General features: G+C 68.9%; 53 protein-coding genes and 1 pseudogene (1 of these 54 running past the window's edge). 21 read left to right on the top strand and 33 right to left on the bottom strand.

All coding sequences use genetic code 11. The annotated features are described in order from the left end of the window. Positions 1-20: 20 nt before the first annotated feature. The 7 genes from alr to rpsF all read right to left on the bottom strand — a co-directional run bounded on the left by alr (position 21) and on the right by rpsF (position 7505). Positions 21-1103, bottom strand: a complete 1083-nt coding sequence (gene alr, locus DDF62_RS13620) for an alanine racemase (RefSeq protein WP_116489605.1) — start codon at positions 1101-1103, stop codon at positions 21-23. Between the two features lie 77 nt (positions 1104-1180). Continuing rightward, the gene (locus DDF62_RS13625) at positions 1181-1867 is read right to left on the bottom strand and encodes a MarC family protein (RefSeq protein ID WP_116489606.1); all 687 of its coding nucleotides are present in this window, start codon (positions 1865-1867) and stop codon (positions 1181-1183) included. 73 nt (positions 1868-1940) lie between these two features. Next, complete coding sequence (locus DDF62_RS13630) at positions 1941-3461, bottom strand: replicative DNA helicase (protein ID WP_116489607.1); 1521 nt, start codon at positions 3459-3461, stop codon at positions 1941-1943. Between the two features lie 146 nt (positions 3462-3607). Beyond that, positions 3608-6016, bottom strand: coding sequence for a TonB-dependent receptor plug domain-containing protein (locus DDF62_RS13635; protein ID WP_116489608.1), 2409 nt, complete (start codon positions 6014-6016; stop codon positions 3608-3610). 193 nt (positions 6017-6209) lie between these two features. Then, positions 6210-6791 carry a 50S ribosomal protein L9 gene (gene rplI / locus DDF62_RS13640; protein ID WP_116489609.1) on the bottom strand — a complete coding sequence of 194 codons (582 nt, stop codon included), beginning with the start codon at positions 6789-6791 and terminating at the stop codon, positions 6210-6212. A 13-nt stretch (positions 6792-6804) separates the two neighbouring features. Further along, entirely contained in the window at positions 6805-7083 is a 279-nt protein-coding gene (gene rpsR / locus DDF62_RS13645) for a 30S ribosomal protein S18 (RefSeq protein WP_101720310.1), read from the bottom strand. Between the two features lie 14 nt (positions 7084-7097). After that, positions 7098-7505 carry a 30S ribosomal protein S6 gene (gene rpsF, locus DDF62_RS13650; RefSeq protein ID WP_101712926.1) on the bottom strand — a complete coding sequence of 136 codons (408 nt, stop codon included), beginning with the start codon at positions 7503-7505 and terminating at the stop codon, positions 7098-7100. 312 nt (positions 7506-7817) lie between these two features. Here rpsF and DDF62_RS13655 point away from each other — a divergent pair, with 312 nt between their 5' ends. Together DDF62_RS13655 and DDF62_RS13660 are read left to right on the top strand one after the other, a co-directional pair. Continuing rightward, a complete protein-coding gene (locus tag DDF62_RS13655) occupies positions 7818-8456 on the top strand; it encodes a hypothetical protein (RefSeq protein WP_244286813.1) in 639 nt (212 codons plus the stop codon). A gap of 146 nt (positions 8457-8602) precedes the next feature. After that, positions 8603-10762 (top strand): TonB-dependent receptor, encoded by a 2160-nt coding sequence (locus DDF62_RS13660; RefSeq protein ID WP_116489611.1) that lies wholly within the window; start codon positions 8603-8605, stop codon positions 10760-10762. Between the two features lie 36 nt (positions 10763-10798). Here the strand turns inward: DDF62_RS13660 and DDF62_RS26665 are convergent. Both DDF62_RS26665 and DDF62_RS13665 read right to left on the bottom strand, forming a co-directional pair. Beyond that, a pseudogene (locus DDF62_RS26665) lies at positions 10799-10885 on the bottom strand (hypothetical protein); the annotation flags it as partial. 81 nt (positions 10886-10966) lie between these two features. Beyond that, entirely contained in the window at positions 10967-11503 is a 537-nt protein-coding gene (locus DDF62_RS13665; RefSeq protein ID WP_116489612.1) for a peroxiredoxin, read from the bottom strand. 159 nt (positions 11504-11662) lie between these two features. Between DDF62_RS13665 and fabD the strand changes: the two genes are divergently transcribed. From fabD to gmk, 7 genes are all read left to right on the top strand, one after another. Continuing rightward, positions 11663-12607: an ACP S-malonyltransferase gene (gene fabD / locus DDF62_RS13670; RefSeq protein WP_116489613.1), complete on the top strand. Its 945-nt coding sequence runs from the start codon at positions 11663-11665 to the stop codon at positions 12605-12607. 145 nt (positions 12608-12752) lie between these two features. Continuing rightward, the gene (gene fabG / locus DDF62_RS13675; protein WP_101712922.1) at positions 12753-13493 is read left to right on the top strand and encodes a 3-oxoacyl-[acyl-carrier-protein] reductase; all 741 of its coding nucleotides are present in this window, start codon (positions 12753-12755) and stop codon (positions 13491-13493) included. A gap of 161 nt (positions 13494-13654) precedes the next feature. Then, positions 13655-13894 (top strand): acyl carrier protein, encoded by a 240-nt coding sequence (locus DDF62_RS13680; RefSeq protein WP_007672577.1) that lies wholly within the window; start codon positions 13655-13657, stop codon positions 13892-13894. Between the two features lie 175 nt (positions 13895-14069). Next, complete coding sequence (gene fabF / locus DDF62_RS13685) at positions 14070-15350, top strand: beta-ketoacyl-ACP synthase II (RefSeq protein WP_116489614.1); 1281 nt, start codon at positions 14070-14072, stop codon at positions 15348-15350. A 10-nt stretch (positions 15351-15360) separates the two neighbouring features. Then, positions 15361-16449, top strand: coding sequence for an endolytic transglycosylase MltG (gene mltG, locus DDF62_RS13690; protein ID WP_244286814.1), 1089 nt, complete (start codon positions 15361-15363; stop codon positions 16447-16449). Between the two features lie 2 nt (positions 16450-16451). Then, positions 16452-17333, top strand: a complete 882-nt coding sequence (locus tag DDF62_RS13695) for a YicC/YloC family endoribonuclease (RefSeq protein WP_116489615.1) — start codon at positions 16452-16454, stop codon at positions 17331-17333. Then, positions 17323-17979 (top strand): guanylate kinase, encoded by a 657-nt coding sequence (gene gmk / locus DDF62_RS13700; RefSeq protein ID WP_116489616.1) that lies wholly within the window; start codon positions 17323-17325, stop codon positions 17977-17979. Before DDF62_RS13695 ends, gmk begins: the two co-directional genes overlap by 11 nt. A 117-nt stretch (positions 17980-18096) precedes the next feature. Here gmk and DDF62_RS13705 read toward each other — a convergent pair whose 3' ends face one another. From DDF62_RS13705 to lptF, 8 genes are all read right to left on the bottom strand, one after another. Continuing rightward, on the bottom strand, positions 18097-18495 hold the full coding sequence (locus DDF62_RS13705; protein ID WP_116489617.1) for a response regulator: 399 nt from the start codon (positions 18493-18495) through the stop codon (positions 18097-18099). Between the two features lie 19 nt (positions 18496-18514). Continuing rightward, positions 18515-18919, bottom strand: coding sequence for a response regulator transcription factor (locus DDF62_RS13710; RefSeq protein ID WP_116489618.1), 405 nt, complete (start codon positions 18917-18919; stop codon positions 18515-18517). A 52-nt stretch (positions 18920-18971) separates the two neighbouring features. Beyond that, complete coding sequence (rsmA, locus tag DDF62_RS13715) at positions 18972-19805, bottom strand: 16S rRNA (adenine(1518)-N(6)/adenine(1519)-N(6))-dimethyltransferase RsmA (protein WP_116489619.1); 834 nt, start codon at positions 19803-19805, stop codon at positions 18972-18974. Positions 19806-19847: 42 nt separating this feature from the next. Continuing rightward, positions 19848-20849 (bottom strand): 4-hydroxythreonine-4-phosphate dehydrogenase PdxA, encoded by a 1002-nt coding sequence (pdxA, locus tag DDF62_RS13720; protein WP_116489620.1) that lies wholly within the window; start codon positions 20847-20849, stop codon positions 19848-19850. Further along, a complete protein-coding gene (locus DDF62_RS13725; protein WP_116489621.1) occupies positions 20846-22186 on the bottom strand; it encodes a peptidylprolyl isomerase in 1341 nt (446 codons plus the stop codon). The genes pdxA and DDF62_RS13725 overlap by 4 nt, the downstream gene beginning before the upstream one ends. Before the next feature lie 156 nt (positions 22187-22342). Continuing rightward, positions 22343-24772 (bottom strand): LPS-assembly protein LptD, encoded by a 2430-nt coding sequence (locus DDF62_RS13730; RefSeq protein WP_244286815.1) that lies wholly within the window; start codon positions 24770-24772, stop codon positions 22343-22345. A gap of 28 nt (positions 24773-24800) precedes the next feature. Continuing rightward, positions 24801-25892 carry an LPS export ABC transporter permease LptG gene (lptG, locus tag DDF62_RS13735; RefSeq protein ID WP_425267051.1) on the bottom strand — a complete coding sequence of 364 codons (1092 nt, stop codon included), beginning with the start codon at positions 25890-25892 and terminating at the stop codon, positions 24801-24803. 11 nt (positions 25893-25903) lie between these two features. Then, positions 25904-27043, bottom strand: a complete 1140-nt coding sequence (gene lptF / locus DDF62_RS13740; protein ID WP_116489624.1) for an LPS export ABC transporter permease LptF — start codon at positions 27041-27043, stop codon at positions 25904-25906. A 251-nt stretch (positions 27044-27294) separates the two neighbouring features. On the opposite strand from lptF, the gene DDF62_RS13745 reads away from it, so the two are divergent. Genes DDF62_RS13745 through DDF62_RS13755 form a run of 3 tightly spaced genes read left to right on the top strand, consistent with a single transcriptional unit; the run spans position 27295 to position 29578 of the window. Then, positions 27295-28776, top strand: a complete 1482-nt coding sequence (locus DDF62_RS13745; protein WP_116489625.1) for a leucyl aminopeptidase — start codon at positions 27295-27297, stop codon at positions 28774-28776. An 8-nt stretch (positions 28777-28784) separates the two neighbouring features. Beyond that, positions 28785-29243: a DNA polymerase III subunit chi gene (locus DDF62_RS13750; protein WP_116489626.1), complete on the top strand. Its 459-nt coding sequence runs from the start codon at positions 28785-28787 to the stop codon at positions 29241-29243. Beyond that, positions 29240-29578: a peptidase inhibitor I78 gene (locus DDF62_RS13755; protein ID WP_165832250.1), complete on the top strand. Its 339-nt coding sequence runs from the start codon at positions 29240-29242 to the stop codon at positions 29576-29578. Before DDF62_RS13750 ends, DDF62_RS13755 begins: the two co-directional genes overlap by 4 nt. Positions 29579-29625: 47 nt before the next feature. On the opposite strand, the gene DDF62_RS26670 is transcribed toward DDF62_RS13755, so the two are convergent. Then, positions 29626-29748, bottom strand: a complete 123-nt coding sequence (locus DDF62_RS26670) for a hypothetical protein (RefSeq protein WP_425267052.1) — start codon at positions 29746-29748, stop codon at positions 29626-29628. A 167-nt stretch (positions 29749-29915) separates the two neighbouring features. Between DDF62_RS26670 and DDF62_RS13760 the strand changes: the two genes are divergently transcribed. Both DDF62_RS13760 and DDF62_RS13765 read left to right on the top strand, forming a co-directional pair. Next, the gene (locus DDF62_RS13760; RefSeq protein ID WP_116489628.1) at positions 29916-31622 is read left to right on the top strand and encodes a cellulase family glycosylhydrolase; all 1707 of its coding nucleotides are present in this window, start codon (positions 29916-29918) and stop codon (positions 31620-31622) included. Between the two features lie 949 nt (positions 31623-32571). After that, positions 32572-32901, top strand: a complete 330-nt coding sequence (locus tag DDF62_RS13765; protein WP_116489629.1) for a hypothetical protein — start codon at positions 32572-32574, stop codon at positions 32899-32901. Here DDF62_RS13765 and DDF62_RS13770 read toward each other — a convergent pair. Further along, entirely contained in the window at positions 32898-33308 is a 411-nt protein-coding gene (locus DDF62_RS13770; RefSeq protein WP_116489630.1) for a hypothetical protein, read from the bottom strand. The two genes, DDF62_RS13765 and DDF62_RS13770, sit on opposite strands and share 4 nt — an antisense overlap. Before the next feature lie 78 nt (positions 33309-33386). After that, positions 33387-35261: an ABC-F family ATP-binding cassette domain-containing protein gene (locus DDF62_RS13775; RefSeq protein WP_116489631.1), complete on the bottom strand. Its 1875-nt coding sequence runs from the start codon at positions 35259-35261 to the stop codon at positions 33387-33389. Between the two features lie 89 nt (positions 35262-35350). Here DDF62_RS13775 and ndk point away from each other — a divergent pair, with 89 nt between their 5' ends. Beyond that, on the top strand, positions 35351-35770 hold the full coding sequence (ndk, locus tag DDF62_RS13780; RefSeq protein WP_058350417.1) for a nucleoside-diphosphate kinase: 420 nt from the start codon (positions 35351-35353) through the stop codon (positions 35768-35770). A gap of 247 nt (positions 35771-36017) precedes the next feature. On the opposite strand, the gene DDF62_RS13785 is transcribed toward ndk, so the two are convergent. From DDF62_RS13785 to purM, 3 genes are all read right to left on the bottom strand, one after another. Beyond that, entirely contained in the window at positions 36018-36317 is a 300-nt protein-coding gene (locus DDF62_RS13785; protein ID WP_208866863.1) for a GIY-YIG nuclease family protein, read from the bottom strand. Positions 36318-36445: 128 nt separating this feature from the next. Then, on the bottom strand, positions 36446-37027 hold the full coding sequence (gene purN, locus DDF62_RS13790) for a phosphoribosylglycinamide formyltransferase (RefSeq protein WP_116489632.1): 582 nt from the start codon (positions 37025-37027) through the stop codon (positions 36446-36448). Between the two features lie 120 nt (positions 37028-37147). Further along, the gene (purM, locus tag DDF62_RS13795) at positions 37148-38185 is read right to left on the bottom strand and encodes a phosphoribosylformylglycinamidine cyclo-ligase (protein WP_116489667.1); all 1038 of its coding nucleotides are present in this window, start codon (positions 38183-38185) and stop codon (positions 37148-37150) included. Positions 38186-38310: 125 nt separating this feature from the next. Between purM and rnd the strand changes: the two genes are divergently transcribed. Beyond that, positions 38311-39480: a ribonuclease D gene (gene rnd, locus DDF62_RS13800; RefSeq protein WP_116489633.1), complete on the top strand. Its 1170-nt coding sequence runs from the start codon at positions 38311-38313 to the stop codon at positions 39478-39480. 356 nt (positions 39481-39836) lie between these two features. Then, entirely contained in the window at positions 39837-41429 is a 1593-nt protein-coding gene (locus DDF62_RS13805; protein WP_244286816.1) for an ATP-binding protein, read from the top strand. Here DDF62_RS13805 and DDF62_RS13810 read toward each other — a convergent pair. The 4 genes from DDF62_RS13810 to hdaA all read right to left on the bottom strand — a co-directional run bounded on the left by DDF62_RS13810 (position 41426) and on the right by hdaA (position 46443). Next, the gene (locus DDF62_RS13810; protein ID WP_116489634.1) at positions 41426-41698 is read right to left on the bottom strand and encodes a hypothetical protein; all 273 of its coding nucleotides are present in this window, start codon (positions 41696-41698) and stop codon (positions 41426-41428) included. The genes DDF62_RS13805 and DDF62_RS13810 overlap by 4 nt on opposite strands. 100 nt (positions 41699-41798) lie before the next feature. Further along, positions 41799-43286, bottom strand: a complete 1488-nt coding sequence (locus DDF62_RS13815) for a Ppx/GppA phosphatase family protein (RefSeq protein WP_116489635.1) — start codon at positions 43284-43286, stop codon at positions 41799-41801. 96 nt (positions 43287-43382) lie between these two features. After that, positions 43383-45608, bottom strand: a complete 2226-nt coding sequence (locus DDF62_RS13820; RefSeq protein WP_244286817.1) for an RNA degradosome polyphosphate kinase — start codon at positions 45606-45608, stop codon at positions 43383-43385. 103 nt (positions 45609-45711) lie between these two features. After that, positions 45712-46443: a DnaA regulatory inactivator HdaA gene (hdaA, locus tag DDF62_RS13825; protein WP_482764086.1), complete on the bottom strand. Its 732-nt coding sequence runs from the start codon at positions 46441-46443 to the stop codon at positions 45712-45714. A 250-nt stretch (positions 46444-46693) separates the two neighbouring features. On the opposite strand from hdaA, the gene DDF62_RS13830 reads away from it, so the two are divergent. After that, a complete protein-coding gene (locus DDF62_RS13830; protein WP_279629665.1) occupies positions 46694-47413 on the top strand; it encodes an EcsC family protein in 720 nt (239 codons plus the stop codon). A 133-nt stretch (positions 47414-47546) separates the two neighbouring features. Here the strand turns inward: DDF62_RS13830 and DDF62_RS13835 are convergent, their stop codons facing one another. Further along, positions 47547-48182 (bottom strand): DsbA family oxidoreductase, encoded by a 636-nt coding sequence (locus DDF62_RS13835; RefSeq protein ID WP_116489638.1) that lies wholly within the window; start codon positions 48180-48182, stop codon positions 47547-47549. Positions 48183-48198: 16 nt separating this feature from the next. Continuing rightward, complete coding sequence (locus DDF62_RS13840) at positions 48199-49521, bottom strand: diguanylate cyclase domain-containing protein (protein ID WP_116489639.1); 1323 nt, start codon at positions 49519-49521, stop codon at positions 48199-48201. 181 nt (positions 49522-49702) lie between these two features. Here DDF62_RS13840 and DDF62_RS13845 point away from each other — a divergent pair, with 181 nt between their 5' ends. Both DDF62_RS13845 and DDF62_RS13850 read left to right on the top strand, forming a co-directional pair. After that, on the top strand, positions 49703-50830 hold the full coding sequence (locus DDF62_RS13845) for a CaiB/BaiF CoA transferase family protein (RefSeq protein ID WP_116489640.1): 1128 nt from the start codon (positions 49703-49705) through the stop codon (positions 50828-50830). A gap of 352 nt (positions 50831-51182) precedes the next feature. Beyond that, a complete protein-coding gene (locus tag DDF62_RS13850; protein ID WP_101717409.1) occupies positions 51183-52133 on the top strand; it encodes a YihY/virulence factor BrkB family protein in 951 nt (316 codons plus the stop codon). Here DDF62_RS13850 and DDF62_RS13855 read toward each other — a convergent pair. The 3 genes from DDF62_RS13855 to DDF62_RS13865 are packed head-to-tail and all read right to left on the bottom strand — an operon-like array spanning position 52105 to position 53980. Then, entirely contained in the window at positions 52105-52335 is a 231-nt protein-coding gene (locus DDF62_RS13855) for a sulfurtransferase TusA family protein (protein ID WP_116489641.1), read from the bottom strand. The two genes, DDF62_RS13850 and DDF62_RS13855, sit on opposite strands and share 29 nt — an antisense overlap. Then, positions 52332-53066: a pseudouridine synthase gene (locus DDF62_RS13860; RefSeq protein WP_116489642.1), complete on the bottom strand. Its 735-nt coding sequence runs from the start codon at positions 53064-53066 to the stop codon at positions 52332-52334. Before DDF62_RS13860 ends, DDF62_RS13855 begins: the two co-directional genes overlap by 4 nt. Next, a complete protein-coding gene (locus DDF62_RS13865; protein ID WP_116489643.1) occupies positions 53063-53980 on the bottom strand; it encodes a class I SAM-dependent methyltransferase in 918 nt (305 codons plus the stop codon). Before DDF62_RS13865 ends, DDF62_RS13860 begins: the two co-directional genes overlap by 4 nt. Positions 53981-54121: 141 nt before the next feature. Here DDF62_RS13865 and DDF62_RS13870 point away from each other — a divergent pair, with 141 nt between their 5' ends. Then, positions 54122-54673: a cysteine hydrolase family protein gene (locus tag DDF62_RS13870; protein ID WP_116489644.1), complete on the top strand. Its 552-nt coding sequence runs from the start codon at positions 54122-54124 to the stop codon at positions 54671-54673. Between the two features lie 241 nt (positions 54674-54914). Here the strand turns inward: DDF62_RS13870 and DDF62_RS13875 are convergent, their stop codons facing one another. Beyond that, positions 54915-55202, bottom strand: partial view of a DUF4424 domain-containing protein gene (locus tag DDF62_RS13875; protein ID WP_116489645.1) — the 3' portion only. Its footprint extends 669 nt past the window's final position; 288 of the gene's 957 nt are visible here — the last part of the coding sequence; its start codon lies off the right edge, out of view; it ends in the stop codon at positions 54915-54917.

Genomic DNA, 55202 nt, shown 5'->3' on the forward strand with positions numbered 1-55202 from the left:
CGGGGAGAGGGGCGGGGCCTTCAGGCCTCGCCCAGCACCACGCGGCGGGCGCGGCCGGCCAGGCGCACCAGCAGTTCGTAGGCCGTGGTGCCCGCCGCGGCGGCGGCTTCGTCGACCGGCAGGTTGGGGCCGATCAGCTCGACCAGCGCCCCGGGACGCGCCGCGTCGCAGTCGGTGACGTCGATGGCGATCAGGTCCATCGACACCCGGCCCAGGAGCCGGCGGCGCGCGCCGTCGAACCACACGTGGCCGGCGGGACTGGAGCCGCGCAGCACCCCGTCGGCATAGCCGCAGGCCAGCACCGCCACCCGCGTCGTCTCGCTCGCCGTGAAGGCCGCGCCGTAGCCGATCGACTCGCCCCGCGGCACGACCCGCACCTGCAGGATCGGCGCTTCCAGCGTCGCGACAGCCTTGAGCCGCGCATCGGTCACGTCGCGCGGACCGCCGCCATAGAGGGCGATGCCCGGCCGGCACTGGTCGAAATGATAGTCGTCGCCCAGGAACACCCCGGCCGAGTTGGCCAGGCTCTTGCGGGCGTTCGGGAACAGCGCCGCCGCGTCGCGGAAGCGGGTCAACTGGCGGGCGTTGAGCGGATGCTCCGGCTCGCCGGCGCAGGCCAGGTGGCTGACCACCAGCGAGACGTTCAGATGCTTGAGGCGATCCATCGAGGCCGTCAGCACGGCGGCTTCCTCGTGGCGCAGGCCAAGCCGGTTCATGCCGGTGTCGACGTGGATCGCCGCCTCCAGCACGCCCTTGCCGGCCTGGCTGTTCCAGGCCTCGACCTGCGGCAGGCTGTTGAGCACCGGGATCAGTCCGGCCTGCATCAGCGTCGGGCCCGAACCCGGCGTCGCGCCGTCCAGCACATGGATCTTCGCCTCGCGATCGCCCAGCGCCTTGCGTAGGGAGACGCCTTCGGACAGGCGGGCGACGTAGAAGCCGCGCGCGCCTTCGTCCCACAGCCGGCGGGCGACGAGGCCCGCGCCCAGGCCATAGCCGTCGGCCTTCACCGCCGGCGCCAGTTCGGCGTCGCCGGCCGTCGCTTGCAGCGTGGCGTAGTTGGCCGCGAGGGCGTCGAGGTCGAGGGTCAGGCGGGCGTCGGTCACGGCTGCGGAGGTAGCCGACCCGCGCCCGCAAGGCCAGTGCAGATCCTGTGGAGATGCCGGCTAGCGCGTCGCCCAGCCTAGCGCGTCGCCAGGAACTGCCCCACCAGGGCCTCGACGCCGCTGGCGACGATCTGCACGCCGATGCACATCAGGAGGAACGCCATCAGCCGCGACATCACCCGCGCGCCGTTGACGCCCAGCAGCGACAGCACCCGGTCAGAGGCGCGGTAGAACACCCAGACCATCAGGGCGATGACGGCCACGGCCAGGCTCGCGCCCATGAAGAACGGAACCACCGAATGGCCCTCGGCCGGGCGCTGCGACGATAGCGCGATGGCCACCGAGATCGCGCCCGGTCCCGTCGTGAACGGCATGGTCAGCGGGAAGAAGGCCATGTCCTCGGCCCGCGCCTTGGCGGGCGAGCTGGCCTGGTCGGCCTTTCGTTCTTCGTGTTCCTCGGGCGCCATCAGCAAGGCCCAGGCCCGGATCGCCACCACCAGGCCGCCGGCCACCCGCAGGGCGCCGAGGCTCACCCCGAAGAAGTTCAGCACATAGCCGCCCAGCAGCAGCGAGCCCAGCAGGATGAAGAAGGCGTAGAGCGCGATGGTCGGCGCCAGGCGCTTGCGCGTCTCGGCCGGATGGTCGGCCAGCATCTGGTGGAAGATCAGCGCCGCCCCGACCGGATTGACGATCGAGAACAGGGCCGGAAAGGCCAGCAGGAAAGCCCCGACGAAGGTCGAAACGGGCAGGGGGCTGAATTCCATCTGGCGGCGCTCTTTCGCTGAATCGCGCGCCGAGCGTTGCCCGACGCGCCGATGCAGGTAAAGCGCGAGGCGGCTATTCGTCGTCGCCGCTGCGCATCTGGTGGAAATAGTGGTCGCGCGAGAGGTTGCCGAAGCGGGTGGTGTCGCTGTTGAACGACAGGCGCACGGTGCCGATCGGGCCGTGACGCTGCTTGGCGATGATCACCTCGGCCAGGCCTTGCAGCTTGTCCATTTCCTCTTGCCAGGTCAGGTGCTCGGGCGTGCCTTCGCGCGGCTCGGCCCGGCCGACATAGTAGCTTTCGCGGAACACGAACCACACCATGTCGGCGTCCTGCTCGATCGAGCCGGATTCACGAAGGTCCGACAGCTGCGGGCGCTTGTCGTCGCGGCTTTCGACCTGACGTGACAGCTGTGACAGGGCGATGACCGGGCAGGCCAGTTCCTTGGCCAGGGCCTTGAGGCCCATGGTGATCTGCGAGACTTCCTGCACGCGGCTGGCGTTGGAGCCGAGGTCCGAGCCGGTCACCAGCTGCAGGTAGTCGACGACGATGAGGTCGAGGCCGACCTGGCGCTTCAGGCGCCTCGCCCGGGCGGTCAGCTTGGCGATCGAGATACCACCAGTGGCGTCGATATAAAGCGGCGCTTCCTGGAGTTCCATGGCCGCGTCGCGCACGCGCCCGAACTCGCTGGCGTCGATCTCGCCCTTGCGGAGCTTGTCGCCCGATACGCCCGAGGCGTCGGCCAGCATACGCAGGGCCAGCTGCTCGGCGCTCATTTCCAGCGAATAGAAGGCCACCACGCCGCCGTTGACGGTCTTGCGGCTGCCGTCGGGCTGGGGCTCCCAGGCGTACTTCTTGGCGACGTTGAAGGCGATGTTGGTCGCCAGCGCCGTCTTGCCCATCGACGGACGGCCGGCCAGCACGATCAAGTCGGAGGGGTGAAGGCCGCCGATCTTCTGGTCGAGGTCGATCAGGTCGGACGCCAGGCCCGACATGCCGCCGTCGCGCTGGAAGGCTTCGGCGGTCATCTCGACGGCGCCGCGCAGGGCGTCGCCGAAGCTGACGAAGCCCGAGCTGGCCGTGCCGCTTTCGGCCAGGGTGTAGAGCTGCTGTTCGGCCGCTTCGATCTGGTCGCGGGCCGGGCGCTTCTCGTCGCCGTGGCCGTGGGCGGCCGAGGCGATCTCGCCGCCGATGCGGATCAGGTCGCGGCGCAGGGCCAGGTCGAAGACCGCGCGGGCATAGTCGCCGACATTGGCGGCCGGCGGGGCGCGGTCGACGAGGTCGGCCAGGTAGCGGATGCCGCCCAGTTCCTCGAACGCCGGATCGCGCTTGAACTCGTCGGCCAGCAGGATCGGCTCGGCCAGCTGGCCCTTGCGGATGTGCGTCTCGATCGACTGGAACAGCCGCTGGTGGAACGGCTCGTAGAAGTGGCGTCCCTGCAGGCTGTCGGTCAGCCGCTCATAGGCCGAGTTGTCGTACAGCAGCACGCCCAGCAGCGCCTGTTCGGCTTCCAGGTTGTGCGGCGCGACGGTGATCTGAGGGGTATCCTGCGCGGGCGGGCGCAGGTCGAGAGCGGGGACCAGGGACATCGCCATAAGTTAACGCGAACGAGGCCGCGACGCGCGTTCGGAGCGTGGTCAACGGCGCAGATGAATGGGGATGTTCTGTGTATATCTTCGAGGCGACAAAAGGGGACGCAGGCTGATCGCCGCGTCCCCTTCGAGTCTTACCCTAGGTCAGCTTACCAGTTGTAGCTGAGGCGGGTGTAGACGAACCGGCCGTTGAAACCGAACGGCGAGTAGTTCGGGAAGCCGACCACGCCGCTGGTGCTGTTGACGGCCGCCGGCGTGCGGTTGGGGTATTCGTCGAACAGGTTGTTGGCGCCCACGGCCCAGGTCAGCTTGTCTGCGAAGGTGCGACGCGCTTCCAGGTCGATCACCGCCTTGCGGCCGGTCCAGTAGTCCAGCGAGGGCGTGGCGTTGGGCTGAAGCACCGTGCCGTAGCCGGTCAGCTTCAGGGTCGCGCCCCAGGGGCCCTTGCTCCAGTCGCCGCTGGCCACGAACTTCGTGCGCGGGGTGCCGCGTTCGAAGGTCTGCACGTTGACGCGGGCGAACAGGGCCGGCGGGACCGGCAGCGACGACAGGGTGTTGGTCGTCGGCAGGCGGGTGACTTCGGTCTCGTTGTAGTTGCCCGCCAGGGTCAGGTCGAAGCGCCCGGCCTCGGCCGCGTCGAGGCGATAGCGCACCACCACGTCGACGCCCTTGGTCGTTGTGTCGACGCCGTTGATGAAGAACCGCGCCGTGGTCACGCCATAGGGGGCGAGCAGGGCGTAGATCGCCTGCTGGGTCGCCGTGCCGGTGGCGCTGCCCTGGATGTTTTCCGAGAGCACGATGCGGTTGTCGATGTCGATCTGGTAGGCGTCGACCGTCACCTCGAACGGGCCGCGGTGATAGACCAGGCCCAGCGAGTAGTTGGTGCTCTCTTCCGGCTCCAGCGCCTTGGCGCCCAGTACGGCCGAGACCGGGCTGGTGGCCGGGAAGGTGCCGACCTCGGTGGCCGTGCCGCTGATGATGTTGGTCGAGGTGGCGGTGAAATACTGCTGTTGCAGGGCCGGGGCCCGGAAGCCGGTCGACACCGCGCCGCGCACGGCGAAGCCGTCGAGGATGTCGTAGCGGGCGGCGATCTTGCCGGTCGTCTTGGTGCCGAAGTCCGAATAGTCCTCGAAGCGCGCGGCGATATCGACGTCCAGCTTGTCGGTCACCTGGCTGTCGAGGTCGACATAGAAGCTGTAGTTGTCGCGGCTGACGTCGACGGCGTTGCTCGGGCGGAAGCCCGGGAAGCCCTGCGCGCCGGCCGCCAGGCCGTTGTAGCCGCCGTTGGCCCACGAGGCCTGCTCGCCGGCGACGATGTCGTAGCTTTCCTTGCGGTACTCGGCGCCGAAGGCCAGGGTCGAGGGCTGGGCGAAGGCGGCGATGGCCAGCGGGCGGGTGATGTCCAGCGAGGCCACGGCCTGGCGGTAGCGCATCGAGCCGGCGTTGAACGAGGTCGGCGAGGCCGGGCCGTACGAGGCGTTCAGGCTGTCCTTGACCCCGTATTCGATGTCGTTCTGGCCGTAGGTGAAGCTGGCGTCGATGGTGTAGGCGCCGGCCTCGCCCTTGGCGCCGAAGGCGGCGTTGTAGTCGTCGATGTCGGTGGCGATCTTGGGCAGGAAGCCGTTCGGATAGATCGACGGGATGTTGGCGGCGTTGTTGGCCAGGCGCGGGAAGGCGGCGCTTTCGCCGTCGCGGTGCTGGTAGCCCAGCCAGCCATAGGCCTTCCAGGTCTCGCCGATCGGCAGGCCGGCGTTGGCGAACAGCGACTTGCTCTCGACCTCGGCGTCGCCGTAGCGACCGGTGACGACGCCCGGGCTGAAGGCCGACGAGACGTCGCTGCGGTTGGTCGGGTTGCGCTTGGACCAGTCGGCGGTGACCGTCAGGTAGCCGTCCTCGCCGATGCCGAAGCCCTGCCAGACCGAGGCGGTGTAGGTGACGCCGTCGGTGGCCTTGCGGCCGTCGGTGTCGCGCGCGGTCTTCACTTCGGTGTTGTAGAGCCCGTAGCTGGCGGTCGCGCCGCCGCCGCTGCGCGCTTCGCGCAGGCGCAGGTTGACGACGCCGGCGATGGCGTCCGAGCCGTACTGGGCGGCCGCGCCCTCGCGCAGGATCTCGACGCGGTCGAGGGCGGCGGTCGGAATGGTGTTGAGGTCGAAGGCGGCCGAGCCGCGGCCGACCGAACCGTTGACGTTGACCAGGGCCGCGGCGTGGCCGCGCTTGCCGTTCAGCAGCACCAGGGTCTGGTCGGGCGCCAGGCCGCGCAGCGTGGCCGGACGCACGGAATCGGTGCCGTCCACGGCCGACGGGCGCGGGAAGTTCAGCGACGGCGCCAGGGTCGACAGCGCCTGGGCCAGCTCGGTCGAGCCCTGGCGGGTCAGCGCCTTGCTGTCGACGACGTCGACGGGCGAGACGGTGTCGAGACGCGACCGTCCGGCGGTGCGGGTGCCGGTGACGACGACTTCCTCGACGGCGGTCTGATCGTCTGTGGTCTGAGCGTTGGCGGTGGAGACGGCCAGGGCCGAAGCCGAGGCCGCGGCGAGCAGCAGCAGTTGAGTACGCATGGTGTAATCCCCTCGAAACGCTGTCGGTCGGGGGCGCTTTCGCGTCTCGTTCTGGCCGACAGGCGGTTAGACAGGCTCAACCTGCGCGAACGTCGCTCTTCCTACAATCTGAGCAATTCTAGGTTTCGGCGCAGAAAAAAACGGCGCGGATTGCTCCGCGCCGTTCTCATTCGTCTGCGAAGGTCCTGAAAAATCAGGCTTCGTAGTCGCCTTCTTGCGCGCCGGCGCCGCCTTCCAGGAGGTCCTGGGCGGCTTCGGCGTCGGCCAGACGCTCTTCCTCGAACTGCGAGGCGATGACGTTTTCGCCGCGCGCTTGGCGCTCGGCTTCGTCGGCGCTGCGCGCGATGTTGAGGGTGACCGTGACGGTCACTTCAGCGTGCAGCTTCACCTTCACTTCGTGGACGCCGAGCGTCTTGATCGGCTTGTCCAGCACGATCATCGAGCGGTCGACCTTGCCGCCTTCGGCCTTGATGGCGTCGGCGACGTCGCGGCCCGCGACCGAACCGTACAGCTGGCCGCTTTCGCCAGCCTGACGGATCAGGACGTACTGCGTGCCGTCCAGCGACTCACCGGACTTGCCGGCGGCTTCGCGGTTGCGCAGGTTGCGGGCTTCGATCTCGGCGCGTTGCGCCTCGAAGGCCTTCAGGTTGTTCGAGTTGGCGCGGAGAGCCTTGTTGCGCGGCAGCAGGTAGTTACGGGCGAACCCGTCCTTCACCGTCACCACGTCGCCCAGGACGCCCTTGCCTTCGACTCGTTCGAGCAGGATCACTTTCATCGTGGCGTCTCCCTTACTTCACGACGTAGGGGAGCAGAGCCAGGAAGCGGGCGCGCTTGATGGCCTTGGCCAGTTCGCGTTGCTTCTTGGCCGACACCGCGGTGATGCGCGACGGAACGATCTTGCCGCGCTCGGAAACGTAACGCTGCAGCAGCTTCACGTCCTTGTAGTCGATCTTCGGAGCGTTGGCGCCCGAGAACGGGCAAACCTTGCGGCGACGGAAGAACGGACGGCGGGCGCCGCCGGTGGCGGCGGCCGGAGCCGCGGCTTCGGGAGCAGTCGTATCGGTCATGATCTATTTCTCCCTTACGCTTGCGGGGCGAAGTCTTCGCGCGGACGCTCGGAACGCTCAGGGCGGTCCGAACGCTCGGGGCGATCGCTGCGCTCACGGTCGCGACGGGCCAGAACCGGCGACAGTTCCAGGTCCAGCTCTTCCACGCGGATGGTCATGAAACGCAGCACGTCTTCGTTGATCGACAGCTGGCGTTCCATTTCCTTCACCGCCGGCGCCGGGGCGTCGATGGCGAGCAGGGAATAGTGGCCCTTGCGGTTCTTCTTGATGCGGTAGGTGAGGTTACGCAGACCCCAGTATTCGATCTTGGCGATGTGACCACCACCTTCTTCGATCAGGGTCTTGATTTGCTCGTTGAGAGCTTCGGCCTGTTGCGGCGAGATGTCCTGCCGCGCGATGACCACGTGTTCGTAGAACGACATGTTTTCCTCTTCCGTTATGGAAAGCGGCGCGGTCGGCGGCGGAAGTCCGACGACCACGATGGATCCTGTGCGACGAGCGGGATAATCCCGGCCCCGTGAGGGGTTCGCTCAAGACCGCCTTCCGTGAGAACGCGCGCTACTACAGGAAACGCGGCGGCGAGGCAAGGCTGGCCTTGGCTTCGGCGGCGGGCAGGGCGGCGCCCGCGTCCTGGGCGAAACCGAAAAAGGCGGGCTCGGAGTCGTTTTCCTGACGCAACGCAGCTTGCCGTTAATACCTGGGGTGGTTAGGGAAGGGGCATGCGGGGTGCAACCGTGAAGAGCCTGATCCTTGGCGGCGCGTTCGCGCTGTCGATGACGGCTGTCCCGGTGATGGCCCAGGCGATCAGGAAGCCCGACCTGTCGGTGTCGTCGAATGACGGCCGCTTCACGGGCTATTCGGCGGCCCTGCCGCTCGACCTGTCGTCCGACGCCGAAAGCACCACCTTCGTGGCCAAGGTCGCCGGCAGCATCGAGCAGCCGACCTACGACTTCAATCTGAACATGACGGCCAAGGCCGAGCAGGGGCCCAGCCCCCGCGCCCTGGCGCTGGGCGCGTCGCTGAACAAGCGCGAGGCCGGCGTCCGCTCGTCGCTGTCGCGGCTGTTCGGCTTCGGCGACCTGCCCAAGTCCAACTATGTCAGCGTCTCGGTCGACATGAACGCCACGCGCTCGATGGTCCTGCCGGCCTCGATCCCGGTGGCCCGCGCCAACGTGCGTTCGGCACTGACCCTCGACGGCCGCCAGATCGCCTCGATCGGCCTGGGCGGCGGCACCATGGGCGACGAGGGCGTCGATTTCAGCCTGATCCGCCCGTTCGACATCCCGGCCGAGTTCTCGGTCAGCGTCCGCGCCGAGGACGAACGCGTCCAGGACGGCCGCTTCATGGTCAAGCTGGTCAAGACCAACTGGTGACCGCGGGCGCAGCCGCGCCGCTTTCCCGACAATCTTCTGGAAATTTCCCGAACGCCTGTCCGACCAGCGGGCGCCGGCGAGGGCGCGTTTGCGCCCGCCTGCGGGCCTTTCCCTCCTGATCGCTCCACCAGAGGGGGAGCGGATACATGGATAAGTCGGTTCTATGGGGCGCGTCGGCCTTGGCCATGCTGGTCGGCGCGGCGCCCGCCCTGGCCCAGGAGGCGCCGGCCGCGGTCGAGGATCTGGTCGTCACCGCCCAGCGGCGCGAGCAGAAGCTGCAGGACGCGCCGGTCGCCGTCAGCGCTTTCGGCGCCAGGGCGCTGGACCAGCTGCAGATCACCCGGGCCGAGACCCTGGGCGCGGCCGTGCCCAGTCTCTATGTCTCGCAGATCAGCGCCTCGCCCTCGACGGTGCAGGTCGCCCTGCGCGGCGCGCTCGACCAGACCGGCGGCATGATCACGTCGGAGCCGCCCGTCGGCATCTATGTCGACGACGTCTACCAGGCCCGCCTGTCGGTCGCGAACCTCGATCTGGCCGACGTCACGCGTGTGGAGGTGCTGCGCGGCCCGCAGGGCACGCTCTACGGCCGCAACTCGATGACCGGCGCGCTGAAGTACGTCACCCGCCAGCCCGGCGACGCGCCCGGCGGCTTCGTCGAGGCCTCGTGGGGCGACTACGGTCTGCAACGCTATCGCGGCAGCGCCGGCGGCAGGATCACCGACCATGTCGGGGCCACGGTCTCGGCCCTGTTCTCCGACCGCGACGGCTGGCAGCAGAATACGGCCCTCAAGCGCCGCGTCGGTGAACGCCGCGACGCCGGCGCGCGCTTCTCCCTGGGCCTGATCGACACCGGCCCGCTCAGCGCGACCGTCTCGGCCGCCTATGCCCGCACCGACACCGACGGCCAGCACTTTTCGCCGCTCGATCCGGTGACCTTGGCGCCCCTGGCCGGCGGCGGTTTCGGCTCGACCCGCTCGCCGCTGAACACCGACACCAAGACCGAGCAGAAGAGTCTCGCGCTCCACCTGGGCTATGACCTTTCCGGCGTCCAGCTGAAGTCGATCACGGCCTACCAGCGCCTGGACGATCGCTGGAGCCTGGATTTCTCGGGCGGCCTGGTGACCGGATCGGGTCTCGTCCCCGGCTTCCTGCGCGGCAGCTCGACCCAGCAGGAACAGGCCAGCCAGGAGCTCCAGGCCCTGGGCGAGGCTTTCGAGGGCCGCCTGCAATGGATCGGCGGCCTGTTCTGGTTCAAGGAGACCGGATCCCAGGTGCTGTCCGACACCGTCGGCTCGGGCATCTACGGCCCGTTCCCCGTGCCGCTGCTGCCGACCATGATCCACGCGACCTCGGAAAGCATCGCCGCCTACGGTCAGCTGGAATGGCGCTTCACCGACCGCCTCAAGGGTTCGGCCGGCCTGCGCTGGACCAGGGACGAAAAGACCATCGCCGGCACGATCCAGAACGGGCTGGTCGCCTATCCGCCCAGCCTGACCAGCCGATCCAATGAGGGCGAGTGGAAGGTCTGGACCCCGAAGTTCAATCTTCAGTACGAGGCCAGCGACGACGTCATGGTCTACGGCACGATCGCGCGCGGTTACCGCGCCGGCGGCTTCGTGGCCCTGTCGATCGCCGAGCCGTCGATCTTCACCAAGGCCTACGATCCCGAATCCGCCTGGTCCTACGAGGCCGGCGCCAAGATCGAGGCCTTCGACCGCCGCGCCCGCCTGAACCTGGCCGCCTATGTCCAGCAGCTGAAGGACCTGCAGCAGAACGTCATCAGCAACGGCTCGATCCTGACCCAGAACGCCGCCGAGGCGCGGATCGCGGGGCTCGAGGTCGAGGCCGCCGCCACGCCGGTGAAGGGGCTGGATCTCTTCGCCTCGCTGGCCCTGACCGACGCCGAGTACGAGAAGCTCGATCCCTCGACCGCCGCGGCCCAGGCCGGCGCCGAGACGCTGCCGCTGATCTCGAAGGTGCAGGCCCAGGTCGGCGGCTCCTGGCGCATCGAGCCGCGGGCGCTGAAGGGCGGGGCGATCATCGTCTCGGCCGACTACAGCCACCGCGGCCCGCGCTACGCCGAGGCCACCAACGCTCAGGCCGGCCGTATCGGGGCGGTCGATCGCGTCAACGCCAGCCTGGCCTGGGAATCGCCCTCGGCGGCCTGGCGGGTGTTCGTGCAGGGACGCAACGTCCTCGACGCCAAGGACTATGTCTCCGGCGCGGTCTTCATCCCCGGCCTGATCGTCTACCGCCTGGCCGACGAGCCGGCCATGTGGAGCGCCGGGGTGAAGGTGAAGTTCTAGTCCCCCAACTTCGTCATCCCGGAAGCCGCGCAGCGGCTATCCGGGACCCAGGGGACTGGGCTGAGCAAGCGCCCAAAGCGCTTGCCGGCGCATTGCGGCCGCCCCTGGGTCCCGGCTCTTCGCTTCGCGGAGCCTGTCCTCGGGCGCGCTTCGCGCGACCCGGGGGGCCGGGATGACGATTGAAGAGAAGGCGGGAGCCCAACCTTACTTCTTCTTGTAGGCCTTCACCGCGTCCATGGTCTTGGTCACGTGGCCCTGGAAGTTGCCGTCGGTGTAGGCCATCAGGACCTTGCCGTTCGGGGCGATGACGTAAGAGGTGCGGTTCGACCATTCGGGGCGCTTGTCCAGCACCACGTCGTAGGTCTTGATCAGGTCGGGGGTGGCGGCGGCCACCGCGAACTTGTCGCGGCAGTGCTCCTTGGAGAAGTCCTTGATGCGGTCGACATTGCCGGCCGTGACGCCGATCACGGTCGCGCCCAGCTTCTGGAACTCGGGCGTGGCCTCGGCGAATTCGTGGGCCTCGGCCGTGCAGCCAGCCGTGTAGGCGGCGGGGAAGAAATAGAGCACCACCGGGCCCTTCTTCAGGGCCTTGGACAGCTTGAACTGGAAGTCCTTGCCCGCCAGCGCGCCGGGGGCGGTGAAGTCGGGCGCCTTGTCGCCGGGCTTGAGGGCGGCCAGGGCCGGCGAGGCGGCGGCGAAGCCCAGGGCGAGCAGGCAGGCGGCGAGGGCGGGGCGGTTCATCTTGGCGACTCCGGGGCCTTGGATGCGGCGTGGCCAGCAATGTGGACGCGCCCCAACGGAAAGCAAGTATCGGCAAAACAGCGGTCCGGCTTGCCCAGTCACCGGCTTTCCCCTAACCCTCCGCGCCCAAGACATTGAATCTTAGAGGAGCGGGCCGTCATGAGCATCGCCTTCATCTTCCCGGGACAGGGCAGCCAATCGGTCGGCATGGGCGTCGAGCTGGCGGAGGCCTTCGCGTCCGCGCGCGAGGTGTTCCAGGAAGTCGACGACGCCCTGGGCCAGAAGCTGTCCCAACTGATGCGCGAAGGTCCCGAGGGCGACCTTACCCTGACCGAGAACGCCCAGCCGGCCCTGATGGCCGTCAGCCTGGCCGTCACCCGCACGCTGGAGAAGGAGTTCGGCGTCGGTATCGATCGCGCCGCATTCGTCGCCGGTCACAGCCTGGGTGAATACTCGGCCCTGGCCGCCGCCGGCGCCATCAGCCTGGCCGACACCGCGCGCCTCTTGAAGCTGCGCGGCCAGGCCATGCAGCGCGCCGTGCCGGTGGGCGAGGGCGCGATGGCCTCGCTGATCGGTCCCAAGACCGACATCGCCCTGGCCGAGGCCGCCGCCGCCGCCGGCTCGGAAGTCGGCGTCTGCGTCGTGGCCAACGACAACAACAACGGCAACGTCGTGATCTCCGGCGCCAAGGCCGCCGTCGACAAGGCCATCGAGAAGGCCAAGGAGCTGGGCGCCCGCGCCATTCCTCTGAACGTCTCCGCGCCGTTCCACTGCCCGCTGATGCAGCCGGCCGCCGACGAGATGGCCGCCGCCCTGGCCGCCGCCACGATCCTGGCCCCGCGCGCGCCGCTGGTCGCCAACGTCACCGCCGCCCCGGTCCACGATCCGGACGTCATCCGCAAGCTGCTGGTCGAGCAGGTCACCGGCCGCGTCCGCTGGCGCGAAAGCATGACCTGGCTGGCCGGCGAGGGCGGCGTCACCCGCTTCGCCGAAGCCGGCGCGGGCAAGGTGCTGTCGGGCATGGCCAAGCGCATCGCCCCGGACGCCGAGGCGACCCCGCTGAACAGCCCCGCCGACCTGGAAGCCTTCGCCCAGTCGCTCTGATTGTAGACGCGGTGCGTTAGCCCTCGCCCTTCGACAAGCTCAGGGTGAGGGCTAATGTTCACGGCGGATCATTCGGGGTCCTCATCCTGAGCCTGTCGAAGGGCGAGGATCCCGCACCCCAATCCCTCCGAAACGGAGAACTCAAATGTTCGACCTCACCGGCAAGACCGCCCTCGTCACCGGCGCCACCGGCGGCATCGGCGGCGCCATCGCCCGCGCCCTGCACGGCCAGGGCGCCCATGTCGTGCTCTCGGGCACCCGCGAATCGGCGCTGACCGAGCTGAAGAACGAACTGGGCGAGCGCGCCTCGTTCGTGGTGGCGAATCTGTCGGACGCTGAAGCGGTCGACGGCCTGGTCGCCAAGGCCGAGGAAGCCGCCGGCGCTCCGCTCGACATCGTCATCGCCAACGCCGGGATCACCCGCGACGGCCTGATCGTGCGCATGAAGGACGAGGACTGGGACACCGTCATCAAGGTGAACCTGGAAGGCTACTTCCGCCTGGCCCGCGCCGCCGCCAAGGGGATGATGAAGCGCCGCGCCGGCCGCATCATCGGCATCACCTCGATCGTAGGCGTCACCGGCAACCCCGGCCAGACCAACTACGCGGCCTCCAAGGCCGGAATGATCGGGTTTTCCAAGGCCTTGGCCCAGGAACTGGCCAGCCGTGGCGTGACCGTCAACTGCGTGGCCCCCGGCTTCATCGCCAGCCCGATGACCGACGCCCTGAACGACCAGCAGAAGGCCGGCATCCTGTCGACCATCCCGGCTGGCAAGCTGGGCGAGGGGAGCGATATCGCCGCCGCCTGCGTTTACCTGGCCAGCGATCAGGGCGGTTACGTCACCGGTCAGACCTTGCACGTCAACGGCGGCATGGCCATGATCTAGGCGAACGCCGCCTTGGTCCACAACGGCCATGCTTCTTGGCGGCTGACCCGCTGGTCACCCGAAAAGGAACGTGATAGGCGGTGACCCGACATCTCACGGACGGTGAAGCAGATTTCATACCGTCCGGGGGTAAACAGATTTCAAAACGAGGGACTAACAGAATGTCCGACATTCTCGAGCGCGTGCGTAAGATCGTCATCGAACACCTGGATGCCGATCCCGAGAAGGTCACCGAGAAGGCCAGCTTCATCGACGACCTGGGCGCCGACAGCCTCGACAACGTCGAGCTCGTGATGGCGTTCGAAGAAGAATTCGACATCGAAATTCCGGACGACGCCGCCGAGCACATCCAGACGGTTGGCGACGCCGTGAAGTTCATCACGGAAAAGACCGGCGCCTAAGGGCGTCGGGTTCGTACCCTCACGGGCGAACAGCACTATCAGCCGCCGCGCAGCACGGGCTCTTGCCATCGTGCGCGCGGCGGTTTTCGTATGTGGCCAAGATTCGCGCCGCAACCTGGCTTAGGGCTTTCGCCTTTCGTCCAGGCCGGCGCGTCGGAAGGTTTGGGAGCAATCCATGCGTAGAGTCGTCGTCACCGGGCTGGGCCTGCTGACTCCTCTGGGCCAGGGCGTCGAAGTGTCCTGGAAGAACATCGTGGCCGGCAAGTCCGGCGCGGGTCGCATCACCGCTTTCGACCCGACCGACTATGCCTGTCAGGTCGCGTGCGAAGTGCCGCGCGTCGATGGTCGCGGCGGCGGCGGTCCGGACGTCGAGGGGTCGTTCGACCCCGACCAGACCATGAGCCCGCGCGACCAGAAGCGCGTCGACGACTTCATCCTGTACGGCATCGCCGCCGCGGACGAAGCCGTGAAGGATTCGGGCTGGGTTCCGGAAACCGACGAGCAGAAGTGGCGCACGGGCGTCATCCTCGGCTCGGGCATCGGCGGCCTGTCGACCATCGCCGACACCGCGCTGGAACTGGAAGCCAAGGGTCCGCGCCGCGTCAGCCCGTTCTTCATCTCCTCGGCCCTGATCAACCTGATCTCGGGCCAGGTCTCGATCAAGTACGGCTTCAAGGGCCCCAACCACGCCGTGGTCACGGCCTGCGCCACCGGCGCCCACGCCATCGGCGACGCCGCACGCCTGATCAAGTACGGCGACGCCGACGTGATGATCGCCGGCGGCGCGGAAGCGGCCGTCTGCAAGCTCGGCATCGCCGGCTTCATCGCCTGCCGCGCGGTCGCCACCGATTTCAACGACACGCCCGAGAAGGCCTCGCGTCCCTACGACAAGGACCGCGGCGGTTTCGTCATGGGGGAAGGCGCCGGCGTCGTGGTGCTCGAGGAGTACGAGCACGCCAAGGCCCGTGGCGCGAAGATCTACGCCGAAGTGGTCGGCTATGGCCTGTCGGGCGACGCCTATCACATCACCGCCCCGTCGGAGAACGGCGAAGGCGGCGGTCGCGCCCTGGCGGCGGCCGTCAAGGATGCGGGTCTCCAGCCCTCGGACATCGACTACATCAACGCCCACGGCACCTCGACCATGGCCGACGGCCTGGAAGCCGGCGCCGTGGCCGCGTTCCTCGGCGATCACGCCAAGAACGTGGTGATGTCGTCGACCAAGTCGATGACCGGCCACCTGCTCGGCGCGGCCGGCGCCATCGAGTCGATCTTCTCGATCCTGGCCATTCGCGACCAGATCGCGCCGCCGACCATCAATCTCGACAATCCCGACGTCGACGTGCCGATGAACCTCGCGCCCCACAAGGCCGTGCCGATGAAGATCGACGTGGCCGTGTCCAACAGCTTTGGCTTCGGCGGCACCAACGCCTCCGTCGTGTTCCGTAAAATCTCGTGAGCCAAGTCTCGTGAGCAAGCCGCCGCGTCCGCAGAAGAAGGCCTCGGCGCCCAAGCGGGCGTCGAAGGCCCGCAAGCGGGAGACCGCCACCCTGGGACGTCGCCTGGCCGCCATGGCCGGCGGCGGTCTCGTGGTCGCCGCGGTCGCGGCCCTCGCCGTCGGCGGCGGGGCCGTCTGGCTCTATAGCGGGCCAGGCCCCAAGGCCAAGAACGGCGAATACACCTCGGTGGTGCTCCGCCGCGGCGCCAGCGTCTCGGAGATCGCCGGGGCCCTGGAAGCCGGTGGCGCGATCCGCTCCTCGTCGCTGTTCCTGACCGCCGCCCAGGTCACCGGCGCGGCGCGTCGGCTCAAGGCCGGCGAATACGAATTCCCCAACCGCGCCTCGCTCGCCAACGTCCTGGCCATGGTCCGCGACGGCAAGGTCGTGCGCCACCAGGTCACCGTGCCCGAGGGCGTGACCTCGGAAATGGTCGTCGAGATCCTGCAGCGCTCGCCCGTGCTGGTCGGCGACGTGCCGACCCCGCCGGAAGGCGCCGTCCTTCCCGAGACCTACCAGGTCGAGCGCGGCGAGGAGCGGGCCGCCGTCCTGCAGCGGATGATGGACGACCGCGACAAGGTGCTGAACGCCCTGTGGGAGCAGCGTCAGGCGGGCTTGCCGTTCCAGACCAAGGACGAGGCCGTCACCCTGGCCTCGATCGTCGAGAAGGAAACGGCCCTGGCCAGCGAGCGTCCGCGCGTCGCGGCCCTGTTCACCAACCGCCTGCGCTTGGGGATGCGTCTCGATACCGACCCGACGGTGATCTATGGCATCACCCGCGGCCGGCCTTTGGGGCGGGGCCTGCGGCGGTCGGAACTCGACACCTTCACGCCCTACAATACCTACAAGATCACCGGCCTGCCGCCGACGCCGATCGCCAATCCGGGCCGCGAGGCCCTGGCGGCGGTGATGAACCCGCCCAAGACCGACGAGCTCTATTTCGTCGCCGACGGCACCGGCGGCCACGTCTTCGCCAGGACGTACGAAGAGCACGAGCGCAACGTCGTCCAGTGGCGTCGCATCGAGCGCGAGGCCAAGGCCTCGGAAGCAGCGGGGAACTGACCATGGCGCTGTCGGGCATGACCGGGTTCGCGCGTGTCGAGGGGGCTCTGGGCGACTGGAGCTGGGCCGTCGAGGCGCGCAGCGTCAACGGCCGTAACCTCGAGACCCGTTTCCGGGGCCCGCCAGGCCTGGAAAGCCTCGACCGGGCCGCCCGCGACGGCGCGCAGGCCCGCTTCCAGCGCGGCCAGCTGACGCTCGGCGTCCAGGCCCGCAAGGCCGAGGCCGCCGCCGCCCCGCAGGTCAATGTCGAGGTGCTGGAGCGCTACCTCAAGGCCGGATCGCCCTATGTCGCCACCGGCATGGTCGGCAAGCCCAGTCTCGACGGCCTCCTGGCCCTGCGCGGCGTCATCGAGGTCCGTGAGGACGACGAGGATCCGGACGCCCGCGCCGCCCTGGAAGCCGCCATCGCCGCCAGCATTCACCAGGCCCTCGACGGCCTGAAGGCCGCGCGGCTGGAGGAGGGCGCTTCGCTCTCGCCGGTGCTTTCGGGCCTGGTCGACCGGATCGAGACCCTCACCGGCCTCGCCGCCGCGGAGGCCGAGGGCCAGCCGGCCATCCTCAAGCAGCGCTTCGAGCGCCGCATGTCCGAACTCCTGGGCGAAAGCGCTTCGCAGGACCGCATCCTGCAGGAAGCCGCCGCCCTGGCGGTCAAGGCCGACGTCCGCGAGGAGCTCGACCGCCTGGCCGGCCACGTGGCCGCGGCGCGCACCCTGCTGTCCAGCGACGGCGCTTCGGGCCGGCGGCTGGACTTCCTCTCGCAGGAGTTCATGCGCGAGGCCAACACCCTATGCAGCAAGTCGGCGCTCGCCGCGCTGACCGCCCACGGCCTCGAACTCAAGGCCACGATCGAACAGTTTCGCGAACAGGTTCAGAATGTCGAATAACCCGGCCGAAAAGCACGGGCGCAAGCACCGCGGCCTCCTCCTGATGGTCGTGGCCCCCTCGGGCGTCGGCAAGACCTCGCTGACCCGCCGCCTGGTGGCCGATCACGGCCACCTGCACCTGTCGATCAGCGCCACCACCCGCGACCCGCGTCCGGGCGAGCACGATGGCCGCGACTATCACTTCGTCTCCAAGGACAAGTTCAAGGAGATGATCGAAGAGAACGCCTTCTTCGAATGGGCCGAGGTCTACGGCAACTTCTACGGCAGCCCCAAGGCCCCGATCATGGAGGCGCTGGAGGGCGGCGAGAGCGTGCTGTTCGACATCGACTTCCAGGGCGCCATGAAGGTGCACGAGCAGGCCGGTCCCGACAGCGTGCTGGTCTACATCCTGCCGCCGTCCCTGGCCGAGATGAGCCGCCGCCTGCACGCCCGCAGCCAGGACAGCGAGGAAGTCATCGCCCGCCGCCTGTCGCGCGCCAAGGACGAGGTCGCCGCCTGGGAGAAGTTCGACTACGTCGTGCTCAACGACGACTTCGACAAGGCCTACGCCGACCTCGCCCACATCTATCACGCCGAACGCCAGAAGCGCTCGCGCAACCCCTGGATCGGCGACCTGGTCGGCGACCTGCTGGCGGAAGATATCTGAGGGGCGACGCCCTGCGTGATCCTCGTCCTTCGACAAGCTCAGGATGAGGATCATTGATGGATCGGGCGATTGAAAACCTGACCCTGAGCTTGTCGAAGGGCGAGGTTTTCACCCCAATCAATAATGAAAGCTGCCGCTCTCGCGCGGCTGGATCAGCTCTCGCGCCCGAAGCACCAGTTGCACGGGCGTGAACGGCTTCATCATGTAGGTCGTCGCGCCCGCGCTCATGGCCTCGACCACGCGGTCCAGGCGCCGTTCGCCGGTCATGATCACCACCGGCACCTCGCGGCCCCAGTCGCTGACCCGCAGGCGGCGCAGCACCTCGATCCCGGTCTCGCCGGGCATGCGCACGTCCAGGAACACGATGGCCGGATGGCGGTCCTGCACGTCGGCCAGCAGCCGCTGGGCGTCCTCGGCGGTCTCGACCTCGAAGCCGCCGCCTTCGAGCGCGGTCGACACGAACTCCAGCATCAGCGGGTCGTCGTCGATCACCAGGGCCAGGGGGCGCGAGGTCATGGGGAACTCCGGGGACGCGTCACAGCCAGACGCGGGACTGATTCTTGGTCGCCGCCCGCACCCGCGCCAGCAGGTCCGAGGCGGAAAAGGGCTTGAGGACGTAGCCGACGGCGCCGGCCTCGATGGCCGCCTTGACGTTCGCCCCGTCGGCCGAGGCGGTTATCATGATCGCCGGCGCGGTCTTCAACCGCTTTTCCGCCCGCAGGCGGCGCAGCAGCGTCAGGCCGTTGATCTCGGGCATGGCGACGTCGAGCAGGAACAGGTGCGGCGGCCGGCGCAGGGCGGCCGTCAAGGCGTCCTCGGCGTTGTGGGCGACCTCCACCGCGAAGCCCTCCATCTCCAGCCGAAACCTGACGAACTCGGTCACCAGCGGGTCGTCGTCGACCACCAGGACCAGATGTTGCTGCTCGGGCGCGGGCTGCATGTGGTGAAGATTCCTCCACCTGACCGCGAATGCAAGCCGTGGTCGCGCCTGCTCAGGCCTTCAGCAGCGCCGCGGCCAGGGCCTGGAAGCCTTCGATCGGGATCGTCTCGGCCCGCGCGTCGGGGTCGATGCCCGCCGCCTCGCACAGCGCGCCGCCGCCGATCGGCTTGAGGCTCGAGCGCAGCATCTTGCGACGCTGGCCGAAAGCGGCCGCCGTCACCCGTTCCAGCGCCGAGACCAGCGCCTTGTCCGGCGCCGGTTCCAGCGGCACGAGGCGCGCCACGGCCGAGGCCACCTTGGGCGGCGGGGTGAAGGCGCGGGCGGGCAGGTCCATGACCACCCTGGCGCTGCACACGGTCTGAGACAGCACCGCCAGGCGCCCATAGGCGTCGTCGCCGTCCTGGGCGGCGATGCGGTCGGCGACCTCCTTCTGGAACATCAGGGTCATTGACAGCGGCCGGAAGGGCCCCGTGAGCCAGTTGATCAGCAGCTGGGTGCCGACATTGTAGGGCAGGTTGGAGACCATGTGGGCCGGGCCGCCGCCGGCCAGCGTCGCCATGTCGGCCCGCAGGGCGTCGCCCTCGACCAGGGTCAGGCGGCCGTCGGCGGCGTCGGCCAGCTCGCCCAGCAGCGGCAGGAAGCGGCTGTCCTTCTCGACCGCCACCACATTGGCGCCGGTCTCCAGCAGGGCCCGCGTCAGGCCGCCGGGGCCAGGACCCACCTCGATCACCGTGTCGCCTTCGCCGACCTCGGCCAGGCGCGCGATCTTGCGGGTGATGTTGAGGTCCAGCAGGAAGTGCTGGCCGAAGCTCTTGCGCGCCAGCAGGCCATGGCGCTCGAGCGCCTCACGCAGCGGCGGCAGGTCGGCGAGGGAAGGGGACGTCATCGCCTCCCTCTAGAGCCAAACGCCTCGAAAGCCTAGCCGGCTCTAGGCGTTGCGGCGAGCGGCGATGTCGGCGGCCAGGCGGATGGCGGCGATCAGGCTGTCGGGACGGGCCAGGCCCCGGCCGGCGATGTCGAAGCCGGTGCCGTGGTCGGGCGAGGTGCGCACGATCGGCAGGCCCAGGGTGACGTTCACCCCGCCCCAGAAGTCGAGCATCTTCACCGGGATCAGGGCCTGGTCGTGATACATGCACAGCACCGCGTCGTAGGTCGCGCGGGCGTCGGCGTGGAACAGGCTGTCGGCGGGAGCCGGGCCGCGGGCGTCGACGCCGCGCTCGCGCAGGGCCCGCACCGCCGGGATGATCGTCTCGATCTCCTCGCGGCCCAGGGCGCCGCCCTCGCCGGCGTGCGGGTTCAGGGCGGCCACGGCCAGGCGCGGCGCGGCGATGCCGAAATCGGTCTTCATGGCCTGGGCGGTGACCAGCCCGGCCTCGACGATGCGCTCGACGCTCAGCGAAGCCGGCACGCTGCCCACCGACTGGTGGATGGTCACCAGCGTGGCGCGCAGGTCGCCGGCGGTCAGCATCATCACCGGCCCCCGGGCGCCCTCGAAGGGCGCCGGCGCCGTCAGTTCGGCCAGGAACTCGGTATGGCCGGGAAACTTGAAGCCCGCCTCGTAGAGCGGGGCCTTGGCGATCGGGGCGGTGACCAGGCCCGCCACGGCGCCCGAAAGCGCCAGGCCGACGCCGGTCTCGATCCAGCGGATGATCTGGCCGGCATGGGCGCTGGAGGGCTTGCCGGCCACCACCGGCGACTGCAGCGGCAGGTCGAGCACGGGCAGGGCTTCGGAGAACACCTGGGCGGCCTCGACCGGACCGGTCACCGGACGAACCTTCACGCCGCCGCCGGCGGCGGCCAGGCTCTGCAGGTCGCCGACGGCCATGAACACCGGGCCGCTCTCGCGGAGCGCGGCCCAGGCCTTGGCGATGATTTCGGGCCCGACGCCGGCGGGATCGCCGACGCTCAGGGCCAGGGTGTCTGTCTTCACCGGGTCTCGATGGTGGCGGAGTTGCGCAGGTCTCGCAGATAACGTTTGGAGATCAGCGCAAGTTGCTGACCCTTAAGGCGATTTTCGATCTGGTCATGCGACGGGGCCGCGCCGCCCGACTGGCGCTTGCCGCACACGGCGATCAGGTGCAGGCCGGCGTCGGTGCGGATCGGATCCGACACCTGGCCGATGTTCAGGCTGTTGGCGGCCGCCTGGAACGACGGGGCCAGGTCGCCGATCTCGGCCTCGCCGAGATCACCGGCGACGACGCCGTTCACCTTGCCGGCCTCGGCTTCCAGCGTCTGGCAGCTGGTCAGCTTGGGCTTCAGGGCGGCCAGCAGGGCGGTGGCGGCCTGGACGTCGGCTTCCGGGGCGTCCTTGGGCAGGCCGACAGCCACTTGCTTGAGGTCGACCAGGGTCGCCTTGGCGCCCGAGCGCTTGTCGCGCAGGTAGACGATGTAGACGCCGTCCTTGACCGGGATCGGGGCCGACAGCTGGCCGGGGCGCAGCTGCTCGAGCGCGGCGTCGACCTCGGCCGGCATCTCGCCCGGGCTGACCCAGCCGGCGTCGCCACCGTTGGCCGCCGTCGAGGCGGCCGAGAACTGACGGGCCACGGCCGCGAACGGCGCGCCCTGCTGCATCTGGCCCACCAGCTGGCGGGCGCCGTTCAGCGCCACCTCGGCGCCGCCGACGCGCACGGCGTCGATGAACACTTCGCTGACCTGGTACTGCGGCTTGCTGGCCGAATCGGCCAGGCGGCGCTCGAAGGCCTTGATCTGGTCTTCGCCGATCCGCAGGCGCGAGCCGTAGCGGCCGCTGATCCAATTCTGCCAGCTGCTTTCGGCGCGGATCTGGGCGCGCCAGGTGTCGGCGCTGACGCCCTGGGCCGCCAGGCTCGCCAGCAGCTGCTCGCCGGTCATCTTGTTGCCCTGTGCGATGCTGGCGATCTCCTCGTCGACTTCCTTTTCGGTCGAGATGATCGTGATCTTCTGTTCGCGCTCGACGCGACGCAGCTCCTGCATCTGCACGTGCTCGTCGATCAGCGAGCGCAGGGCTTCCTGCTCCAGCTGGGGCAGGTTTTCCTGGGTCGGCTGCAGGCCCGAGGTCACCATCAGCAGGCGCATGCGCTGCATCAGGTCATAGGACGAGATGATGTCGTCGTTGACCACGGCCGCGACGCTTTCCGACAGCGGATTGGCGCGGGGCTCGGCGGCCGCCGGCGGGGCGTCGACCAGCGGCGCGGCCTGCCGGGCCTGGGCGGGAAGGCCCGCCACGGTCAGGGCGAGGATGGACGCGGCGCTGGCCGCAAAAGTCGTCACGCTACGCGCAGACCGCATGGGTAGTGTCGTTCCTCTGGAGCCCGGCTTGGCTGGCCGGCCTCGATTTCAATGTCTTTGACGCGGCGAGCTTCCGGCGGGCCTTCGGCGGTCGCGTCTGGTTGCGCCACGAGGACGCGTGCGGACGCCCGCACGTCCCCCCGGACGTAGGATTGCTTAGTCGCTGTACCCTGTATCACCCAATGTGGCGAGCGTTAGGCGCACGACGACCGAACGGTCAGGCTGGAGCCTCAGACCGCTCACCGTCGAGCTATAGCGGTCTTCGTGCTGATAGATGATGTCGATGCGGATGCAATCGTCCGTATAGGCCACGCCAAGGTCGCGGCGACGCCAGGTCTCGGCCACCAGGTCCAGCTGGCCGAAGGCCGTCAGGGCCCACTTCTTGGTAAGCTGCAACTGGCCGCGGGCTTCGAAGTTTTCCTGCCGCTCGCCGTTGGAGTCGACATTGTCCTTCAGGTAGCGGAACGAGCCCTGGATCCGCGAGGTGTAGGCGTCGGCGCCGGTTTCCAGGCGGTTGATCTTGGTGGTGTCGGAATCCAGGCGCGTGCGGACATAGGCGTTGATGCCAGGCACCGGCGTGACGGTGGCCGCCACGATCCAGTCCGACGACTTGTCCTGCAGGCCCGTGCGGCTGGGCAGCAGCGGATCGTACTCGGTGCGGAAGCTGCGGCCGACCAGCACGCTGCCGCCGCGGCCGTCGGCCGTGTTGAAGGTCGCCCGGCCGCCCACGTTCATGCGGGTGCCGCCCTCGTAGAGGTCGAAGCCCGGCGACTTGTTGGTGCGGAACAGGTTGGTCTCGTCGAACTCGAAGGCCGAGCTGTCCTCGTTGTAGAGGTAGGGCACGGTGGTCGTGACGCCGTTCTGGGTCACGACGTTGCGGGCCACGACGACGGGCACGCGGGAGCTGTCGGAGCCGGTGGCGATCTGCACCAGCGGCTCGAGAATGACGCTGCCGCCCTTCTTGAGGCCCTTGTACAGCGGCAGGCTCAGGTCGACCCCGGCCACGCCCAGCGTACGCGAGTAGTCGACCGAGGCGTCGTCCCCGGTCGCCAGGGCGGCCGTCGACAGATAGATGCCCTTGATCTTGTAGGCGTCGGCGCGGGCCTGGGCGAACGGCTGGATGCGCAGGCCCGGTCCGACCACGGCGCTGGCGCGCCAGTCGGCCTGGACGCTGCCGCGCACGCTGTCGACGCCGCTCTCGTGGGCGTAGCTCGAGAACAGGTACGGAGATTCGCCGAACTGGGATTCCGACCGGTTCAGCATCACGCCCGAGCCTTGCAGGCGCAGGCGGCCGAACAGCACCGGCGATTCCGGCTCCCAGCGACCTTCGACCAGCGGGCCGATCACCGGGAAGGCGCCGCTGTTCTCGAACTTGTTGCCCAGGCCGGTCGTGGAGTCGGTGCCGACCACGCGCAGGCCCTGCACCGAGACGGCCGAGATCGACAGCCACGAGCGGTCGTCCTGCCGCGACGCATAGATCTGCGACGTCAGGCGGCGGTCCTCGCTCGTGAACAGGCCGCGCTGCTCGTAGACATTGTTGATGTCGTACTTGTCGAAGATCAGGGCGTCGGAGGCGCGCTCGGCGCTGAAGCCCCACTTCCACTTTTCGTCGATGTCGAACGCGCCCTTGGCCAGGATGTAGCTGCGGGTCGTGGCGTCGCCGAAGCGGTTGCCGCGGTTGTCGAACTCCTTCTCGTACGTCGCCCCCATGCGCGCCTCGAGCATCCCCGAATAGAAGCGCTTGCGGTAGTCGACGTTCACGAAGGGGTTCACCTTCGTGTTGATCTGCGGGCTGATGATCACGTCCTGCGAGGGCGAGAGCACCTGCAGGTAGGGCTGCTGGTAGGACAGGCCGCGGCGCTGGGACAGGCCCACCTTCGGGGTCAGGAAGCCCGAGCTGCGCGGCGCCTGCGGGTCCGGGTGCCAGAACAGCGGCAGGTAAAGCAGCGGCGCGCCCCACAGGCGGATCTTGGCGCCGTGGTAGTAGACGATCTGGCGGTTCTTATCCTGCACCACCTTGTCGGCCTCGATCGACCAGGTCGGGGTCGGCTTCTCGGCGCAGACGTCGCAGGGGGTGTAGATCGCCTGGTTGAGTTCGGTGACCTGTTCGTTGCGGCGGATCGCGGTGGCGGCCGCGATCTTCACGTTCTGGTCCATGCGCGTGGAGAAGTTGCGCGCGAAGCCGGCGCGCATGTCCTTGTCCAGCGTCAGGTCGTCGGCGAACTGGGCCGTGCCGTCGGCGTTGATCAGCGAAACCTTGCCGTGGGCGGTCACCACGCCGGTCTTGGTGTCGTAGATCACTTCCTGGGCGCGCAGGGTGCGGCCCTGGTAGCGGACCTCGACCGAGCCGCGCGCCGTCATGGTCTGGGACGCGTCGTCGCGGATCAGCAGGTCGGATTCGAGATAGTAGCCCTGGTCGCCCAGGCCATCGTCGGCCGCCGCCGGCTTGGCCGGGACTTCCGGAATGGTGGCGAGCGGCTGCTGGGCCTGGGCGGCGCTGCTCGCGGCGGCCACGGCCAGCCAGGCGACGCCGGCCATCAGCAGCTTGCGAACCGCCGCGCCCGGCGCTGGGCTTAGATCGATCATCAGGGGCCTCGATGCCGGCGTCACAGACTCAACCATCCTCGGTATAGCAAAGCAGGGTCAGCCCCGCCAAAAGCGCCGCGACCGGAGGGGTCCAGGCGGCCAGGATCGGCCCCAGGACGTCGGCCTTGCCGAGCGCGCCGCAAAGTTCGTTGAAGAAGAAGAAGCCAAACCCGAGCGCGACGCCAGAGCCGGCCAGGGCCGCAAGACCCCCCAGGCGCATCAGGCGCAGCGAAAAGGCCGCCGCCAGGATCGACATGGCCGCGAACAGCAGGGGCGTGGCCAGCATCTGCTGCAGGCGCATCTTGAACGGCGTCGCCGAGAAACCGGCCGCCTCGGTGCGGGCGATCGTCTCGGGCAGTCGCCAGAAGGCCACGGCCTGCGGGTTCTTGAAGCGGTCGGCGGCGGTGCGCTCGTCCAGGTCCGACGGCACCGAGGCGCTTTCCGAGCGCAGGGCGCCGGCCCCGGGCGTGGCCTCGCTGACGCCGGTCAGGCGCCAGAAGCCGGGCTCCAGGCGGGCCTCGGCGGCTTCGTAGCGGCGAGTGAACACCAGGCTGCCGTCCGGCTTGACGTCGTAGACGAAGAACGAGACCCCGCGCAGGCGCACCGCGCCGTCCACCATGTCGCGCATGCGGGCGCGGATGACGATCTGGCGCTTGTCGTCGCCCTGGCGCAGCCAGGCGCCCTTGGGGGCGTTCTTCAGGTAGCCGGCCAGCAGGGCGTCGCGCTCGGTCTCGAACCGCGCGCTCATCGCCGAGGTCAGCGGGTTCAGCAGGGTGACGGTGACCACGCCCATGGCGAAGGCCGCGAAGGCCGCCGGCAGGATGAAGCGCCAGGCCGAGACGCCGGCCGCGCGCATGGCGATCAGCTCGCTGCGCCGGTTGAGGCCGACGAAAGCGCCCAGGGTGCCGAACAGGAAGATGAACGGGGTCAGGGTCAGCAGGGTGGCCGGCGCCTGCAGCACCGTCAGGTACAGCAGCTGGCCAAAGCCCGCGTCCTCCGAACGCGTGCCGACGTTGCGGGTGATGTCGACGAAGGCGATCAGCATCACCAGCGCGCCCAGCACCGCCAGGGCCGCGCCCAGCGAGGCCAGCGTCTTGCGCAGCACGTAGCGCTCGAGCATGCCGATGCCGATCACGACAGGCCACCCAGCGGCTGCAGGCCGCCCTTCGCGCCGATCGGCACGTAGCGCTGCACCTTCTGGCGGAAGATCTGGGCCAGGCCCCACCAGGTGGCGGCGATCGGCACGGCGTATTGCAGGACGTTCAGCCACGCCTGGTCGTCGCAGGCGGCCTGCACGCCGAAGCCGAGGATCCGCACCACGGCCGCCGCGGCGCCGACGGCGGCGATGCGCTTGCCATAGCCCATGCGGCTGAACGAGCCGCCGATCACAGCCGCCAGGGCCATGGCCATCATGGCGATGTTGTAGAGCGGGCTGGACAGCCGCGAATGGCCCTCGGCCAGCATCTTCACGCGGTTATGCTGTTCCCAGTCCTGGGTCATGTCCGGGAAGAACAGCTCGTGCGGATAGCGGTCGGCGATCTTGTAGTGCAGCAGCTCGTCGCTCTGGAACAGGGTCGACAGGTCGAAGACGTATTCCTCGAACGACAGGTAGTTCAGCACGCCGGCGCTGGAGAATTCCTGGTTCGAGCCCTTGCGCATGATCAGCACCGGCAGGTCGTTGCGCTTGGCGATCACGCCCTCGCGCGCCGTGTAGGTAACCGAGCCGCCGTTGGGCTTTTCCTGGTGGATGAAGAGGTTCTTGATCAGGTTGTCGCGATCGATGGTCTGGGCGTAGACCGTCAGCCCGGGGCCGGGCTCGGTGAACTCTCCGGGCCGCACCAGGGTCGAGGCCAGGTCCGTCTTCATGTCGAAGGCCGTCTCGCGGATCAGCCGCGCCGACCACGGCTGCGCCCAGAGGCCCAGCGCCAGCGAGATCAGCGCCGCGAACACCGACAGCCGAATGGCCGGCGAGATCACCCGCCAGCGGCTCATGCCGCCGGCGAAGCAGACGACGATCTCCTGCTCGGTGTGCAGGCGGTTCAGGGCCACCAGGGCGGCCACGAACAGCGCGATCGGCATGATGATGTTCAGGAGCTGCGGCAGGGCCAGCAGGATCATCTTGGCGAAGATCAGCGCCGTCTGGCGTTGCTCGACCAGGATATCGAATTCCGAAAGGCTGCGCGCCAACAGCGCCAGCGCCGCCAGGGCCGCGGTGGCCAGGATGGTCGGCCCGACCAGCTGTCGGAAGAGATAGCGTTCGATCAGGCGCATGCAGGGGGTGGTTTCGGGGGCTTCACGGATTCGCGCGGCGAACCCCGGCGGTGGGCGTGTTCTACACGTCTGGCTCGGCTTGGCACAACCGAAGACATTATGCGGGGCGGCGTGACGGGGCTGTGAACGGCGACGGTCTTTTCGCGAGGGACGGCATGGACTATGCCGGGCGTTCACGTCCTGTCGCGTCGGATCGCGGCCTTCTCAAGGCCGCGCCGCGATCGGATCTCCCGCTTCCTGAGGAGCGCTCAATGCGTATCGAGTTCGTCCCCGCCGACAGCCAGGCCGGCGCCACCGCCGCTCTCGCGGTTCTCGCCTACGAGGCGGCGGCCCTTTCGCCCGAGGCCAAGGCGGTCAACGAGGCCGCCGGCGGCGCCATCGTCCGCGCCGCGGCCGGCGGCCGATTCATCGGCGCCAAGGGCCAGGTGCTCGACATCGTCGCCCCGGCCGGCCTCGACGCCGCCCGCGTGGTGGTGATCGGCGTCGACGGCGCCGGCGTCGTCGAGCCCGATACGGTCGAGATCGCCGCCGCCCACGCCTACAACGCGGTGAAGACCTCGGGCGTCACCGAGCTGCTGCTCAAGCTCGGCGGCGACGCCGAGACCGCCGCCCGCGTCGCCTTCGGCGTCAAGCTGGCCGCCTACCGCTTCGACAAGTACCGCACCACCGAGAAGGCCGAGAAGAAGCCCTCGGTCGCCACGGTCAAGGTCGCCGCGGCCGACCCGGCCAAGGCCCAGAAGGCCTTCGCCGCCCTGGAGCCGATCGCCGACGCCATCCTGTTCAGCCGCGACCTGGTTTCCGAGCCGGCCAACATCCTCCACCCCGAAGAGTTCGCCGCCCGCGTGAAGGGCCTCGAGAGCCTGGGCCTGGAGGTCGAGATCCTCGGCGAGAAGGAAATGGCCGCTCTGGGCATGGGCAGCCTGCTCGGCGTCGGCCAGGGCAGCGTCCGTGAGAGCCAGCTGGTCATCGCCAGGTGGAACGGCGCGGCCGACAAGTCGGCCCAGCCGATCGCCTTCGTCGGCAAGGGCGTCTGCTTCGACACCGGCGGCATTTCGATCAAGCCCGCCGAGGGCATGGAAGACATGAAGTGGGACATGGGCGGCGCGGCCGCCGTGGCCGGCGTCATGCACGCCCTGGCCGGCCGCAAGGCCAAGGTCAACGCCATCGGCGTGCTGGGCCTCGTCGAGAACATGCCCGACGGTAACGCCCAGCGTCCCGGCGACGTCGTCACCTCGATGTCGGGCCAGACCATCGAGGTCATCAACACCGACGCCGAAGGCCGCCTCGTTCTGGCCGACGCCCTCTGGTACACGCAGGACCGCTTCAAGCCGAAGTTCATGGTCGACCTGGCCACCCTGACCGGCGCGATCATCATCTCGCTGGGCAACGACTATGCGGGCCTGTTCAGCAACAACGACGGCCTGTCGGAGAAGCTGCTGGCCGCCGGCGACGCCGAGCGCGAGCCGCTGTGGCGCCTGCCGCTGCCCAAGGCCTACGAGAAGCAGATCGAAAGCCCGATCGCCGACATGAAGAACATCGGCGGCCGCCCGGCCGGCTCGATCACCGCGGGCCTGTTCCTGCAGCGCTTCGTCAACGGCGTGCCGTGGGCCCACCTCGACATCGCCTCGACCGCTTGGCGCAAGGGCTCGACCGATCCGACCGTGCCGGACGGCGCCGTGGGCTTCGGCGTGCGCCTGCTCAACCGCCTCGTCGCCGACGCCTACGAGGGCTGATCCGCCTGATGTCGGCCGCGCCCTGCGAGATCTGGTTCTACCACCTGGAGCGAAGCAGCGCCGAGCAGGTGCTGCCCGAGCTGCTGGAAAAGACCCTGGGGCGCGGCTGGAAGGCTCTGGTCAGGGGAGGGGATCCGGCGCGCCTCAACGCGCTGGACGCCCACCTCTGGACCTTTCGGGACGACAGCTTCCTGCCGCACGGCCTTGCCGAGGAGCCGCTGGCCGAGCGCCAGCCGGTGCTGCTCAGCGCCGCCCTCGACAACCCGAACGGCGGCGATGCGTTGTTCCTGCTCGACGGCGCCGAGCCGGGGGATCTGAGCGATTTTACGCGCTGCATCCTGCTGTTCGACGGCCGAGACGAAGAGGCCCTGCGGCTGGCGCGGGGCCGCTGGAAGGCGTTCAAGGCCGCCGGCCACCCAGTGTCCTACTGGCAGCAGGCCGAACGCGGATGGGAGAAGAAGGCATGAAGCGGCTCCTGATGGTTCTGGGTGCGACCATGGTCCTGGCGGCCTGCTCGACCAGCACGCCCGAACCCGCGCCGCCGCCGCCGCCCGAAACCCCGGTGGCCCCGCCGGCCATCGCCCTGCCCAAGCCGCCCGAGCCTGAAAAGGACCAGTGCGGCCTGAAGGACGCGCAGGCCTTCGTCGGCAAGAACCGCACGCAGCTGCCGGCCCCGGTCGATCCCTCGCGCTGGCGCGTGGCCTGCACCACCTGCCCGGTGACCATGGACTACCGCCCCGACCGCCTGAACATCCTGTTCAATCCGGACACCGGCGTGGTCCAGCAGGTGAAGTGCGGCTAGCCGCTACATCTCCTCTCTTGGTCGTCATCCCGGAAAGCGCGCAGCGCTTATCCGGGACCCAGGGGACTGGGCGCGGCGAAAAGACTCGCGCTTCCGACGATTGCCGCATCCCTGCGCGCGGCCCCTGGGTCCCGGCTCTCCGCTTCGCTACGGCCGGGATGACGGGCGATTTGGCAGCTTGAAGAGCTAGCGCCGACAACCTGCAGAATTTCTCCTAACCATTTGTCCTCATGGACAAATGCGGAGTCCATCTAGACAGAATCCAAGTCCCCGGGCCAAGTCTGCGCGCGACGTCGCGGCGCTCCCAACCAGCCGCGCGCGCCTGGGGAGTTTGAGCATGAAGTTCGCCGCCGTCCTGGCCGCCGCCGCCTCGCTGCTGGCCGTCTCCACCGCCTTCGCCGCCGGTCCCGCGCCGTCGCCGGGGCCTCATTGGCTGAAGGCCAAGGACGGGCGCATCGTCGACGAGACCGGTTCGCCCGTGATCCTGCGCGGCATGGGCCTGGGGGGCTGGATGCTGCAGGAGGGCTACATGCTGCGCCTGTCCAAGCTTGGCCAGGAGCACGTCATCCGCGGCAAGATCGCCGCCCTGGTCGGCGCCGAGCGCGAAGCGGCGATCCACACTGCCTGGCTCGACAACCACACCACCAAGGCCGACATCGACTACATGGCCGCCGCCGGCTTCAACTCGGTGCGCCTGCCGATGCACTACGCCCTGCTGACCCTGCCGGCCGACCAGGAACCCGTTCCCGGCGCCGACACCTGGAAGGAGGACGGTTTCAGGCGCATCGACGACCTGCTGGCCTGGACCAAGGCCGCCGGCATGCACCTGATCCTCGACCTGCACGCCGCGCCGGGCGGGCAGGGCAATGACCTGGCCATCGCCGATCGGGATCCAGGGAAGCCCTCGCTGTGGGAAAGCCCCGAGAACCAGCGCAAGACCATCGCCCTCTGGAAGAAGCTCGCCGACCGCTACAAGGACGAGCCGGCCATCGCCGCCTACGACGTGCTCAACGAGCCCAACTGGGACTTCGACAAGCCGGCGACGAAGAACGGCTGCGGCGACGAGGAACAGGCGCTGCTCTGGGATTTCCAGCGCCGCGTCACCGCGGCCATCCGCGAGGTCGACCAGCGCCACCTGGTGATCATCGAGGGCAACTGCTGGGGCAACAACTACAAGGGCATGGGCAAGCCCTGGGACGGCAACATGGCCCTGTCGTTCCACAAGTATTGGAACCGCAACGACGAGGCCGCGCTCGAGCCCTTCCTGAAGCTGCGCGAGCAGACCGGCCTGCCGGTGTGGCTGGGCGAGTCGGGCGAGAACTCCAACGTCTGGTTCGCCGACGCCATACGCCTCGTCGAGAGCCATGGCGTCGGCTGGGCCTTCTGGCCGCTGAAGAAGATCGGCTTCAACCAGCCGCTACAGGTCGAGGTCGGCCCCGACTACGACGCCGTGGCCGCCACGCTGACGGGCGAGGCCAGGACGCCCGTCTTGGCCGACAAGGCCTATGCGGTGCTGATGAAGCTGGCCTCGCACGACGTTCGCTTCGAGAACAACACGCCCCATCCCGACGTGATCGACGCCATGCTGCGCCAGCCGCACGACGACTCCGTCCGGCCGTTCAGGCCGCACCGGATCACCGCCAAGGGCGCGAGCATCGCCGCCGTCGACTACGACCTTGGCCCCATCGGCAAGGCCTACTGGGACCAGGACGCCGCCAACTACCACGTCGCCACCGGCGGCGAACGCACGCTCTGGAACAACGGCCGCGCGTACCGCAACGACGGCGTCGACATCGCCCCCGACGGCAAGCGCGTCACCGACTTCACCGCCGGCGAGTGGCTGCGCTACACGGTGACCGCCGACCGGGCCGGGACCTATGCGGTGCGGATCCAGGGGCAGGGGCCGATGACGGTGTCGGCCAACGGCGACGCCGGCGTGACCTCGGGCGGAACGGTGACCCTCCTGGCGGGGACCAACGTGCTGGTGCTGACGTCGGATGGCGCGGCGGAGGCGGTGTCGGTGATCCTGAACGCTCTCCCATAGAGGTCCGCCGATCCAGATCCTCCCCCTCTGGGGGAGGTGTCGCCAAAGGCGACGGAGGGGGGACGTTCTCAGCTGCTGAGACGCTGGCCGGTTTCCATCGCCTTTCCACTCGCTAAAGCCCTTCCCCCTCGATGGGGGAAGGGTTGGGATGGGGGTGATGCGGCCGTTCAGCCCGCAAGGCCGCATCGAGACCGACCGCCGCAGCCACCCCCAACCCCGGCCCTTCCCCCATCGAGGGGGAAGGGAGAAGAGAGCCGGACGGGGATAGAGCAGCGTGGATCCCCGGCGTTGGCCGAAAATTCTTGAACCAATCCAATCCCTTGCAACTTTCTCAGCCAAACTTATCAGACGCGCCCAGCCCTGGGTCATAATCAAGCCCGTCCCCGCCATGGGGAGGGCTCTTGGTACCGGCCCAAGCGTGGCGAGGACCGCATCGAGCGGGGCCGCTCGGAGCGTCATGGGAAGGGCGGGTTTGCAGGAGCGCTCAGAAGGCGTGAATGGGCCGCCAAGCCGTCCATGGCGTAACGAGCGGGTCGACAGGGCCGGGATCGTTCAAACCGGCCTAACAGGATCAGCCGAGGCCGCCGCCGGATTACCGCGGGGCTATTGGTCCTGCCCGTCCGTGGGACAGCCGGGTCCAGGGTTGAAACAGCACCCGCGCCTCCGGCCCTTCGGAATAACGACGCGGCGGAGCGGTCGACGAAGCCGAAACGCTAAACAAACCCACGGTCTCCGGGCTCCGCCCGGCCGCTCCGCGCCTCCCCACCAGCTTTCGTGGATGTCCACGGGAGATCGCCTATCCATGTCCCTCTCCCCCTGCGGGAGAGGGTGGCCTCGCGAAGCGAGGTCGGGTGAAGGGTCTCCCAGAACCGTCCGCGCGATGCCTCATCCGTCGCCCTTGGCGACACCTTCTCCCGCAAGGGGAGAAGGATCAAAGCGGAGACACCCCATGCCCAAGTCCAAACCCCCGCGCACCCGCCTGCGCCGCGCCCCGAACGGTAAGCCCCTCAGTGACGCTCGGCAGCGGATGATCGCGGCCTGCGACGACAATATCGCCTTCCTCCAGCGGATGCAGCGGCAGGTCGAACAGGTGGCGCTCAGGGCCCCGGCCGAGGAGGTGGCCAACTTTCGCGAGCACACGAACGAAGGCATCCGCTGCTGGACGGCTGTTCGCGACATGCAATACGAATTTCAGCGTGATCGATCGCCGGCTTGGCCTGGCATCGCCAAGGCGCTCAAGGCGTACGAGGCGGAGGAAGCGATGCGCAAGAGACCCTAGCGCTTGCCCAGGCCCGGGAACATCGCCGCCTCGCCGTCGAAGACGCCCAGATAGCCCAGTTCGCCCAGCAGCGGCGTCAGGTCTTCCAGCTTGTCGGCCTGGGCGCGGGCCGTGGCCAGTTCGCTGGGGCGGCCGGTCTGGTCGTGCAGGCGATAGACCGTCCACATCTTGCCCTTGGGGGCCGCGGCGCCCGGGGCGAGATAGCGATGCTCCCAGCCGACCAGGGCCGGGACGCGACCGATCTCGACGTCGAACGGGCGGTCGCGGAAGGCCAGGTCCATCTCCAGCCGCGTGGCCTCGGCCAGGCGCTGGTCGAGCCAGGTCGCGAAGGCTTCCAGCACGGCGGCGGCCGACAACCCTTCGGGGTTGGCGACGACGTGGTTGCGGCTGGAAAGGGCTGCGGTCATGACCGCATGGATACGCCCCAAGGTCTGTCGGAACGGCTAAAGCTCTTGGTTTACCGGCGTTTACCGAGAGTTGCGGACCTAGCCCTCGGCCTCGGCCAGCTGTTCGGCCAGCTCCATCCAGGCGGCCTCGGCCTCGTCGAGCTTGGCCTTGGCGTTGTCGCGGCGCTTTTCCAGTTCCGGAACCTTGGCGGGCGTCTTCACATAGAGCTGCGGATCGGCCAGCTGGGCTTCCAGCTCGGCCAGGTCCCGGGTCTTGCGGTTCATCACCTGCTCGGCCGCCTCGACCTTGCGGCGCAGCGGCTCGACGGCGACCTTCTTGGGAGCGGCCGGGGAAGCGGCCTCCGTCTTGGCCGGCTCGCGCGCCACCTGCGTCGGCTTCACCGCCTGCTTGGCGCGCTCGAGCACGAACTTGGCGTAGTCGTCCATGTCGCCGTCGAACGGCACGACCTTGCCGTCGGCCGCCAGCCACAGGCGGTCGGCCACCAGCTCCATCAGCGAGCGATCGTGGGTGATCAGCAGCACCGCGCCCTCGTAGTCGTTCAGGGCGTCGAGCAGGGCCCGGCGGCTGTCGATGTCGAGGTGGTTGGTCGGTTCGTCCAGGATCAGGACGTGCGGGGCGTCCATGGCCACCAGGTTCAGCAGCAGGCGGGCGCGCTCGCCGCCCGACAGGTTGGCCACCGTGGTGTCCTGCTTGTCGAAGTTCAGGCCCCATTGCGCCAGGCGCGAGCGGCGCGAGGATTCGCTGGCGTCGGGCATGGCCCGGCGGACGATCTCCAGCGGCGTGTCCTTGGGATCCATCGCCTCGATCTGGTGCTGGTGGAACCAGCCGACCTTCATCTTCTTGTCGCGGTGCAGGTCGCCTTTCTGGATGTCCAGCGCGCCGGCGATCATCTTGGCGAAGGTCGACTTGCCCGCGCCGTTGACGCCCAGGAGACCGATGCGGTCGTCCAGGTCCATGCGCAGGTTGAGGTTCTTCAGGATCGCGCGACCGCTCTCATAGCCGACGTCGGCCTTTTCCAGCCGGATCAGCGGCGGGGCCAGCGGCTTGGGCGGCGAGGGCAGGGTGAAGGGCGCGACGCGCTCTTCGATGGTGGTCGCCACCGGCTCCATCTTGGCCAGGCGCTTCATGCGGGACTGGGCCTGGGCGGCCTTGGAGGCCTTGGCCTTGAAGCGGTCGACGAAGGCCTGCAGGTGGGCGCGTTCGGCGTCCTGCTTGGCCTTGGCCGACAGTTGCAGGCGGGCCTTCTCGGCGCGGCGCTTCTCGAAGTCGTCGTAGCCGCCGGTGTAGAGCTCCAGCTTGCCGCCGGCCAGGTGCAGCATGTGCGTGCAGCTGTTGTTGAGCAGCTCGCGGTCGTGGCTGACGATCAGGGCGGTGTGCGGATACTTCTTCAGCCGCGCTTCCAGCCAGAGGGCGCCTTCCAGGTCGAGATAGTTGGTCGGTTCGTCGAGCAGCAGCATGTCGGGCTCGGCGAACAACGCAGCGGCCAGGGCCACGCGCATCCGCCAGCCGCCCGAGAATTCGCTCATCGGCCGCGCAAGGTCGTCCTGGGAGAAGCCCAGGCCCGCCAGGATTTCAGAAGCCCGGGCCGGGGCCGAGTCGGCGTCGATCTCGATCAGCCGGCCCCAGATCTCGCCCATCTCCTCCGGATCGGCGGTCTCCAGGCGGGTCAGCAGGGCGTGGCGCTCCTCGTCGGCCTCCAGCACGGTGTCGAGCAGCGAGACGGGCGTCGCCGGGTGCTCCTGGTCGACCGAGCCGATACGGGCGTTCTTGGGCAGGCTGATCTCGTCGCCGGCGGCGACCAGGTGGCCCAGGATCAGCTTGAACAGCGTCGACTTGCCCACGCCGTTGCGGCCGATCAGGCCGACCTTGGCGCCCGGCGGCAGGCTGACGGTCGCCTTTTCGAAGAACCGGCGTCCCCAGGCGTCGAAAGTAAGGTCGTTGATCTGAAGCATGTTGGGGACGCGGGGTTGGCGGGGAGGAGGCGCCCGGCTATAAGCCCGCAACCTCCCAATTCACAAACTTTCTCTGTGAGATTTTCGGAATGACCGAACGTACCTTCTCGATCCTGAAGCCCGACGCGACCCGCCGCAACATCACCGGCAAGATCAACGCCGTGATCGAGGAAGCTGGTCTGCGCATCGTCGCCCAGCGCCGCGTCCACCTGACCGAAGCACAGGCCAAGAAGTTCTATGAAGTCCACGCCGAGCGCCCGTTCTACGGTGAACTCGTCGCCCAGATGACCGCCGAGCCGGTCGTCGTGCAGGTCCTGGAAGCCGAAGGCGCCGTGGCCAAGTACCGCGAAGTCATGGGCGCCACGAACCCGGACAACGCCGCCGAAGGCACCATCCGCAAGCTGTTCGCCCTGTCGATCGGCGAAAACTCGGTCCACGGTTCGGACAGCCTCGAGAACGCCGGCATCGAAATCGCCCAGTTCTTCACCGACGCCGACATCGTCGGCTAAGGCTTCCGGGCTTTAGGCTAGCGAAAAGGCCGGCGGGGCGACCCGCCGGCCTTTTTGTTTTCTGAGGGTTTTGCTTCCCTCTCTTCGCCTTCCTCGCCCTTGTGGCGAGGACCCATGTGTCCGCTTGCCCAGATAGTTCAGGACATGCACTGGCCGTCGAGCTCCAACAGCCGAGGTCTGAGAACGCTCCGGCATGGATCCTCGCCACAAGGGCGAGGAAGGCGGAATTGGGTACCGGGCTAAGCGGCTAGCCCAGCCCCGGATACAGATCCTCCCAGAACGGATTCGTCCGCTCGATCAGGTTGATCTTCCACTGCCGAGGCCAGCGCTTCAGCGACCGCTCACGCTGAAACGCCGTGGCCATGTCGTCGTGCGGCTCGTACCAGACCAGTCGCGTCAGGCCGTACTTCTTGGTGAAGCCCGGGATCAGGCCCTCGCGATGCTCCCAGGCCCTCCGGTTCAGATACCCCGTCGCGCCGATGTAGAGCGTCTTCAGGCGCTCGTTGGCCATGATGTAGACGGCGATGTAGCGCTCTTCGCTCTGCATGCGGTGAGCGTGAAGTTGCGCCGGGGAAAAGCGCCACTGGAAAAGTCGGTGTTTTCCGGTTTCCCAACAAGCTCGCCTTCCTCGCCACGAGGGCGAGGAAGGCGAATGGGAGTAGGCGAAAACGGGCCTCAGAGCCCCCGCACGAAGTCCGCCAGCACCGCCGGATAGAGCTTGTGCTCTTCCACCAGCACCCGAGCCGCCAGCGCATGATCGTCGTCGCCGGGCTCGATCGTCACGCGGGCCTGGCCCAGGATCGGGCCTTCGTCGACGCCGGCCGTGACCAGGTGCACGGTGCAGCCGGCTTCGGCCTCGCCCGCCGCGATGGCGCGGGCGTGGGTGTCCAGGCCCGGATACTTGGGCAGCAGGGAGGGGTGGATGTTCAGCATCCGGCCTTCCCAGGCGTCGACCAGGAACGGGGTGAGGATCCGCATGTAGCCGGCCAGGGCGATGACCTGGATCCCGCGTTCGCGTAAGGTGCCGTCGACCGCGCGCTCATGGGCCTCGCGGTCCTTGCCGAACGGCTTGCTCGGCACGCACAGGGCCTCGATTCCGGCCGCTTCCGCCGTCGCCAGGCCGCCGGCGTCGGCCTTGTTGGCCAGGACGAGGGCGATCTCGAACGGGCAGGCCGGGTCCTGGGCGGCGCGGACCAGGGCTTCCATGTTGGAGCCCCGGCCCGAGATCAGGGCGGCGACTTTTGTTCTGGTGGTCACGCGGCGGCTTTCGTGGAACCGCCCTCGTCCTTCGGCGGGCTCAGGATGAGGGCTACTGAGGCGCTTGAACTGAAATCCTCATCCTGAGCTTGTCGAAGGACGAGGATTTCACTCAGCCGATCAGGCCTTGGCCAGCTGGCCGCAGACAAAGGCGTCTTCGCCGGCGTTCAGCAGGGCGGCGAGCACCGGCTCGACGTCCGACTGGGCGACGATCAGGATGAAGCCGACGCCGCAGTTGAAGGTGCGGCGCAGTTCATGGGCGTCGATCTGGCCGACTTCCTGCAGCCATTCGAACACGGGCGGCAGGGCCCAGGCGTTCCAGTCGAACTCGGGGACCAGGCCTTCGGCGATGCAGCGCGGCGGGTTCTCGATCAGGCCGCCGCCGGTGATGTGGGCGCCGCCCTTGACCCGACCCGACTGAAGCAGGGGCAGGATCGACTTCACATAGATGCGGGTCGGGGCCATCAGGGCCTCGGCCAGGGTCTTGCCTTCCTCGAACGGGCAGGTGGCGTCCCAGGCCAGGCCCGAGCGCTCGACCACGCGGCGCACCAGCGAATAGCCGTTCGAGTGCGGGCCCGACGAGCCGATGCCGATGATCACGTCGCCGGCGCGCTGCTTGTCCAGCTTGGGCAGGACGCCGTCGCGCTCGACCGCGCCGACCGAGAAGCCGGCCAGGTCGTATTCGCCGTCGCCGTACATGCCTGGCATCTCGGCGGTCTCGCCGCCGACCAGGGCCGCGCCGGCCAGCTTGCAGCCCTCGGCGATGCCGGCGACGACGCTCTTGGCGGTCTCGACGTCCAGCTTGCCGGTGGCGAAGTAGTCCAGGAACATCAGCGGCTCGGCGCCCTGCGCCAGCAGGTCGTTGACGCACATGGCGACGAGATCGATGCCCACCGTGGCGTGCATCCCCGCGTCGATGGCGATGCGCAGCTTGGTGCCGACCCCGTCGGTGGTGGTCACCAGCAGGGCGTCCTCGTAGCCGGCGGCCTTGAGGTCGAACAGCGCGCCGAAACCGCCGAGGCTGGCTTCCGCGCCCGGACGGCGAGTCGCCTTGGCCAGCGGCTTGATCGCGTCGACGAGGGCGTTGCCGGCATCGATGTCGACGCCCGCCTGGGCGTAGGTCAGGCCGCCGGCTTGGTCGGTCTTCGGATCGCTCATCGGGTCGCTCATCTGTGGTTCCAGGCCCTTCGCAGCCCGTCTCGGGCGCTTTGGGTCAGAAAAGTGGCTGCTCCGCAACGCTTGACGCTTGCAGACTCGGGGGTGCGCGAGGCTATTAGCAGCCGATGACGCCGATCACCACCACCGCCGCGCTGGCGGAGTTCTGTAATGGTTTGAAGGGGCAGCCCTTCATCGCCGTGGACACCGAGTTCATGCGCGAGACCACCTATTGGCCAAAGCTCTGCCTGATCCAGGTCGCTTCGCCCGTTTCCGACGCGGTGATCGATCCGCTGGCGGAGGGCCTCGACCTTGAGCCGCTGCTTGAGTTGATGCGCGACGAGACCCTCTTGAAGGTGTTCCACGCCGCGCGTCAGGACGTCGAGATCTTCAATAATCTCAAAGCGATGCCGACGCCTCTGTTCGATACCCAGGTGGCCGGCATGGCCGCGGGTTTCGGCGAGCAGATCGCCTATGACGCCCTCGTGCGTCAGATGCTGAAGATCGAGATCGACAAGTCGAGCCGCTTCACCGACTGGGCCCGCCGCCCGCTGACCGACGCCCAGCTGGCCTACGCCCTGGCCGACGTGACGCACCTGGCGCGCCTGTTCCCGGTGTTGCGCGATCGCCTCGAAGAATCAGGCCGCCTGGCCTGGGTCGAGGAGGAGATGAAGGCGCTCAGCGATCCGGCCGCCTATGACGTCGATCCGGAAAAGGCCTGGCGCCGCCTGCGCCCGCGCAAGACGCAAGCCAAGTACCTGGCGGTCTTCAAGTCGGTCTCGGCCTGGCGCGAGCGCACCGCCCAGCAGCGCGACCAGCCGCGCGGCCGCATCCTCAAGGACGAGGCCATCGACGAGCTGGCCACCCAGGCCCCGACCTCGCTGGAGGGGCTCAACACCCTGCGCGGCGTGCCCAAGGGCTTCGGCGGCAGCAAGTTCGGTCCCGACCTGATCGCCGCGATCAAGGCCGCCCTGGCCGATCCCGAGGGCTACGCCCCCGTGGTCGACAAGCCCGGCCCGCCGCCGCCGCCTTCCGCCGGCGCCGTGGTCGAGCTGCTGAAGGTGCTGCTCAAGGCCCGCGCCGAAGAAGCCGGCGTGGCCTCCAAGCTGATCGCCACGGTCTCGGACCTGGAAAAGATCGCCGCCGACGACGAGGCCGATACGCCCGCCCTGCAGGGCTGGCGTCGCGAGGCCTTCGGCAGCGACGCCCTGAAGATCAAGCGGGGCGAACTGGCCCTGGTGCTCGACGGGGTCAAGGTCCGCGTCGTGGAAGTCCGCCGGACCCCGCGTCCGGCCTGATCGAGACCTGTCGGCGGCGCGACTCAAAAGAGGGTTGCGCCGCCGGCGTCTCCGGCGCGAAGTCGCAAGCGACGTCTTTGTGCAAGACGGCACAGCTGCCTCATGGCCGACATGCTTTGAAAAACGATTGTTGACCTCCGGGCGCTATAAGCGTCGCGGGGGCAGTCGGCTGTGGGGACGGCCGAAGACTGGGGAACTTGGTCGAGTTGGCGTACGCGGAACCGGATCCGTGGCTGGTCAGGGCCGCGCGTAACTATGCAAGGCCCGCCAAGGCCCTGCGGCAACAGATTCCGCTGCGCTTGTTCGTCATCGCGATGGTGTGCGCGGCGATCGGCCTGGCGCCGCGATTCTCCTTCATGTTGCCCTGGGCGTTCGCCTGTCTCGCGGCGCAAGGACTTCAGGCCCTGGCCTTGCGCGCCTTCGAGCGCAATCCGCGCCGCTGGATTCTGGCCTGCCTGGGCGCCGACTTCCTGCTGGCCGTCGCGTTCGGCTGGCTGGCGGTCCCGCTGTGGCGGACAGGCCTGCCCGCCGGCGCGGCGGGCGCGGCCCTGTTGCTGGCCGGTTCGGTGATGACCGCCCTGATGGGCGCCAAGGGCTCGCGGCTGGCCTTCACGGTCACCGCCACGCCGCACCTGAGCTATCTGTTCGCGGCCCCGATCCTGGCCGCCAACCACGAAGACGTGGGCGTGAAGGCGTTCCTGATCGGCAGCGGGTTGATGGTGCTGGTCACCTCGCTCGTCTTCGGCTGGTCGCGCCAGACGCTGCTGGCCGAGCGCGAGGCCCGGGCCGCCGCCGAGATCCGACGCGAACAGGCCGTTGCCGCCGACGCCGCCAAGAGCGCCTTCGTCGCCATGGTCAGCCACGAACTGCGCACGCCGCTCAGCGCCATTCTGGCCGGGGCGGGTGAACTGGCCCGAGGGGCGGGCGGTCCAGCCAAGGCCAAGGCCGAGCTCATCGCCGACGCCGGCGTGATGATGCGCGCCCTGCTCAACGACCTGCTCGACCTGTCGAAGATCGAGGCCGGCCGCATGACCGTCGAATCCATCGACTTCGCGCCGCGCACCCTGATTTGCGACACCCTGCGGTTCTGGCGCGCCGAGGCCCGCGACAAGGGGCTGGCCCTGCGCTTCACCGGCGGGCGGCGCCTGCCGCGCTGGATCAAGGGCGATCCGGTGCGCCTGCGCCAGGTGCTCAACAACCTGCTGTCCAACGCCATCAAGTTCACGCCCGAGGGCCGGGTCTGCATCGAGCTGTCGATCGCGCCCCGCGTCGAAGGCGGGCTGATACTGACCCTGGCGGTGACCGACACCGGGCCGGGCCTGGGCCCCGAGCAACTGGCGCGACTGTTCACGGCCTATGACCAGCTGGGCGCCGACACCGCGCGCACCTTCGGCGGCACGGGCCTGGGCCTGGCCATCAGCCGCGACCTGTCCCGCCTGATGGGGGGCGACCTGAGCGCCGTCTCGGCCGAGGGGCGCGGCGCGCGCTTCGTGCTGACCCTGCCGGCGCCCGAGGGCCAGGAGCCGCCGACGCCCGAGCCGCTCGACGCTCCGGCCGAGGGCTTTTCCGACGCGCCGACGGTGCTGGTCGTCGACGACCACGAGATCAACCGCCGCACCCTGGCCCAGGTTCTGGAGGCCTTCGGGCTTTCGGTCGCCCTGGCGGCCGACGGCGAGACGGCGCTGCTGCTGGCCGGCGAGACCCGCTTCGACGCCATCCTGATGGACGTCAACATGCCGGGCCTCGACGGCCTGGACACGACCCGGCGCCTGCGCGCTGAGGGGCTGAACCGCGCCACGCCGGTGATCGCCGTCACCGGCGCCGTGGCCGAGGGCGACATCGCCGCCTGCCAGGCCGCGGGCATGCAGGACTTCGTCGAGAAACCGTTCGAGGTGACCGCGCTCTACGCCGTCCTGCTGCGCGTGCTCGGCGACGAGGAGGCCGCCTAGCCGGCGACGTGTCCGAAGGTCTCGACCGCCGCCATCACCAGGGCCGACAGGATCACGCCATGATAGGCCGCGCCCAGCACCACCGTCCGCCGCACCGACCATCCACGCTTCGCGCCGAAGGCCGCCGCGACGTCGCGCTGCAACTGCCTGGCCGGACTGTCCACGGGGGCGGCTGAGGCGCCTGCCAACCGCACCACTTCGGGTTTCGCCGGCGGCTGTCGAGCGGCGTCGATGCTGTCGTGAACGTCGTAGGCGACCTGCTTCTGCATGTCGTTTTTCTCCCCGTGCTGAGGGGAAGAAGCTTCGGCGTGGCGTGGCTAACAAACCATTCTGGAAGAACGGTGTTCGCCTGCGGCCCGCTGTCGCGGCCTAGAGCGGCAGCACCTTGAGCTTCAGGCCCAGCACCTGGGCCAGGCTGCTGGCTCGCTTGGCGGTTTGTTCGCCCAGCAGCAGCGCCGCGTAGCCGGGTTCGGCCGAAAGCTGCACGTCTGCCTTCTCGATCGCCAGCCGCGAGCGCGACAGCAGCGCGGGACTACGGCCCGACAGGTCGCAGCCCAGGCGGATCGCCGCGCCCAGGGCCCGGGCGCGCTTCAAGCGGGCCGGGGTCAGCAGCCGTTCCAGCACGTCCATCTCGGGCGGGTTGAACGGGGTGGAGTGGCGGGCGAAAGCGGCGGCGGCCAGGAAGGCGCGCTCTACATGGGTCTGGCCGGCGATCGGGGCGCGCAGCACCTGCTCGAACACTAAGTCGGCGCGATGGTCCGGGTGAAGCCGCGCGCCCAGGTCGGCCAGGCGGCAGGCGGCCGCCGTCAGCACCGCGTCACGGCCGTCGAACAGGCTTTCCAGCTTGCCGAACGCCGGCTCCAGCCAGGCCTGCAACGCCACGCCCAGGTCGTCGGCCACGCCCTGGCGAGCGGTCAACGAGGCGCAGCCTTCGATCAATGGGTCCAGGCCCCGCACGCGCGGCGCCATGGCTTCGAACAGCAGGCCCTCGCGCACGCCGAAGGCCGAGATCTCGATGCGCTTGAGGTCCAGGCGCTCGATCAGGCTCTCCAGCACCACGGCCGCGTAGGGCAGGGTCTCGATGCGCTTCTTGGACATCCCCTCGATGCGTTCGAGCGAACTTCTGGACTGGTGCGAGACAAGGCGCGCGGCCTCCAGGGCCTCGCTGCGGCCGATCTCGTACTGGTGCACCACCTGTAGCGGATATCCGGACAGGCGCATGTGCAGCAAAGCCAGGTTGCGCCAGGCGCCGCCCACGGCGTGGAAGGCGTCGGCCTTGAACACCTCGGCCACCGGGGCCAGGCGCTGGGCGGCCAGGCGCCGCACGCGGTCGGCGTCGAAGCCCTCGGTCAGGCCCAGGCTGAACGGACCCAGCGGCAGGGTCACGCCCTGGCCCGCGCCGGTCGGCTCCAGCCGCACCAGTTCGAGGCTGGCGCCGCCCAGGTCGCCGACCACGCCCGTGGCGTCCGGCGCGCCGGCCAGCACGCCCAGCGCGGCGTAGCGGGCCTCTTCCTCGCCTGAGAGCACACGGATGGTGAGGCCGGTCTCCTCGGCCACACGCTTGACGAAGGCTGCGCCGTCGGAAGCTTCGCGCACGGCGGCGGTGGCGGCCACGAAGGTCTCGGCGGGCTGCACGGCTTCCAGCACCGCCTTGAAGCGCTTCAGCGCCGCCAGGGTCTGGGAAACGCCGTCGGGCGCCAGTCGGCCCTTGGAGCCGAGTTCACGGCCAAGGCCAGCCAGCACCTTCTCGTTGAAGACGGTCCAGATGGCGCGACCTTCCAGCCGGTACACCACCAGGCGGACCGAGTTGGAGCCGATATCGATCACGGCCGCGTCGCGCGGCGCCGAGAGAGGCATGAGGCTGGTTTAACGCATTCGTCGCGCAGGGGAAGCGGCGGCCTTGGACGAAACCGTCACGAAAGCCGTCGCTCCCCAGTTTTTCAGCGCCAGATCCTAGCGTTTCCGCTTGGGTCCGACGTGGTCGAACGCCCGCGGCAGGTCCTGCACGTGATGACCTCGGCCCGACAGGCTCGGATTGGTCATGAAGTATTCGTGCGCCGAGAACGCGCCCTTGGTGTCCCAGGCGGGATCGCGGGCGTAGTGGCCCTCGCTGTCGAGGCGCCAGCTCTGGGCCTCGTCATTGAGGTTGGCGACCATGATCTGGCTCAGCACCTGCTGGTGCACGGTCGGGTTCTCGATCGGCACCAGGCTTTCCACCCGGCGGTCGAGATTGCGCGGCATCCAGTCGGCCGAGCTGATGAAGGCGCGGGTCTGGGCGCTGGGCATGTCGGCGCCGTTGGCGAAGGCCACGACGCGGGCGTGCTCCAGGAAGCGGCCGACGATCGACTTGACACGGATGTTGTCGGACAGGCCCGGAATACCCGGGCGCAGGCAGCAGATGCCGCGCACGACCAGGTCGATCTGCACGCCGTCCTGGCTGGCGGCGTAGAGGGCGTCGATGATCTGCGGGTCGACCACCGCGTTCATCTTGGCCCAGATGCCGGCGGGCTTGCCGGCGCGGGCGTTGGCGGCCTCGGCGGCGATCATGGCCAGGAGGTCCGGCTTCAGCGTCTGGGGCGAGAACGACAGCTTCTCCAGCGCGCCGGGCTGGGCGTAGCCGGTGATGAAGTTGAACAGCTTGCCGCCGTCGCGACCCATGGCCGGGTCGCAGGTGAACAGGGAAAGGTCGGTGTAAACCCGCGCCGTCTGCGGGTGATAGTTGCCGGTGCCGAAGTGGCAGTAGGTGCGCAAGGCGTCGCCCTCGCGGCGGACCACCACCGACAGCTTGGCGTGGGTCTTCCAGTCGACGAAGCCGAACACCACGTGCACGCCGGCCCGTTCCAGGTCTCGGGCCCACTTCAAATTGTTTTCTTCGTCGAACCTGGCCTTGATCTCGACCAGGGCGGTGACGTTCTTGCCGTTGTCGGCCGCCTCGATCAGGGCCGCCACGATCGGGCTGTCCTTCGAGGTGCGGTACAGCGTCTGCTTGATGGCCAGCACGTTGGGGTCGCGGGCGGCCTGGCGCAGGAACTGCACCACCACGTCGAAGCTTTCGAACGGGTGGTGGACCAGGATGTCCTTCTCGCGGATCGCCGCGAAGCAGTCGCCGCCGTGGTCGCGCACGCGCTCGGGGAAGCGGGCGTTGTAGGGCTTGAACTTCAGGTCCGGACGGTCGGGCGGGATCAACTCGCTCATCTGGGCCAGGCCCAGCTTGCCGTCGACCAGCACCACGTCCTCGGGCTGGGCGCGCAGGCCCTCGATGATGAACTCGCGCAGGTCGGCGGGCATGGTGGTCTGGATCTTCACCCGCACCACGCGGCCCAGGCGGCGCTTCTTCAGGCGCGCCTCGAACTCGCGCACCAGGTCTTCGGCTTCTTCCTCGATCTCCAGGTCGCTGTCGCGGATCAGGCGGAACAGGCCCCGGCCCTCGACCTCGTAGCCGGGGAACAGGTGGTCGAGGAACAGGATGATGAAGCTTTCCAGCGCCACGATCTTGCGTTCGCGCTTGCGGCCGCGCGCGGTGCTGGCGATCTCCCAGAAGCGCTGCACCTGATAGGGGATCGGCGCCAGGGCGTAGAGATGCTTGTCGTCCGAGATCCGGCGCAGCTTCAGCGCCAGGCAGAAGCCCAGGTTCGGGATGAACGGGAAGGGGTGGGCCGGATCCACCGCCAGAGGCGTCAGCACCGGGAAGATGCGCGACTTGAAGATCTCTTCGGCGCGCTCGCGGTCGGCGCCGACGATGTCCTTGGCGTCCAGCAGCTTCAGGCCCTCGGCCCACAGCTCGGCGCGCACCTCGCGCCAGATCTTCTGCTGCTCGCTCATCAGCTGGAAGGCCGACGCGTTGATGCGGGTCAGCTGCTCGCCTGGGGTCAGGCCGTCCTGGCTGACCACGCGCACGGCCTCGCGCACCTGGCCCTTCAGGCCGGCCACGCGGACCATGTAGAATTCATCGAGGTTGTTGGCGCTGATCGACAGGAAGCGCAGGCGTTCCAGCAGCGGGTGGCGCGGGTTGGCGCTTTCCTCGAGGACGCGCTGGTTGAAGGCCAGCCACGAGAGTTCGCGATTGAAGAACCGTTCCGGCGAGGCCAGCAGGTCCTCGTCCAGCGTCAGGCGCACGCGATCCTCGGGCGCGGTCTCCACCTTGTGAAGGGAGGGCGCGAGGGCGGCGGCGTCTGTCATCGTCTACTCCAGGGCAATGCCCGGCATGGTGGACGAGCCCGATGACAGCCGCAAGACAAACAGGGATTTGTTCAAGAAAAGCCGGGCTTTCGATCAGTCCCGTTCAGTCCTCGAACGCGTCGTCCTCGCCGAAGGCCAGCACCTGGGCGACGAAGGCCCGGGTGATGCCGCGATTGCCCTCCGAGGCGGCCTCGTCCAGCAGCGCCACCAGCGCGACGGCTTCCGGCGCGCTGCGCGGAATGCGACGCAGCAGATAGGCGTAGACGTCGTCGGCGGGGCGGATCAGGCGGTCGGCGAAGGCGCGGCGCAGCACGGCCTCCAGCACCACGTCGTCGGGCTCGTCGATGACGGCGGCGGTCATGGCGTTAAGGCGCGAACGCAGGTCCGGCACGATCGTCTGCCATTCCAGCGGCGCGGTCTGGGCGGTCAGCAGCAGGCTGCCGCCGTCGACGCCCGCCATGTTCAGGAGGTGAAACAGGTCCTCGTCCGACACGACGCCGCCCAGGGCGCGGCGGTCGGCGTTCTCGACCAGCACGGCGCGGCCGCGCAGGGCCGGCAGGTTCAGCGGCGCCTGATGGGGATCGGTGGCGTCGATGATCACCGCGCCGGCCTCCGCGGCCCAGGCGCGCGCCAGGTGCGTCTTGCCGCTGCCCGAGGGGCCGATCAGGGCCAGGCGGCCGTTCGGCCATTCCGGCCAGGCGTCGACGGCGCGCACGGCGTCCTCGTTGGCCGGCGAGACGGCGAAGTCGACCCGCTCGAAGGTGGGCAGGCGTTCCAACGGCAATTTCAGCTGGCTCAAGGTCGTCGCGAAGTCACATGGTGAATGGGTAGGCAAGGTATAGGCTGTGGGCCGCTGCGCCGCGAGACGGCGGGCGGGCGGTCTTGGGGATATAGGCCACTATAGGTGTGGACGCAGGAAGCGCGTGTGGATGCCCGTGTGGACGCCGGTGTGGACGGCCGTGGTCAAATGATCCACGGGCCTGTTGAGCGTTAATCTTCTGGGGACTTCGACCGCCTCGCCGACTGCGGCATGATCCGGCGGCGAACGCTTCTGCGCCGCCGCGATTCACTTTCGGAGCTTCAACCTGGCCCAGACCGCCGCCACCGCCGACCTCGCCGCCTGGCGAGCCGAGATGACCAGGCCGCCCGGCGCGCTGGGCCTGGCCGCTCGCGCCGTCCAGCTGAAGGTCAATCGGATCATTCCGGAAAAGGTCCATGCCGCCATCACCACGGCGATGCAGGGCATGACCCGGGCGATCCTCACCGGCTCGGACTTCGCCACCGGCGCGCCGCTGGTACAGGCCACGCTGGACGAGCGGCTGGAGCGGGTTCGGGCGGCAATCGATAACTGGAAGAAGACCGCCGCCGCCGAAGGCGGGATCGCCGGAGCAGGGGGCTTCGTCCTGGCCGCCGCCGACTTCCCGCTGCTGATGAGCTTCAAGATCAAGCTGCTGTTCGAGATCGCCGCCGCCTTCGGCCATGAGGGCTCGGAGCTGTCGGAGCGCCTCTACATCCTGCACATCTTCGAGCTGGCGTTCTCGGACGCGGCGCACCGCGCCAAGGTGTTCGAGGCCATGGATGGCTGGGACGCCCGCACGCATCCGACCGACCTCGCGGGCTTCGACTGGCGGGCCTTCCAGCAGCAGTACCGCGACCACATCGACCTGGCGAAGCTGGCCCAACTGCTGCCGATCGTCGGCGCGCCGGTGGGCGCGATCGTCAACTGGCGCCTGGTCGAGAAGCTCGGCCACACGGCGGTGATGGCCTATCGGATGCGGTTGGAGGCCCAGCCGACGCTGGCCTAGGGAACCTCCCCCTGTGGGGGAGGCGGCCGAAGGCCGGTGGGGGGAAGTTTTCAGCCATCAGAGCGTTGGCCGTCTCGGCAGCTACGCCCCCCTCCGATCGCTGCGCGATCGCCTCCCCCAGAGGGGGAGGTTCTTAAGCCAGCGCCTGGTCGATGGCCTTCTGAAGGTTTTCGGGGCTCTCGGCCCCGACCACCGCCACCTTGCCGGCGAAGATCGCCACCGGCACGCCGGTGACGCCGCCCTGCACGGCCATGGCGTGCTGCTGGGCGATCACGTCCTTGTCGGCGCCGTCGGACAGCAGTTGCAGCACCGCGACCTCGTCCATGCCGGCGGCCTTGGCGATCTGGCCCAGCACTACCGGATCGCCGATGTCGCGGCCTTCCTCGAAATAGGCGGCGAACAGGCCCTCGACCACGGCGTCCTGCACGGCCGCGCCGCGCGCCCAGCGGATCAGGCGGTGGGCGGCGCTGGTGTTGGGCGACAGGGCGATCTTGTCGAAGGCGAAGGCGATGCCTTCCTCGGCGCCGGCGTCCTGCAGGGCCTTGTGCACCGCCTTCAGCCGCGTCTGATCCTTGAACTTGCCGGCCATGTAGGCGGCGCGGTCGACGCCTTCCTCGGGCAGGGCGGGGTCCAGCTGGTAGGGACGCCAGATGACGATCGGCTCGAGGTCGGGCCGCGCGGCCAGGGCGCTCTTCACCCGGCGCCAGCCGAGATAGCACCAGGGGCAGACGACGTCGGCGACGACGTCGACGGTGATCGGCTGGCCCATGGGAACTCCTCGAAAACTAGATGGCCTTCTGGAGGGCCAGGGAAGCGGCGCGCTCCAGCGCGTGGATGGCGGTCTCGCCCGGCTCGATCTGGGCGACGCCGATGTCGAACTCGCACACGAACGGGCTGCGGTCCTCGCCGGCGTCGAAGGCGGTGCAGCCGATGACGGCGGCGATCCGCTCGGCGGCGGCCTTGGCGGCGGCCAGGTTGGTGGCCGGCAGGGCCAGGGCGAAGACTTCCGGCGCCAGGCGCGCGGCGGTGTCCTCGACGCGGACCAGGCGGCCGACCATCGAGCCGATCTGCGGGATCGCGCGGTCGAGCCAGCCGTTCTGCCTGGCCCAGACGACCTCGGCCTTGTCGGCCACGCGCAGCACGCCGATCGACAGCGGACGCCCGCGCTCGCGGGCGGCGCCGGCCAGGCGGGCCAGGTGGGCGGCGAACAGGTCGCGGGTGAACAGGCCCGTGGCCGCGTCCATCAGGCCCGAGCTGCGGGCCTTCTCCAGCGCGCCGCGAATGGCTTCGCCGCGACGATAGTTGCGGGCCAGCTCGATGACGCGGCGGGCGGTGTCGCCCTCCGGCGTCTGCGGCGAGGCCACGTCGGAGACGCCGCGATGGAACGCCTCGGACATGGTCACGTAGCTCTCGGCGTTCATGTAGAGCAGCGCCGGGATGTGGAAGAGGCGGGTGTTGCGCCGCATGCCGGCGGCGATCGACAGCGCCTCCTGCTGGTTCTCGCCGGCCCACAGCACCACCGCGTCGAAGGCCCGCTCGTGCAGGTAGTCGAAGGCGGTATAGGCGGTGAACGCGCCGACCACGTCGGCGCCGCCGCGGGTCAGGGCGTTGGACAGGGCCAGGAACTGCGGGGCGGGCTCGCCGATGGCCAGCACGCGATAGGGGACGGCGGAGGCTTCCGGCAGGTCCAGCCGGCGGCCGCGATCGCCGAAGGTGGTCAAGCGAAGCTCGAACTCTTCCTCGGCGATGGCCGTGCGGACCAGCGATTCCAGGCGCAGCACCGCCTGCGACGGATGCAGCGGCGGCGACAGGGTCAGGTCGAAGGCGCTCTGGCCCACGTCGGTCCCCGGCTCGCCGATGGCGATCACCGGCAGGCGGCGCGGGGCGACGGCCGCCTTCAGGCGGCGAGCCAGGGTCTGGCTGTCGGGGCCGGCCGCGTCCAGGTCGACGATCACCGCCTCGATCTGCAGGTCGCCCAGCGCGGCGAGGGCGGCGTAGGGGCCGCGCGCTGTGATGGTGCGCCAGCCCAGGCGGTCCAGCCCTTCGGACAGGGGACCGGCCCGCGTGTCGTCACGCGCCACGATCAGGATCCGGGCGTTCACCGCCAAATTCGTTCTCCGCTGGCGCAGGCCTTCGATTCGCGAGCCAACATAGCAGAGGCGAGGGTGCGGCAAAGGGATGCGTGGTCGCAGTCTTTACCTTGTCGACAGGCGATTTCGCCTGGGCTTGCCTGACCGGGCGTCAACCGGGTCCTACTGCTTCCAACGAGATCGAAGACGGGAGGAAGCGATGGGCCAGGGACCGCTGTCGGGGCTGAAGGTGCTGGAGTTCGCCGGGATCGGCCCCGGGCCGTTCTGCGGCATGCTGCTGTCGGACCTCGGCGCCGACGTGGTGCGCATCGACCGCAAGGGCTCGGGCCGCTCTTCGCCGGCCGACGTCACCGCCCGCGGCCGCCGCTCGGTGGCGCTGGACCTCAAGCAGCCCGCCGCCGTCGAGACCTGCCTGAAGCTGATGGAGACCGCCGACGCGGTGTTCGAGGGCTTCCGTCCCGGAGTCATGGAGCGGCTCGGCCTGGGTCCCGACGCGGCATTGGCCCGTAATCCCAGGCTCGTCTACGGCCGCATGACCGGTTGGGGCCAGACCGGTCCATACGCCAAGGCCGCCGGCCACGACATGAACTACATCGCCATCACCGGCGCGCTGGACGCCATAGGCACGGAAGACAAGCCGATCCCGCCGCTGAACCTCGTCGGCGACTTCGGCGGCGGTGCGCTCTATCTGGCCTTCGGCCTGCTGGCCGGGGTGATCCATGCCCGCGAGACCGGGCAGGGCCAGGTCATCGACTGCGCCATGAGCGACGGCGCGGCCTCGCTGATGGCCATGTTCTATGGCTTCAAGGCCATGGGCATGTGGCGCGAGGGTCGGCGGAGCAACCTGCTCGACGGCGGCGCTCACTTCTACGACACCTACCGCTGCGCCGACGGCAAGTGGGTGTCGATCGGCTCCATCGAACCGCAGTTCTACCTGCTGCTGCTGGAAAAGACCGGCATCACCGATCCGCACTTCCAGGCCCAGATGAGCCGCGAAGACTGGCCGGCCCTGCGCGAGAAGCTGGCCGCCGTCATCGCCACCAAGTCCCGCGACGAGTGGTGCGAGATCATGGACGCCACCGACGTCTGCTTCGCGCCGGTGCTGTCGATGGACGAGGCGCCGGGCCACGCCCACAACAAGGCCCGCGAGACCTTCGTCGAGGTCGCCGGCGTCGTCCAGCCCGCCCCCGCGCCGCGCTTTTCGGCCACGCCCGGCGTGATCCAGGGCCCGCCGCCCAAGATCGGGGCCGACAACGCCGCCGCGCTCGGCGACTGGGGTTTCGATCCCGAAGCCATTGCGGCGTTGGAGGCCGTGGGGGCCCTGTAGTCGTCCTGTGTGATCCTCGTCCTTCGACGAGCTCAGGATGAGGATCAAGGCGCAGGCGGCGCAGTAGAAGACCTCACCCTGAGCCTGTCGAAGGGCGAGGGTTTCGCTATCCCCGCGCAAGCTGACAACCGCGTTCAGATGCGGTTCAGGCGGCGAATCCTACCTTCGAACTGTGACCGGCCGCCGCGCCAACCCGTCCCTCGATGTGGCGGCCGGTTCAGGCAAGACCTGCGGAGACGCGTCGCTTTCCCTGAGGCGGCGCGTCTTTGACCATCTGGAATAGCGCGACTTTATCGAGAGCGTCGCCGTCCAAGGGTTGCTTCACCGGACGGCCGGGGGCAGTTTCCGCCGAATGCAGCCCCCCAAGGCCCCCATTCGCTGGCGAGACCTCGATCTCGACCCGATCCACTGGGTTCAGGAAATCCTTCGCGTTCTCGGCCTGGCCTTGTCCAGGCTGTGGGGGCGCGACGTCATGCTCTATGTGGGCGGCGTCTCGTTCTTCGCCCTGCTGGCGGTGTTTCCCGGCCTGGCCATCCTGATCGGGCTCTACAGCCTGCTCCTGGACCCCAACACCGCCGCCCGCCAGGCCGACGCCCTGGCCTTCATGATGCCCACCGGCGCGCGACCGATCTTCCAGAGCGAGATGCAGCGTCTGGCCCATGCGCCGGTCTACACCGTCTCTCTGCAGAGCCTCGTGATCCTGGTCATCGGCGTCTATGCCGCCCATCGCGGCTTCAAGGCCCTGCTGGCCGGCCTGTCGTTCATCCACGACGAGGAAGACCAGCGCGGCTTCTTCGGCTTCAACCTGATGGCCCTGTTCGTGCTGATCGCCGCCTTTGGCCTGCTGTTCCTGATGTCGGGGGTGTTCCTGACCTTCCGGCTGCTCTCCAGCACCCTGAACTTGAGGCCGCTGGAAGGGGTGTCGTGGATCCAGAGCGAGTGGACCTGGGCGACCATGGGCCTGATCGTGGGCATGACCCTGATCTATCGCTACGCCATGTCCCGCCAGCCCGTCGGCTGGCGCGCCTCGCTGACCGGCGGCTTCGCGGCGGGCCTCTTCTGCGTCTTCATGTCGTGGGCCAGCGCCTTCTACGTCGAGAAGGTGGCGCACCTGGGCGCGACCTACGGCTCGATCTCGGCCGTGATCATCTTCCTGATCTGGCTGTCGTGGAGCGTGAACGCGGTGTTCTTCGGCGGCGCCCTGGCCACCGAGGTCGAGATCGCGCTGGACGAGCGGCCCCAGGCCCTGGTCGACGGCCCCAAGGCCATCGCCCTCAAGGCGCCTTCGTCACCCGAAAGCTGATCGCCCCAGAGGGCTGGTCCTCGACGCTTTCCAGCGTCGCGCCCAACTGGCGGGCGAAATGCGGCACGTCGATGCGCGCCAGCGGGTCGTCGGCCAGCAGGCGCACCGTCGCCCCGGCCGGCGCGTGCTCCAGCGCCCGGCGCAGGCGCAGCGTCGGCACTGGGCAGCGATGGCCGCGCGCGTCGACCTCGATGTCGCTCACGAAAACACCTGCTCGGCTTCCTCTGCCGTGAGGATGCGGTGCTTGCCGGGCTCCAGGTCGGCGGGCAGGGTTATGCCGCCGATCCGCTCGCGATGCAGCGCCACGACATGGTTGCCCATGGCCGCGAACATCCGGCGCACCTGGTGATAGCGACCCTCGGTGATGGTCAGGCGGGCGGTCTTGTCGTCCACCACGTCCAACTGCGCGGGCAGCAGCGGCTTTTCCTCGCCCTCCAGCATCAGTGTCCCGCTGGCGAAGGCCTCGGCTTCCTTGCCCGACAGCGGCCGATCGAGGCTGGCCAGATAGGTCTTGGCCACGTGCCGCTTGGGCGAGATCACCCGGTGCAGGAAGTCGCCGTCGTCGGTGATCAGCAGCAGGCCCGAGGTGTCCTTGTCCAGCCGTCCAACGCTCGACAGGGCCGGGTCGCGGATCTGCCAGCGGCGCGGCAGGAGGTCGTAGATCTTGGCCCCGTCCTCCCGGTGCGAACACACCACGCCCAGCGGCTTGTTCATCAGCAGGACCAGCGGCGCGGGCGGATCCAGCGGCACGCCGCGCACGAACAGGTGCTGGGGCAGGTCGGCGGTCACGGCGATGCGCTTGCCGGCGTCCTTCAGCGGCACGCCGTCGAAGGTCACCTTGCCAGCCGCGACCAGGGCCTGGACCTCGCGCCGCGCGCCATAGCCCAGATTGGCCAGCAGCCGGTCCAGCCGCGCCATCAGCGCCTTGGTCATTTCACGGCCTCGAGCACCTTGAAGCCTTCCTGGTCGACCACGGGCTTCACGCGGGCGAAGTGGTCGGCCAGCACCGCCTCGTAGGGCAGGTGACGGTTGGCCACCAGCCACAGCACGCCGCCCTTCTTGAGCAGGGCCGCCGCGCCGCGGATGAAGGCCTGGCCCAGCGCCTTGTCCTCGCCGCCGCCCTCGTGAAACGGCGGGTTGGAGACCACGAAGTCGAGATTCGACAGCTCAGGCAGGCCCAGGCGGATATCGGCGTGCGAGAAGCTGACCCGCGCGTCGTCGACATTGCGTTGGGCCGCGTCCAGCGCGCGACGGTCGATGTCGACCAAGGCCAGCTTGGTCACCTTGGGCGAAGCCAGCACCTGGTGGGCCAGCACGCCGATGCCGCAGCCCAGGTCCGCGCCGGCGCCAGAGAAGGCGGGCAGGGCCTGCATGAGGAGGGCGGTGCCGGTGTCGAGCCGATCCCAGCTGAACACGCCCGGCTGGGTCCAAAGGCCCTCACCGTCGATGCGGCGCGGCGCGCCTTCGGCCAGGGCTTCGGAGAGGCCCGTGGGCGCTTCGGGGCGAAGGGTTACGCAAATGCGGTGATGGCGGCGGGCGTCCTCGCCGATGGTGCAGCCGAAGCCCGACAGCTCCTTCTTCAGGCGCAGGCCGCCGCGATCCTTGGGCGCGGCCACGGTCAGGCGGCCGCTCGGCTTCAGGGCGCGCAGGGCCTGGGCCAGAACATAGCGCCGTTCCACCGCGCCGGCCGGAGCCAGGACGACAAAAGTGTCCAGCGAGGCGTCGGCCAGGCCTTCCAGCGGCTGCGCGCCCGGCACGGTCGGCGCGGTCTGCACGGCGCCGCGCGGCGTCTCGATCACCTCGCGGGGAGGAAAGCCATAGACGGCGGCGGAGGCAGTGTCGGTCATGAGCTAAGGATCTTGGGCCGTGGAACGCAAAGGGCGGGAAAGGGCCGTTGGTTACCTTGGGCGGGCCTCCGACGCCAGACTTTCACGCTTTGACCGCTCGCGGGCATTGCCTGGCGTGGGGCGTCGAAGCAAGCTTTGGCCATGAACGCCACGGCCCTCATCCTCATCGACCTGCAGCGCGGCATGCTTCCGGAGAACACCGGGCCTCGCAACAACCCGCAGGCCGAGGACAACGCCGCCCACCTGCTGCACGCCTGGCGGGTTCGCGGCCTGCCGCTGGTCCACGTGCGCCACATGAGCCGCTCGCCCGAGGGCTCGTTCTGGCCGGGCTCGTCCAACTGTGAGTTCCAGCCGCGCTTCGAGCCCCTGCCGTCCGAACACCGGATGGAGAAGAACGTGCCCGACGCCTTCGCCGGCAGCGGCCTGGAACGATGGCTGCGCCTGCGCGACGTGCATCACCTTGTCGTGGTCGGCGTGGCCACCAACAACTCGGTCGAGGCCACCGTCCGCGCCGCCGCCTGCCTGGGATTCGACGTCGCGGTACCGGGCGACGCCTGCTTCACCTTCGACAAGGCCGACCTGGAAGGCGTCGTTCGCGACGCGGCCGAATGGCACCTGATGAGCCTCTCCAACCTCGACGGCGAATACGCGGTGGTCACGCGGACGGACGAGATCCTGGCGAGGCTGGGGTAGAACGTAAAACCCTCTCTCATCGAGAGAGGGAGGGGCCCACGCCAAAGGCGTGGGAGGGTGAGAGGTTACACCCTCCCAGAACTAGGCACGGTCGTTTGGCTGGTCAGTTTGAATATTCGAGCCGCCTGGACAGGACCGCGCAAAGGGCGTGTTTCCGGCTGGCGCTGAAACCTCTCACCCTCCCACCGCTTCGCGGCGGGCCCCTCCCTCTCTCAAAGAGAGAGGGTTCATATGAGGCGCCCTACGGCTCCCGCCGCTCCAGCAGCAGGATCTGCAGGTCCTTTTCCGGCCGCCAGTTCTTGCGGCGCACCTCGAATTGGGTCGGGCCGATCTTCTTGACGCCGTCGGCGCAGAAGCTGACCAGATTCCGCGGCGCGCCCTTGTCGACCACCAGCCGGAAGTCGCCGATCGGCTCGCTCCAGTTGCCGCCGGTGACCAGCACGTAGTCGATCCACTTCTCGATGAAGGCGCCGTCCTCGCCGCCGGCGCGCTTGACCGCCGCGACCATGCCCGGATCGACGCAGTATTT

This window comes from Caulobacter radicis (assembly GCF_003094615.1).
Lineage (GTDB): Bacteria > Pseudomonadota > Alphaproteobacteria > Caulobacterales > Caulobacteraceae > Caulobacter > Caulobacter radicis.

Excerpts from the sequence above, each read along its gene's own strand:
- DDF62_RS13625 (WP_116489606.1), bottom strand. The coding sequence starts at position 1,867 with ATGGAATTCAGCCCCCTGCCCGTTTCGACCTTCGTCGGGGCTTTCCTG.
- DDF62_RS13630 (WP_116489607.1), bottom strand. The coding sequence starts at position 3,461 with ATGGCGATGTCCCTGGTCCCCGCTCTCGACCTGCGCCCGCCCGCGCAG.
- DDF62_RS13635 (WP_116489608.1), bottom strand. The coding sequence starts at position 6,016 with ATGCGTACTCAACTGCTGCTGCTCGCCGCGGCCTCGGCTTCGGCCCTG.
- rplI (WP_116489609.1), bottom strand. The coding sequence starts at position 6,791 with ATGAAAGTGATCCTGCTCGAACGAGTCGAAGGCAAGGGCGTCCTGGGC.
- rpsR (WP_101720310.1), bottom strand. The coding sequence starts at position 7,083 with ATGACCGATACGACTGCTCCCGAAGCCGCGGCTCCGGCCGCCGCCACC.
- rpsF (WP_101712926.1), bottom strand. The coding sequence starts at position 7,505 with ATGTCGTTCTACGAACACGTGGTCATCGCGCGGCAGGACATCTCGCCG.
- DDF62_RS13660 (WP_116489611.1), top strand. The coding sequence starts at position 8,603 with ATGGATAAGTCGGTTCTATGGGGCGCGTCGGCCTTGGCCATGCTGGTC.
- DDF62_RS13665 (WP_116489612.1), bottom strand. The coding sequence starts at position 11,503 with ATGAACCGCCCCGCCCTCGCCGCCTGCCTGCTCGCCCTGGGCTTCGCC.
- fabD (WP_116489613.1), top strand. The coding sequence starts at position 11,663 with ATGAGCATCGCCTTCATCTTCCCGGGACAGGGCAGCCAATCGGTCGGC.
- fabG (WP_101712922.1), top strand. The coding sequence starts at position 12,753 with ATGTTCGACCTCACCGGCAAGACCGCCCTCGTCACCGGCGCCACCGGC.
- DDF62_RS13680 (WP_007672577.1), top strand. The coding sequence starts at position 13,655 with ATGTCCGACATTCTCGAGCGCGTGCGTAAGATCGTCATCGAACACCTG.
- fabF (WP_116489614.1), top strand. The coding sequence starts at position 14,070 with ATGCGTAGAGTCGTCGTCACCGGGCTGGGCCTGCTGACTCCTCTGGGC.
- DDF62_RS13695 (WP_116489615.1), top strand. The coding sequence starts at position 16,452 with ATGGCGCTGTCGGGCATGACCGGGTTCGCGCGTGTCGAGGGGGCTCTG.
- gmk (WP_116489616.1), top strand. The coding sequence starts at position 17,323 with ATGTCGAATAACCCGGCCGAAAAGCACGGGCGCAAGCACCGCGGCCTC.
- DDF62_RS13705 (WP_116489617.1), bottom strand. The coding sequence starts at position 18,495 with ATGACCTCGCGCCCCCTGGCCCTGGTGATCGACGACGACCCGCTGATG.
- DDF62_RS13710 (WP_116489618.1), bottom strand. The coding sequence starts at position 18,919 with ATGCAGCCCGCGCCCGAGCAGCAACATCTGGTCCTGGTGGTCGACGAC.
- rsmA (WP_116489619.1), bottom strand. The coding sequence starts at position 19,805 with ATGACGTCCCCTTCCCTCGCCGACCTGCCGCCGCTGCGTGAGGCGCTC.
- DDF62_RS13725 (WP_116489621.1), bottom strand. The coding sequence starts at position 22,186 with ATGCGGTCTGCGCGTAGCGTGACGACTTTTGCGGCCAGCGCCGCGTCC.
- DDF62_RS13730 (WP_244286815.1), bottom strand. The coding sequence starts at position 24,772 with ATGATCGATCTAAGCCCAGCGCCGGGCGCGGCGGTTCGCAAGCTGCTG.
- lptG (WP_425267051.1), bottom strand. The coding sequence starts at position 25,892 with ATGCTCGAGCGCTACGTGCTGCGCAAGACGCTGGCCTCGCTGGGCGCG.
- lptF (WP_116489624.1), bottom strand. The coding sequence starts at position 27,043 with ATGCGCCTGATCGAACGCTATCTCTTCCGACAGCTGGTCGGGCCGACC.
- DDF62_RS13745 (WP_116489625.1), top strand. The coding sequence starts at position 27,295 with ATGCGTATCGAGTTCGTCCCCGCCGACAGCCAGGCCGGCGCCACCGCC.
- DDF62_RS13750 (WP_116489626.1), top strand. The coding sequence starts at position 28,785 with ATGTCGGCCGCGCCCTGCGAGATCTGGTTCTACCACCTGGAGCGAAGC.
- DDF62_RS13755 (WP_165832250.1), top strand. The coding sequence starts at position 29,240 with ATGAAGCGGCTCCTGATGGTTCTGGGTGCGACCATGGTCCTGGCGGCC.
- DDF62_RS13760 (WP_116489628.1), top strand. The coding sequence starts at position 29,916 with ATGAAGTTCGCCGCCGTCCTGGCCGCCGCCGCCTCGCTGCTGGCCGTC.
- DDF62_RS13765 (WP_116489629.1), top strand. The coding sequence starts at position 32,572 with ATGCCCAAGTCCAAACCCCCGCGCACCCGCCTGCGCCGCGCCCCGAAC.
- DDF62_RS13770 (WP_116489630.1), bottom strand. The coding sequence starts at position 33,308 with ATGACCGCAGCCCTTTCCAGCCGCAACCACGTCGTCGCCAACCCCGAA.
- DDF62_RS13775 (WP_116489631.1), bottom strand. The coding sequence starts at position 35,261 with ATGCTTCAGATCAACGACCTTACTTTCGACGCCTGGGGACGCCGGTTC.
- ndk (WP_058350417.1), top strand. The coding sequence starts at position 35,351 with ATGACCGAACGTACCTTCTCGATCCTGAAGCCCGACGCGACCCGCCGC.
- DDF62_RS13785 (WP_208866863.1), bottom strand. The coding sequence starts at position 36,317 with ATGCAGAGCGAAGAGCGCTACATCGCCGTCTACATCATGGCCAACGAG.
- purM (WP_116489667.1), bottom strand. The coding sequence starts at position 38,185 with ATGAGCGATCCGAAGACCGACCAAGCCGGCGGCCTGACCTACGCCCAG.
- rnd (WP_116489633.1), top strand. The coding sequence starts at position 38,311 with ATGACGCCGATCACCACCACCGCCGCGCTGGCGGAGTTCTGTAATGGT.
- DDF62_RS13805 (WP_244286816.1), top strand. The coding sequence starts at position 39,837 with ATGTTGCCCTGGGCGTTCGCCTGTCTCGCGGCGCAAGGACTTCAGGCC.
- DDF62_RS13810 (WP_116489634.1), bottom strand. The coding sequence starts at position 41,698 with ATGCAGAAGCAGGTCGCCTACGACGTTCACGACAGCATCGACGCCGCT.
- DDF62_RS13815 (WP_116489635.1), bottom strand. The coding sequence starts at position 43,286 with ATGCCTCTCTCGGCGCCGCGCGACGCGGCCGTGATCGATATCGGCTCC.
- DDF62_RS13820 (WP_244286817.1), bottom strand. The coding sequence starts at position 45,608 with ATGACAGACGCCGCCGCCCTCGCGCCCTCCCTTCACAAGGTGGAGACC.
- DDF62_RS13835 (WP_116489638.1), bottom strand. The coding sequence starts at position 48,182 with ATGGGCCAGCCGATCACCGTCGACGTCGTCGCCGACGTCGTCTGCCCC.
- DDF62_RS13845 (WP_116489640.1), top strand. The coding sequence starts at position 49,703 with ATGGGCCAGGGACCGCTGTCGGGGCTGAAGGTGCTGGAGTTCGCCGGG.
- DDF62_RS13850 (WP_101717409.1), top strand. The coding sequence starts at position 51,183 with ATGCAGCCCCCCAAGGCCCCCATTCGCTGGCGAGACCTCGATCTCGAC.
- DDF62_RS13860 (WP_116489642.1), bottom strand. The coding sequence starts at position 53,066 with ATGACCAAGGCGCTGATGGCGCGGCTGGACCGGCTGCTGGCCAATCTG.
- DDF62_RS13865 (WP_116489643.1), bottom strand. The coding sequence starts at position 53,980 with ATGACCGACACTGCCTCCGCCGCCGTCTATGGCTTTCCTCCCCGCGAG.
- DDF62_RS13870 (WP_116489644.1), top strand. The coding sequence starts at position 54,122 with ATGAACGCCACGGCCCTCATCCTCATCGACCTGCAGCGCGGCATGCTT.